At 59.9% G+C, this 54,044-nt stretch carries 47 protein-coding genes and 6 pseudogenes; 24 read left to right on the top strand and 29 right to left on the bottom strand.

Annotated features, from left to right (window positions below; genetic code table 11):
* Positions 1-266: pseudogene (locus EN780_RS00805) on the top strand (allophanate hydrolase); the annotation flags it as partial.
* 324 nt (positions 267-590) lie between these two features.
* On the opposite strand, the pseudogene EN780_RS00800 reads toward EN780_RS00805, so the two are convergent.
* From EN780_RS00800 to EN780_RS00790, 3 genes and pseudogenes are all read right to left on the bottom strand, one after another.
* A pseudogene (locus tag EN780_RS00800) lies at positions 591-2,308 on the bottom strand (adenylate/guanylate cyclase domain-containing protein).
* Between the two features lie 504 nt (positions 2,309-2,812).
* Positions 2,813-3,988, bottom strand: coding sequence for an MFS transporter (locus EN780_RS00795; protein WP_128271590.1), 1,176 nt, complete (start codon positions 3,986-3,988; stop codon positions 2,813-2,815).
* A 22-nt stretch (positions 3,989-4,010) separates the two neighbouring features.
* On the bottom strand, positions 4,011-5,405 hold the full coding sequence (locus EN780_RS00790) for an FAD-binding oxidoreductase (protein WP_128271589.1): 1,395 nt from the start codon (positions 5,403-5,405) through the stop codon (positions 4,011-4,013).
* 134 nt (positions 5,406-5,539) lie between these two features.
* Between EN780_RS00790 and EN780_RS00785 the strand changes: the two genes are divergently transcribed.
* Both EN780_RS00785 and EN780_RS00780 read left to right on the top strand, forming a co-directional pair.
* Positions 5,540-6,418, top strand: coding sequence for a LysR substrate-binding domain-containing protein (locus EN780_RS00785; protein ID WP_245478145.1), 879 nt, complete (start codon positions 5,540-5,542; stop codon positions 6,416-6,418).
* A 483-nt stretch (positions 6,419-6,901) separates the two neighbouring features.
* On the top strand, positions 6,902-7,927 hold the full coding sequence (locus EN780_RS00780) for a hydroxyacid dehydrogenase (RefSeq protein ID WP_128271588.1): 1,026 nt from the start codon (positions 6,902-6,904) through the stop codon (positions 7,925-7,927).
* A 285-nt stretch (positions 7,928-8,212) separates the two neighbouring features.
* Here the strand turns inward: EN780_RS00780 and EN780_RS00775 are convergent, their stop codons facing one another.
* Both EN780_RS00775 and EN780_RS39665 read right to left on the bottom strand, forming a co-directional pair.
* The gene (locus EN780_RS00775) at positions 8,213-9,121 is read right to left on the bottom strand and encodes a LysR family transcriptional regulator (protein ID WP_127405769.1); all 909 of its coding nucleotides are present in this window, start codon (positions 9,119-9,121) and stop codon (positions 8,213-8,215) included.
* A gap of 378 nt (positions 9,122-9,499) precedes the next feature.
* Positions 9,500-9,697 carry a hypothetical protein gene (locus EN780_RS39665; protein ID WP_128271587.1) on the bottom strand — a complete coding sequence of 66 codons (198 nt, stop codon included), beginning with the start codon at positions 9,695-9,697 and terminating at the stop codon, positions 9,500-9,502.
* Positions 9,698-9,801: 104 nt separating this feature from the next.
* Between EN780_RS39665 and EN780_RS00765 the strand changes: the two genes are divergently transcribed.
* Together EN780_RS00765 and EN780_RS00760 are read left to right on the top strand one after the other, a co-directional pair.
* The gene (locus tag EN780_RS00765) at positions 9,802-10,044 is read left to right on the top strand and encodes a hypothetical protein (protein ID WP_128271585.1); all 243 of its coding nucleotides are present in this window, start codon (positions 9,802-9,804) and stop codon (positions 10,042-10,044) included.
* Positions 10,045-10,085: 41 nt separating this feature from the next.
* Positions 10,086-10,298: a hypothetical protein gene (locus EN780_RS00760; RefSeq protein WP_128271583.1), complete on the top strand. Its 213-nt coding sequence runs from the start codon at positions 10,086-10,088 to the stop codon at positions 10,296-10,298.
* 358 nt (positions 10,299-10,656) lie between these two features.
* On the opposite strand, the gene EN780_RS00755 is transcribed toward EN780_RS00760, so the two are convergent.
* Both EN780_RS00755 and EN780_RS00750 read right to left on the bottom strand, forming a co-directional pair.
* On the bottom strand, positions 10,657-11,112 hold the full coding sequence (locus EN780_RS00755) for a MucR family transcriptional regulator (protein ID WP_128271581.1): 456 nt from the start codon (positions 11,110-11,112) through the stop codon (positions 10,657-10,659).
* Positions 11,113-11,492: 380 nt separating this feature from the next.
* Positions 11,493-13,238: an adenylate/guanylate cyclase domain-containing protein gene (locus EN780_RS00750; RefSeq protein ID WP_128271579.1), complete on the bottom strand. Its 1,746-nt coding sequence runs from the start codon at positions 13,236-13,238 to the stop codon at positions 11,493-11,495.
* Between the two features lie 80 nt (positions 13,239-13,318).
* Here EN780_RS00750 and EN780_RS41495 point away from each other — a divergent pair, with 80 nt between their 5' ends.
* From EN780_RS41495 to EN780_RS00740, 3 genes are all read left to right on the top strand, one after another.
* Complete coding sequence (locus EN780_RS41495; RefSeq protein ID WP_189556325.1) at positions 13,319-13,663, top strand: hypothetical protein; 345 nt, start codon at positions 13,319-13,321, stop codon at positions 13,661-13,663.
* Complete coding sequence (locus tag EN780_RS00745; RefSeq protein WP_189556323.1) at positions 13,638-14,069, top strand: hypothetical protein; 432 nt, start codon at positions 13,638-13,640, stop codon at positions 14,067-14,069. Before EN780_RS41495 ends, EN780_RS00745 begins: the two co-directional genes overlap by 26 nt.
* Positions 14,070-14,139: 70 nt before the next feature.
* The gene (locus EN780_RS00740) at positions 14,140-14,826 is read left to right on the top strand and encodes a class I SAM-dependent methyltransferase (RefSeq protein WP_128271577.1); all 687 of its coding nucleotides are present in this window, start codon (positions 14,140-14,142) and stop codon (positions 14,824-14,826) included.
* Between the two features lie 456 nt (positions 14,827-15,282).
* Here EN780_RS00740 and EN780_RS00735 read toward each other — a convergent pair whose 3' ends face one another.
* From EN780_RS00735 to EN780_RS00720, 4 genes are all read right to left on the bottom strand, one after another.
* Positions 15,283-18,678 carry an adenylate/guanylate cyclase domain-containing protein gene (locus EN780_RS00735; protein ID WP_128271575.1) on the bottom strand — a complete coding sequence of 1,132 codons (3,396 nt, stop codon included), beginning with the start codon at positions 18,676-18,678 and terminating at the stop codon, positions 15,283-15,285.
* Positions 18,679-19,023: 345 nt separating this feature from the next.
* A complete protein-coding gene (locus EN780_RS00730; RefSeq protein ID WP_128271573.1) occupies positions 19,024-19,320 on the bottom strand; it encodes a hypothetical protein in 297 nt (98 codons plus the stop codon).
* A 74-nt stretch (positions 19,321-19,394) separates the two neighbouring features.
* Complete coding sequence (locus EN780_RS00725; protein WP_281035328.1) at positions 19,395-20,702, bottom strand: hypothetical protein; 1,308 nt, start codon at positions 20,700-20,702, stop codon at positions 19,395-19,397.
* An 18-nt stretch (positions 20,703-20,720) separates the two neighbouring features.
* On the bottom strand, positions 20,721-21,086 hold the full coding sequence (locus EN780_RS00720; protein WP_128271569.1) for a winged helix-turn-helix domain-containing protein: 366 nt from the start codon (positions 21,084-21,086) through the stop codon (positions 20,721-20,723).
* A 139-nt stretch (positions 21,087-21,225) separates the two neighbouring features.
* On the opposite strand from EN780_RS00720, the pseudogene EN780_RS40325 reads away from it, so the two are divergent.
* The 8 genes and pseudogenes from EN780_RS40325 (at position 21,226) to EN780_RS00680 (ending at position 25,756) form a co-directional block, all read left to right on the top strand.
* Positions 21,226-21,573 (top strand): annotated as a pseudogene (locus EN780_RS40325) (hypothetical protein).
* A gap of 284 nt (positions 21,574-21,857) precedes the next feature.
* Positions 21,858-22,397 (top strand): DUF982 domain-containing protein, encoded by a 540-nt coding sequence (locus tag EN780_RS41490; protein WP_348631233.1) that lies wholly within the window; start codon positions 21,858-21,860, stop codon positions 22,395-22,397.
* Between the two features lie 16 nt (positions 22,398-22,413).
* Positions 22,414-22,701: a DUF982 domain-containing protein gene (locus tag EN780_RS00705; RefSeq protein WP_245499835.1), complete on the top strand. Its 288-nt coding sequence runs from the start codon at positions 22,414-22,416 to the stop codon at positions 22,699-22,701.
* 300 nt (positions 22,702-23,001) lie between these two features.
* A pseudogene (locus tag EN780_RS00700) lies at positions 23,002-23,480 on the top strand (Hsp20 family protein).
* A 94-nt stretch (positions 23,481-23,574) separates the two neighbouring features.
* On the top strand, positions 23,575-24,084 hold the full coding sequence (locus EN780_RS00695; protein WP_128271567.1) for an Hsp20/alpha crystallin family protein: 510 nt from the start codon (positions 23,575-23,577) through the stop codon (positions 24,082-24,084).
* Positions 24,085-24,520: 436 nt separating this feature from the next.
* Positions 24,521-24,832: a DUF982 domain-containing protein gene (locus EN780_RS00690; RefSeq protein WP_127391455.1), complete on the top strand. Its 312-nt coding sequence runs from the start codon at positions 24,521-24,523 to the stop codon at positions 24,830-24,832.
* Between the two features lie 341 nt (positions 24,833-25,173).
* Positions 25,174-25,347 (top strand): hypothetical protein, encoded by a 174-nt coding sequence (locus EN780_RS00685; RefSeq protein ID WP_348630988.1) that lies wholly within the window; start codon positions 25,174-25,176, stop codon positions 25,345-25,347.
* 85 nt (positions 25,348-25,432) lie between these two features.
* Complete coding sequence (locus tag EN780_RS00680; protein WP_128271565.1) at positions 25,433-25,756, top strand: DUF982 domain-containing protein; 324 nt, start codon at positions 25,433-25,435, stop codon at positions 25,754-25,756.
* Here EN780_RS00680 and EN780_RS00675 read toward each other — a convergent pair.
* Entirely contained in the window at positions 25,740-26,018 is a 279-nt protein-coding gene (locus EN780_RS00675) for an usg protein (protein ID WP_127391453.1), read from the bottom strand. The two genes, EN780_RS00680 and EN780_RS00675, sit on opposite strands and share 17 nt — an antisense overlap.
* 23 nt (positions 26,019-26,041) lie before the next feature.
* Complete coding sequence (locus tag EN780_RS00670; protein WP_189556321.1) at positions 26,042-26,383, bottom strand: hypothetical protein; 342 nt, start codon at positions 26,381-26,383, stop codon at positions 26,042-26,044.
* A gap of 336 nt (positions 26,384-26,719) precedes the next feature.
* On the opposite strand from EN780_RS00670, the gene EN780_RS00665 reads away from it, so the two are divergent.
* From EN780_RS00665 to EN780_RS00655, 3 genes and pseudogenes are all read left to right on the top strand, one after another.
* Positions 26,720-27,034: a co-chaperone GroES gene (locus EN780_RS00665; protein WP_127283145.1), complete on the top strand. Its 315-nt coding sequence runs from the start codon at positions 26,720-26,722 to the stop codon at positions 27,032-27,034.
* Between the two features lie 61 nt (positions 27,035-27,095).
* Positions 27,096-28,723: pseudogene (groL, locus tag EN780_RS00660) on the top strand (chaperonin GroEL).
* Between the two features lie 58 nt (positions 28,724-28,781).
* Positions 28,782-29,039 carry a hypothetical protein gene (locus tag EN780_RS00655; protein ID WP_128271563.1) on the top strand — a complete coding sequence of 86 codons (258 nt, stop codon included), beginning with the start codon at positions 28,782-28,784 and terminating at the stop codon, positions 29,037-29,039.
* Here EN780_RS00655 and EN780_RS00650 read toward each other — a convergent pair.
* The 12 genes and pseudogenes from EN780_RS00650 to EN780_RS00595 all read right to left on the bottom strand — a co-directional run bounded on the left by EN780_RS00650 (position 29,034) and on the right by EN780_RS00595 (position 42,878).
* Positions 29,034-29,975, bottom strand: coding sequence for a DUF72 domain-containing protein (locus tag EN780_RS00650; RefSeq protein ID WP_128271597.1), 942 nt, complete (start codon positions 29,973-29,975; stop codon positions 29,034-29,036). The genes EN780_RS00655 and EN780_RS00650 overlap by 6 nt on opposite strands.
* Before the next feature lie 126 nt (positions 29,976-30,101).
* Positions 30,102-30,707, bottom strand: a complete 606-nt coding sequence (locus EN780_RS00645; RefSeq protein WP_128271561.1) for a cupin — start codon at positions 30,705-30,707, stop codon at positions 30,102-30,104.
* Positions 30,707-32,261, bottom strand: a pseudogene (locus tag EN780_RS00640) (FAD-dependent oxidoreductase). Before EN780_RS00640 ends, EN780_RS00645 begins: the two are co-directional and overlap by 1 nt.
* A 23-nt stretch (positions 32,262-32,284) precedes the next feature.
* Entirely contained in the window at positions 32,285-32,791 is a 507-nt protein-coding gene (locus EN780_RS00635) for a ferritin-like domain-containing protein (protein ID WP_128271559.1), read from the bottom strand.
* Between the two features lie 493 nt (positions 32,792-33,284).
* Positions 33,285-34,595 (bottom strand): divalent metal cation transporter, encoded by a 1,311-nt coding sequence (locus EN780_RS00630; protein WP_128271557.1) that lies wholly within the window; start codon positions 34,593-34,595, stop codon positions 33,285-33,287.
* 428 nt (positions 34,596-35,023) lie between these two features.
* Positions 35,024-35,329 carry a hypothetical protein gene (locus tag EN780_RS00625; protein ID WP_128271555.1) on the bottom strand — a complete coding sequence of 102 codons (306 nt, stop codon included), beginning with the start codon at positions 35,327-35,329 and terminating at the stop codon, positions 35,024-35,026.
* Between the two features lie 199 nt (positions 35,330-35,528).
* Positions 35,529-36,383, bottom strand: coding sequence for a PRC-barrel domain-containing protein (locus tag EN780_RS00620; protein WP_128271553.1), 855 nt, complete (start codon positions 36,381-36,383; stop codon positions 35,529-35,531).
* A gap of 232 nt (positions 36,384-36,615) precedes the next feature.
* Positions 36,616-38,322, bottom strand: coding sequence for a DNA polymerase/3'-5' exonuclease PolX (locus tag EN780_RS00615; protein WP_128271551.1), 1,707 nt, complete (start codon positions 38,320-38,322; stop codon positions 36,616-36,618).
* A gap of 94 nt (positions 38,323-38,416) precedes the next feature.
* Positions 38,417-40,330 carry a DNA ligase D gene (gene ligD / locus EN780_RS00610; RefSeq protein WP_128271595.1) on the bottom strand — a complete coding sequence of 638 codons (1,914 nt, stop codon included), beginning with the start codon at positions 40,328-40,330 and terminating at the stop codon, positions 38,417-38,419.
* Positions 40,331-40,606: 276 nt separating this feature from the next.
* On the bottom strand, positions 40,607-41,377 hold the full coding sequence (gene xth / locus EN780_RS00605) for an exodeoxyribonuclease III (protein WP_128271549.1): 771 nt from the start codon (positions 41,375-41,377) through the stop codon (positions 40,607-40,609).
* A 123-nt stretch (positions 41,378-41,500) separates the two neighbouring features.
* Positions 41,501-42,103: a general stress protein gene (locus tag EN780_RS00600; RefSeq protein ID WP_128271547.1), complete on the bottom strand. Its 603-nt coding sequence runs from the start codon at positions 42,101-42,103 to the stop codon at positions 41,501-41,503.
* A 25-nt stretch (positions 42,104-42,128) separates the two neighbouring features.
* Positions 42,129-42,878 (bottom strand): DUF4142 domain-containing protein, encoded by a 750-nt coding sequence (locus EN780_RS00595; RefSeq protein WP_128271545.1) that lies wholly within the window; start codon positions 42,876-42,878, stop codon positions 42,129-42,131.
* A gap of 169 nt (positions 42,879-43,047) precedes the next feature.
* Between EN780_RS00595 and EN780_RS00590 the strand changes: the two genes are divergently transcribed.
* The gene (locus tag EN780_RS00590; protein ID WP_128271593.1) at positions 43,048-43,686 is read left to right on the top strand and encodes a hypothetical protein; all 639 of its coding nucleotides are present in this window, start codon (positions 43,048-43,050) and stop codon (positions 43,684-43,686) included.
* A 15-nt stretch (positions 43,687-43,701) separates the two neighbouring features.
* Here the strand turns inward: EN780_RS00590 and EN780_RS00585 are convergent, their stop codons facing one another.
* The gene (locus EN780_RS00585) at positions 43,702-45,204 is read right to left on the bottom strand and encodes a PAS domain S-box protein (RefSeq protein ID WP_189556319.1); all 1,503 of its coding nucleotides are present in this window, start codon (positions 45,202-45,204) and stop codon (positions 43,702-43,704) included.
* Between the two features lie 523 nt (positions 45,205-45,727).
* Here EN780_RS00585 and EN780_RS00580 point away from each other — a divergent pair.
* Positions 45,728-46,192 (top strand): YidB family protein, encoded by a 465-nt coding sequence (locus EN780_RS00580; RefSeq protein WP_128271541.1) that lies wholly within the window; start codon positions 45,728-45,730, stop codon positions 46,190-46,192.
* A gap of 92 nt (positions 46,193-46,284) precedes the next feature.
* Here the strand turns inward: EN780_RS00580 and EN780_RS00575 are convergent, their stop codons facing one another.
* From EN780_RS00575 to EN780_RS00565, 3 genes are all read right to left on the bottom strand, one after another.
* Positions 46,285-47,649 (bottom strand): hypothetical protein, encoded by a 1,365-nt coding sequence (locus EN780_RS00575; protein WP_128271539.1) that lies wholly within the window; start codon positions 47,647-47,649, stop codon positions 46,285-46,287.
* Positions 47,650-47,689: 40 nt separating this feature from the next.
* Entirely contained in the window at positions 47,690-48,880 is a 1,191-nt protein-coding gene (locus EN780_RS00570; protein WP_189556317.1) for an MFS transporter, read from the bottom strand.
* 106 nt (positions 48,881-48,986) lie between these two features.
* Positions 48,987-49,877, bottom strand: coding sequence for a helix-turn-helix transcriptional regulator (locus EN780_RS00565; protein ID WP_245499833.1), 891 nt, complete (start codon positions 49,875-49,877; stop codon positions 48,987-48,989).
* A gap of 267 nt (positions 49,878-50,144) precedes the next feature.
* Here EN780_RS00565 and EN780_RS00560 point away from each other — a divergent pair, with 267 nt between their 5' ends.
* The 3 genes from EN780_RS00560 to EN780_RS00545 all read left to right on the top strand — a co-directional run.
* Positions 50,145-51,131, top strand: a complete 987-nt coding sequence (locus EN780_RS00560) for a class I SAM-dependent methyltransferase (protein ID WP_128271535.1) — start codon at positions 50,145-50,147, stop codon at positions 51,129-51,131.
* 130 nt (positions 51,132-51,261) lie between these two features.
* Positions 51,262-52,203: a LysR family transcriptional regulator gene (locus EN780_RS00555; protein WP_128271533.1), complete on the top strand. Its 942-nt coding sequence runs from the start codon at positions 51,262-51,264 to the stop codon at positions 52,201-52,203.
* Positions 52,204-52,974: 771 nt separating this feature from the next.
* The coding region (locus EN780_RS00545) for a DUF6600 domain-containing protein (RefSeq protein ID WP_348631232.1) at positions 52,975-54,044 on the top strand (1,070 nt) is incomplete at its 3' end.

Genomic DNA, 54,044 nt, shown 5'->3' with positions numbered 1-54,044 from the left:
CCGGCCAGACCACACCCAAACCGGGGCTCATCCGGGTCGGCAGCGGCGGCGCCGCGATCGAGGTCGAGGTCTGGCGGCTTTGCGCCGATGCCTTCGGCCGTTTCGTCGCCGCCATTCCGCCGCCGCTGGGCATCGGTAGTATAGAGCTTGATGACGGAAGCGTCGCCAAGGGCTTCCTGGTGGAATCCGTGGGCTTGCTAGGCGCCTCTGATATCTCGTCATTCGGTGGCTGGCGCCGCTTTCGGTCGGATCGCGTTCCCGCTTGAGCCCTTAGTCAACGGTGTTTGCGAAAAGCAAGGACGGCTCAGGGACCCCGAGGCAGGTTGAACGCTAATATCTTCGCTTCGAGGCCGGAGAGTTGCCATTCCGTCTTCGGCCCAAAGCTGCCCGTCAGGAAAGCGCCTCATCTCGGTCGTCGCGCGGATCCTGCCCGCACCCCAATAGCAGACAACTGAGTGAATAGGCGAAGGTGAGGGGCGTTTGCGCCCTCAACGGACATTGATCGATGAAACCCACGGGCATTGCCCTCATAGTCAAAAGACGAGCCTACATCTGACGAGAGCAAGCCGGCGATCCAAAGGATGCGCCCTTTAGTCGGGAAGGCCAGCCTTGCGGTAGCCTTCGACGAAGCGCTGGAGCACTTCCTCGTTGTCGAATGGCTGCGATGTTGCCCAGTGCCCGATGCTGAAATGGGGATCGCTCATCAGGAAGAATTCCGCCTCTTGACGAGCTTCATCAAGGCGCCCGAGCTGCGCAAGGGCTGCCGCTAAGATGCGCCGCGACGTGGTGCGGTAGGTTCCGGCCTGCGTAAGGCCTCGACCGCAGATTGATAGTCGCCGAGCGCATAATAGGCTTGACCGGCCATCCAGTAGTACCATCCCGGAGGGTGCGGATTGAGCCGCAACGCCCGCTTCACAAATTCGACGCCCTTGACGGCGTCGCCCCTTAAGGTGATGAGATCCGAGCGCATCGCCCAGGCATCGGCATGATTGGGATCGAGCTTGAAGGTCGCTTCGAACTCAGCATCCGATTCCGGGAAGCGCCGTTCGTGACTAAGTATGATACCCAGCAACCAGCGGTTCCCGGCATCGTTAGGGTCGAGCGCCACTGCCCGCTGAGCTTCCGCGAGGGCGCGAGGCTGGTTGGTTTCCCTCGGCTCGTTCCAGAACAGCCAGCCGAGCCAAAGATTGAGGGCCAGCAAGCTATGTGCTTCGGCATAGTCGGGATCGAGTCCGATCGCCTTTTCCAGGAGGGTGCGCGCTTCCCGCGCGCCTAACCCGGTCTGAAAACTGACACCGCGGGCTCGCACGCAGAGGTCATACGCTTCGAGACTCGTCGGCCGTTTGCGCGCCGGCTGTCCGGCCAATCGACCGACGAGGGCTTCGACGATCTTGGCCGTGACCTCATCCTGCACTGCAAAGATATCCTCGAGGCTGCTGTCGTAACGCTCGGCCCAGATATGATCGCCGCCGACCGCGTCGATCAGCTGCGCATTGATGCGCACGCGCCCCGCGGCGCGCCGGGCGCTGCCTTCAATCACATAGCGCACCCCAAGATCACGCGCGGCCAAACGCACATCGACCGACCGCCCCTTGTAAGCAAAGGTCGAGTTGCGCGCGATGACGAAGAGGCCGGCTGAGCGAGACAGGTCGGTGATCAAGTCTTCGGTCAAGCCGTCGACAAAGGTTTCCTGCTCCGGATCGTTGCTCATGTTGGTAAAAGGCAAGACCGCGATCGAGGGCCTGTCGGGCAGTTCCAGCGATGCCAGTCGCCCTACCGGAGCCGCTCTCGGAAGCTGCAGGTTCACGCGATAGCAGTATACCGGCTCGGCTATGTTCTTCACCCGCTGCTCGCCCATGGGCTCGAACGCAAACGCTAGCTTCTGCCTGACCTCCTTGGACACCTTCTCCGAAACGCAGATGCCACCGGGCTCGGCGAGTTGTTGGAGGCGCGACGCCACATTCACACCCTCGCCATAGCGATCGTCCCCTTCGACGATCACTTCCCCAAGGTTGATTCCGATCCGGACTTCGAAGCGCTGGTCTTCGGCGACGCTTGCGTTACGTTCCGCCATGCCGCGCTGAAGCGTGACCGCGCATTCGACTGCATCTACCACGCTGCCGAACTCCGCCAGCAGGCCGTCTCCCATCAGCTTGAAGATTCGCCCGTGTCGCGTCTCGATTTCCGGCTCGAACAGCTCTTTGCGGCCACGTTTCAGCCGATCGAAGGTGCCCGCTTCATCCGCCTCCATGAGCGCCGAGTACCCTACGACATCGATGGCAAGGATGGCAGCGAGCTTCCGCTCCATGTTGAGCCCCAGTCAAGATTCGCGACACGCAAGCCGCGGGCCCGAGGGACCGGCGCCTCCAGCGTGCCCTCACTGGTCTATCATACCACAGATCACGCTTCTTGAGGCTATGACTCGCGCGACGCCTTGGCGATCCCTGCCGCAGCGCCACTGACGAGCGGGTCCCACCTTACCTGCTGCTTGTTCGCGGCAGTTGCCCCGCAATCGGACAGTGACGGCTTCGGGTCCAATTCAGGACCTTAGCTCCATCGGTTAAAATGTCCGCTATTCGCTTCGCATACAAACGCCAGAACGGCCTTTCCGCGTCTCGATAATCGCACGTTTAGGGTCGCCTTTGACGCGGATCCGTTCAGTTTCGCATGCCGAAGGAACCGCGGCTTTGCGCTGCATGTCGGCCGTATAGTTCACCTTTGCATTTCCTGAAAGCTGACGTGCAGCGACTGCACTCGCGACCTGGTGATGCCAAGTGAAGGTCTAACCGACGAACGGAAATGCAGAGCCGTCTTACCCGATTGGATCCACCATCGCCTGTGACAGGCGGGTGAACCGGTGGAATGGCCACAGAAGAAAAGGGCAAATGAGGAGGGCGGCAGCGCCCAGGTCGAGCGCGGCCGTCGCGGTGCCAGCCCAAACGGCAAGCCTGCCGCCGATCGCTGGCGCGGCCAGCATGCCGGCATAGTAGACGGCGTAGAACACTCCCATCCCGATCGATCGCGTCCTTTGATCGAGCACGCGCGTGGGCAAGCTCATGATCGCGCCGGCCGGCAGGCCGCATACGATCCCCGTGGCGATGATGAGGGGCAGCAATGGTCCGTTCCGCGACAGAAGGAGCATCAGCATTGCGAAACCCGCACAGCCTAGAGTGAGAATCGCACCGCCCCGTCTGGTGCGATCGACCAGCAAGCCACCCAGCGGGACTGAAAGCATAGCCAGCCAAAGCACGACACTGATCGCCGAGCCTGCCGCCGCGTTGGACCATCCGCGATCGACAAGCATCTCGGGACCGAAGCTGAAGACCATTGCGAAGCCGACATTGTAGAGGCACCAGATCAGGCCGGCGGTGACCAGCGCATAGCTTGTACCGGCTGAAATGGCCAAGCGCGCTATTCTCCCGGCATGTGACGCCTCCGGGGCGCGATAGACGAAGGCCATGAGGCCGATGCCAACCATAATCAGAACCGAAACGGCAAGGCCGACTGCGGCCATCCCAAACGTCGTCCCGATTGCCGGCAGCAGCATGAGAGCGATGGCGATACCCGCTGGCCACGAGTTGATGTAGATAGCCATCGCGGTTGCGATCTCCCGGCCGGCAAACCAGTCGGCGACCATCTTGGTCATCAGGACATTCAGGAGGACACCGCCTGTGCCGCCGATCAGTCGGCCACCGATCTGCAGGCTCCAGGATGTCGAAGCCGTCGTCAGCATTTCACCCGCCAGCATCATCAGCAGGCCGGCGAGAACGGTCGACTTGTCGCCATGGCGCTGGCCGATCGTCGCGCCGGGCAGGGCCAGTGCGACCCCCGGCGCCAGATAAAGGCCGATCAGAATCCCGATGTCGGCCAGGCTCGCCCCGAGGCTGTCGCCGACAAGGGGCGCGACAGCGGCAATGCTCTGAAATTGAAAGGCCATTGCGGTGCGGGCGACGAACAGGACCGCAAGGATTGTCCAGCGACTGCGCACGGTTCCCCCCACGGAGCCCGAACTAGCCAGGCCGTATGTTTTGGTTCAACCGGAAGAAATTGGTCGGGTCGTATTGCTTCTTGATGGCGACGAGGCGCGCATAATTTCCGCCGTAAGCATCCCGCACGCGCTCGTCGCCCTCATCGCCGAGATTGTTGGCATAGACACCGCCGGTGGAGAATGGTCTGACCGCGTTCCACAACTCGCGCGCCCAGCGGATGTTCGCCTCGTCATCGGCCGGATTGTCCCAGATGGCGATCGGGAAGCAGTCAAGGGCCGCGTCGCGGTTGGCATAGGGCGAGTGTGACGCGGGCACGCGAGCGATCGCGCCGCCGACCTGCTGGAAAACCAGCAGGGACGAATGATTGGGAGCCCTCGCGTAACTGCCGAGCAGCGCCTCGATCGCACCATCGCTGATCTCGCGCAGGAACTGCGCCTTCCAGTAATAGCGCCGCCCGCGCGGAAAGAGGCTGTCGCCCGCCGATTGAATCTGGAGATAAGGAACGGCCTGAAGGCGGCTGTCGATGGGCGATCCGAATTGCATCAGCGGCGCGATGACGGATTCGCCCGCTTCGGGCGACCCGACATAGCAAGCCGAGATATTGAAGGCGCGGTCACCCGAGGGCAGCGTGACGAGCGCGGCGTCGACGCTCACCTCGTCCGGGGCGTCACGGGAGAATTTGTCGTAAAACCGCATGGCCTCGCGCGCATGATCGTAGCCATGAAGCACCGAGCCCACGAGAAGCGACGGGCCGATCGGGTGCAGCCGGTATTCGAACCTCGTCACGATGCCGAAATTACCGCCGCCGCCGCGTAAGGCCCAGAACAGGTCGGGATGCTCAGTGGCGCTTGTTCGCAACAGCTGTCCATCGGCCGTGACAATTTCGGCCGCGATCAGATTATCGCAGCTCAGGCCGTGCTTTCGTCCGAGCTTGCCGAAGCCTCCACCGAGCGTGAGGCCGGCAATACCGGTGTCGCCATTGACGCCCATGGTCGTCGCAAGACCATACGCTTGTGTGGCAGCGTCGAGCTCGCCGAGGGTCAGACCAGCCTCGGCCCTGGCGATGCGACGCTCAGCATCGACCGCGATCGTCTTCATGCGGGACAGATCGATCACCATCCCATCGTCGCAGACGGACAGACCGGCGACGTTGTGGCCGCCGCTGCGAACCGCCACGAGGCAGCCTTGCGACCTGGCATAGGTCACGGCATGGACGACGTCATCGGGATCGGCGCAAAAGACGATTGCGGCGGGACGTTTGTCGATCGCCCCGTTCCAGACCCTGCGCGCTTGGTCGTAGGCAGCGTCCTTCGGCAATACCAGTTCGCCCCGTAAGCCTTGGCGGAACTGTTCGATCGCCGTGATCGAGGAATCGGATCGGCCCGATGGCACGTCGGTCTGTCGCGGAAGCTCCATCCTTGCTGTCCTCGGTTCCAACAGGACCACGGTCTCATAGCGTCCGGCCTTCTGCAAAAGCGAAATTCTTAGCTACTAGGTGAGAGGAATTCATCTACACTGGCAGCATGAGGAACACTCCGCCGCTCCGCGCCTTGCATGCCTTTGAGGCCGCTGCCCGGCACGGCAGCTTCAAGGCCGCGGCGGTGGAGCTCGGCGTGACCCCGACGGCGATCAGTCACCAGGTCCGCCTGCTGGAAGAGATATGCGGCCTGAAGCTGTTCCAGCGCCGACCGCGCCCGCTCGCGCTGACGAGCGCGGGAGCGCGCCTGTTCCCGATCCTGCGCAACGGCTTTGATATTCTCGCTGGTTCCCTTGCCGCGGTCGCCGACTCGGATGTTCAAACGCCGTTGCGGGTGACAAGCCCGAACGCTTTCGCGAGCCGCTGGCTCGTGCCCCGGTTGCCGAAATGGCGAGAGGTCAACCCGGCCGTGCCCCTGGAGATCATCGGCACGGACGCGCTGCTCGATCTGCGCGCCGGCGCCGCCGATGTGGCGGTCCGCTACACACGGCGCCCGCCTTTGGGATTTGCCGCGCAAGAGCTGTGCCGCGATTCCTTCTTTCCGATTTGCAGTCCGCGATTGCTGGCAGGCGATGGGCGGCCGGTCGAGCGTGCCGCCGACCTACTGCGCTATCCGTTGATCCATTTTGACTGGATGAACCGGGATCCGGACGCTCCCACCTGGCGCCGATGGCTGGCAACGGCGCGTTCAATCGATCCGGACCTGATCCCGGACAAAGCCTGGGATTTGAGCTTTCGCGAAGAGCTGCATGCGATCGATGCAGTTGTCGCCGGGCAAGGCATTGCAATCTTAAGTGACGTCGTGGTTGGCCGTGAACTGGAAACTGGCACGCTCGTCAAAGCCCATCCATTGTCCTTGCCGGGCTACAGCTTCTATGTCGTATGGATAAACCACAGTCAGCGATCCGCGGTGATGGAGTCTTTCCTGGCGTGGATGAGAACCGTGATCTAACGGCTGGCGCATGCGGTTGCATGGATGGGTGAGCTTCAGATCTACTTAGGCGATCCGCAAGCGGCACTGATAGCTTGTGGCGCGGCCCTCCGTATAAATCCTCGTCCACCCGGTTGGTATTTCTGGATCATGGGAATAGCGCAGATTTCCTCCGGTCACTATGAAGAAGCTGTTGCTTCGTTGAGCCGGGAAGAAACGTACGGGACGGGTTCGAGGGAGCACTAGGTTCCCGCGCTTGCCCTTGCAGGTCGCGTTCCTGAGGCAGAGGAGGAAGCCCGCCTATTTCTTGCGGGCAATCCAAATTGGAGGGTCGGTGATTTGGTGGCGAACTCACCTTTTAAGAGGCCGAGTGATGCGCAGCCGTTCGTTGATGGCTGGCGTCTGGCGGGCTTGCGGGACTAGATGGCGCTTGAAGCGGATTGAAATCGGTAAGAAGTTTTCCGTCTGGACAATTCGAAGGTTTTTGAGGAGATCGCCACCATCATGAGCGCTCAAGGCTTGCCCAGCGTTCTCGCATTTGAACGCTACGACCCGACTGACGCCTCGCTGGACTGGCTGCGCGAGCGTGGAGTCAACGTCATTTTCGGAAATGCGCTCTGGGAAATGCCGTTCGAGCGCTTCACCGAGGATGAGCTGATTGCCAAGGCACACGGCTGTGTCGCCTTGATGGGGGCAAGCGGCACCCGCATCACCCGGCGTGTCATGCAGGCGCTTCCGGATCTGCGCTACATCTCCAAATATGGCATTGGTGTCGACAGCATCGACATCGACGCCGCCACCGAGCACGGCATTCTGGTTTCCAGCACGCCGAACGATTTTCAGATCTTCACGGTCAGCGAGCACGCGGTCGCCCTGATGCTGGCAGTCGCCAAACAACTTGGTACGTGGACGCCCGACTTCATGCGGCGTGGCGGATGGCGCGGCCTGACACATGGCGCGACGCTGCGCGGCGCCACCATCGGTATCCTCGGCCTCGGTCGTATCGGTCGCGGCGTGGCGCAACGGCTGTCGGGATGGGAAGCCCGCATCGTGGCTTATGATCCCTTTCTGAAGGAAGCGCCTGAAGGCATCGAACTTGTCGATTTCTCCACCCTGGTGGAGCAATCCGACTTCCTGACCCTGCACGCAACGCCGAGCCCAGATAACCATCACATCCTGAACGCCGCCGGCTTCGCTAAGATGAAACCGTCGGCCATCGTCGTCAACACTGGGCGCGGATCGCTGATCGACTACACGGCCCTGCGAGCAGCGCTAGCCAATCGCCAAATCGCGGGTGCGGCGCTCGACGTGTTCGACCAGGAGCCGCCGAAGACCGACGATCCGCTGTTTTCGCTACCCAACGTCTTGTGCACGCCGCATGTCGCGGCCTGGACGACTGAAGGAACTCAGGCCATCGGCTGGCATGCGGCCAAGAACCTGTGGGCGATGATGAGCGGCGAAGGACATGCCGATATCGTCAACCCGCAAGCCAAGCAGCGCAGGAGTGCGCCCTTGCTCAGCGACGTCTGATTCCAGGAGGCTGCGTGAATGCTCATCCCCTCCTGTCTCGGTTGTGGCCACCTGCTTCCATGTTTCGGCATCGGGTCACGTCTCGACGATACCACCTAACCTGAATGTCAGCTCTCGAGGATTCGCAGTCCGAACCCGCCGGTCTTCTCTCGGCCCCGAAGAGGACGTCGAAAGTAGGTGAAGCGTGGCCCGGACGGTGTCGCTGCGCACCTGACGGGTGCGCATACACCGGCAACGCTTACCCGGACAGCCTTATCCAGTCATCAAGCTGAGTGGCAGGTGCCATCACGACACGTCATACTGCTGCGCCAGCGAGTCGGAAAGCTGGTCAGCGAAACGGGCAGCGGCCACCGGCAGGGTGCGGCCCTTGAGTTGGCCGACATAGAGCATGCCAGCGGGCACGTCGCGCGGGTCGAGCGGCCGGGAGATCATATCACCGGTCATGGTCTGGTGGGACAGGCCAATTGGGAAATGGAAGGTGATGATATCCTCCGAGATAGCGTGGTTGCGCAGGAATTCGAAGCTGTCCGATTGAATCACCGGCTCCAGCTGCAGCGATGACGATTGCGCCCCGATGTCGAGCAGGTAGCGCACGCCGTAACTTGATGTGGGAAGCGCGATTGGATAGTCGAGGCAAGCGCGCAAGCGCACCGTCTCGTGAGAAGCCAGCGGATGATCGGGCCGCATAACCGCATGCACCGGCTGGTGCACCCGCATCAGCGTCATGAAAGCAGCCAGCCGGGTTGGCTCGTAGACGATGGCGATGTCGGCCGTGTGATCGACCAAGGCACGCTCGGCCTCCTCCCGGTCGCGCAGGTGCACTCCGAAGGTCACATTCGGATGTTCCTTGCGGTAGAGTGAGATCTGCATCGGCAAATGGTAGGGCAATAGCGCTTGGCTGCAGGCGATCGCCACATGGCCACGCCGGGCGCCAGCAAGGTCTGCAATCTGCGATTTCACGTGCTCCATATCGGATAACTGGTTGCGCATGTGCTGCACTAGAAGTTCGCCGGCGCTGGACAATCGCACGCCGTGAGGCAGTCGCTCGAAAATCGCAACGCCGAGTTCGGCCTCCATCGCCAATATACGCCGGTTGAGCGCCGTCGAGGTTATGGCGAGCAATTCTGCGGCGGCGCGGATCGAACCGGTCTTGGCCACCACATCGATATAGTGAGCGGAGTTCAGGTAACGCATCGGCAGCCTCCGGCACCACCGCTGCAATTCTTGCAGCAGGCTGAACAAAACATAGCACAAGACAGCAGCACCGTCATCGACATAATTAAACCTGTCGACATATGAGTGAAGAAATATCTTCAAGCGACATCGATCATTCAGAATTAATGAAAGGTGGGGCAATGGATTTGTTCCATCTCTTCCTGTAACTTATTAATCAAAAGGAACAACCATGCGCTACGTATCAATTGTAAGCTTTAGTCTCTCTCGGTATTGTTGCCTTGCAAATGTATCGGAGATTGCCTCCGAACAATGCGGTGACGTGACAGCGTGATAGGGACTACCAGGTTATACTAGTCAATGTAGTGTAACTCCCAAGGTTGGGATCGATGAAAGTGTCTAGCGGATGTCGGCGAGCATAAAAGCTGCCGCTCTTTGGTGCGGCAATAACGATTCGCTAGTAAAGAAAAACCCGCCATTTGAAATCTCTTGTGCGGAATACTTGTTGGGCGTTAGTGCGCGGGTCGCGCGTATGCGCGCCGAGAATACCATCACTTTTTCGCCCGCCGACCGCTGCCGCCTTCTAGCTGTGGTCATATGGCATAAGGTCCTTGAACAGAGCTTGGTTACGCCAAATGTCATGTTTCGATTTCTGGAGCAACCGAACCGTAGATGCCACTTCAACATTAAGGAACGACTAGATGACGTCGATCACCTCTTCCAGACTTACCTTCCTTGTATTTACCGCCGGATGCATCGCATTGGCGTTACTCTTCCACTACGCGCCGGCTGGGGATTTTCCCTCGAAATATGCCAGGACCGCCCCGGCGGCGCTGGCCGCGCAACCGACGCGCATAGACATCGACAACGAGGCGCACGCGATCCGCTTCTACATCGACGGCAACCAGGTCGCCGTGCTCGACGCGACTGGTTTCAAGCCATGAGGCCACAGAGCCAGGAGAGCAAAACCGTCAGGAAATTCGTTATGTCAGGGCTGTTCGTCGTGCTTGCCCTGTCGCAGACGGCGGAGGCCCAGAAGAAAGTCCCGGTGACGCAGGAAGTTGCCGCCAAGGCCGAGCAGGCCAAGCCGCCGCTGGACAACATGGCCACAGGCGGGGTCAAGCCCGCGGCGCAGGCAAATGTGCCGGCCACCGACGGGTCGCAGTACCCGCCGGCACTGTATTTCAATTTCCAGTAGGTCGTTGCTTGCCGGGGGAAGTGGCAGAACGGCGGCGACATCCTCCTGATCATCAAGGACATTGCGCCGCATCGGCTCGTGTGAGGCGAGCGGCGTTATGCCGCCGCTGCGAGAGCGGCGAACGTCTATAGCCGCTACGAAGGCGCGTGCCTGATCTTCCGCCAGACGATTGCTCAGCGGCCTTGCGCGCCACTATGGCGGAACCATTGTTCTGCTCGGCGACGCTCTGTCGAGAACGCAAATGTCGAAGGACGCCCTAGGATAAGGTAGTGCGCGTCCCGGCACGTGCCGGTCAATCGTTTCGGGCGAAAAACAAAAAAGGAGCGTCCGAGATGGGACGCTCCAGAAGCTCGCCGCATTAACCCTTAGGTTTGCGCTGGGCAGGAGCTTTCTTGGCTAAGGTGGGCTGCGGTTTGCGTCCGAGCCCCGCCGCCTTTGCGAGCGTCGATCTTTGAGCCGCGTAGTTCGGCGCAACCATCGGGTAATCCGGCTTCAATCCCCATTTCTCGCGATATTCGTCCGGAGTGAGCCCGTAGTGTACAGCGAGATGCCGTTTCAGCGATTTGAACTTCTTCCCGTCTTCCAGGCAGACGATGTAGTCCGGCGTTACCGACCTTCTGGGATTTGTGGCTGGCTCCTGTCTCGGCAACTCAGTCACGCTCGGCTGGCCAAGGCCTGTCAGTGACGAATGAATCGACGCGATGAGATCTGGCAACCCAGCAACGGGTAGTGGATTTTGGCTGACATAGGCAGAAACAATGTCTGCAGTCAGCCCGACGAGATCGGCCGTTTGGGCTTCGTTCTGATCGCTCAAGTATTCGCTCCTAAAATAGGGATAAAGCACGCCTCACGCATCTGTCCTATACCGCAATTTTGAGCGATGCCGAGATAAATCCCACCAGCGAAGCTGTGAGATGGATTTCGCTGAGGCGAAACTCGCCGAGTGCGTCTAATTCGCCTGGGGTTCCTGGAAGCTTTTCGAACTTTCTGCGTCGCGCATCAGGCTGAATTGCGGGTGCTTATGGACAAAGTGGGACATTCGGTATTTGGGCGTTCTGGATGGCAGCTTCGCGCCTCATGTCGGCCGTTGAAGTCAGCTTCGCCAATGCCTCAAAGCGGACATAACCGGCGACCTCGCTAGACCTCGTGGTTCGCCGAGAGCCGCCGTTGGCGTATTTACGACCGGCACACTTGTCAGTCAGGCAGCCCGGCCTTGCGCATCCCCTCGACGAAGTGTTGGACCACGACCAAATGGCGCGCCGGCTGGGAGGCAGCCCACCGTCCTAGGGAAAACTGGGGGTTATTGGCTATAAAGATGTTCGCCTCTCGACGAGCTTCGCGGTCGCGATCCACCAGTGCAAGCGCGGCTGCAAGCACCTTCCTTGATCCCGAGCGATAGGTCGCCTCATTGCGCAGGGTGTCGATTGCCGCATCATATCGGCCGGCAGCGTAGTGGACCATTCCCAAGATCCAGAAATACCAGCCGGCTGGGTGCGGATTAAGCCGAAAAGCTCTGAGGATCATGTCCCTGGCCTCAACGATACGGCCGTCCCACATCAGCATTTCGGCACTCATAACAAGGGTATCCGCGTGGTTGGGATCGAGCGCCAGAGCGGCGGCGAAAGCGGCTTCCGACTCTGCCCAACGACGCTCATAGGCCTGCAGGTAGCCAACCACCCAGTGATTGCCAGCGTCGTTCGGGTCGAGTTCTACGGAACGAAGCGCAAACTCGATCGACTCTAGCCTCTTAGTTTCCGGCGAGCCTATGCTGTGAGCCCAATACGACCAAAGCGTGAAGGCCAGCCAGCGCATGGCTTCAGCATAATCCGGCTCGATCGTGACCGCTTCTCTCAGCAGGATCTCGCACTCGCGGATTGCTTCGGCGGATCCGGCAAGGTGGGCGATGAGTGGACGCGCCCGCAAGCAGAGCTCATAGGCCTCGAGATTTTTCGGGCGGCTGCGCGCAGGCAACGTGGTAAGTCGGCCGACAAGGGCCTCGACAATTTTGCCCGTTACCTCGTCCTGCACCGAGAATATGTCTTCGACGCTGCGGTCGAACCGCTCAGCCCAGAGGTGATCGCCGCCGGTCGCGTCGATAAGCTGGACGTTAATCCGAACACGTCCGTCGAGGCGGCGCGCACTGCCTTCCAACACATAACGGACGCCAAGCTCGCGGGCGATCTGGCGGACGTCTATCGCCTTGGCTTTGTAAGCAAACGTGGAGTGTCGCGCGATGACGAACAACCCCTCATTTCTAGACAGGTCGGTGATTAGGTCTTCAGTCAGCCCATCCGCGAAGACGTCCTGCTCGCGATCGCCGCTCATGTTGGTGAACGGAAGAACCGCCAAAGAAGGCTTGGCGGGAAGCCTCGGCGGGGTCGGTTCGATGACACTTTCGATATGACCGCCCGGCAGCGGCCGCAGACGATACACGCGCACGGGCTCGGCAATATTCTTTAGTGCTTGCTCTCCCAAATCGTCAAAGGCGGCGTCGAGCTTGCGCTTTACCTGGTCGAACACGCTCGCGGAAATGCACACTTCGCCAGGCTCCGCGACGGTTTCGAGCCGCACCGCAACATTGACACCGTCGCCATAGATATCGCTCCCCTCGACGATAACGTCACCGAGGTTGACCCCAATGCGCAAGGTGATGCGCTTGGGCTCAGGCAGTGGCCCATTCGCCTTCGCTATTTCGTGCTGCAGATCAAGCGCGCATTGAGAGGCGTTCACCGCGCTTGCGAACTCCACCAGCACCCCATCGCCCATCACCTTTACGAGACGCCCATGGTATTTGGCGATGAGAGGTGCCAGGACTTCGCTGCGCCGCTGCTTCAGCGCTTTGAGAGTCCCCACTTCGTCGAGCCCCATCAGGCGCGAATACCCTACGACGTCCGCGCACATTATCGCGGCGAGGCGTCGCGGCGCGCTATGTTTGGCCATCCGTCACCAGAACGATCGTGACTGCTGCATCAGGATAGTCACGGCGTGCAGACAAGTCCATAAGTGTCGCTGTTCCTTCGGTGAGCCTGGACGATCAACCAACCGATGCTTTCCCGCCACGACAGGATCAGAAGCGCCCCAGTCTGCCGAACGTCGGCCTTGCGCTTCAGATCAGCCACTGGCACCGCACCCGTGAAGTGACCGGTTTCAGCCGTTGGCAGACGATATTCGTAAGCCGGGGTGGCGACTCGTTCAACTGGCTCACCATCTCCGGCTTTGCCGACGTGCCGCGCCGTCAGCTCATACTGGAAAACGGCGGCAGGCCGCCGCCGCGCCCGCTGCTCGGCGCGACCCACACAATCAGCTTGCAGTCGCTCAGCGCCCAAGGGGTATGGCATCGTGAATGGCAGCCTGGCCTTCGGTGACGACGTCGACGACCACATGCGGTTCGCAGACGAAGCCTCGGCCTACGCGAAGCGGGTGATCGACGAGTACATCGAGCGCGCCGGCATCGATGCGCCGCCGGCTGACGATGATCCTGCTGAAACGGTTGCGTCGAGCGTGCCGAGCCCGCCGATCCGATCGATCGACTTGGCCGCAAGCGGCATCTCTTCGATCATCTGGTGCACCGGATTCTCGGGCGACTTTTCATGGGTGAAGATTCCCGGGGTCCTCGATGAGGCCGGCCAGCCGAAGCACGAGGACGGTATAGGCACCATTCCCGGGCTCTATTTCGCCGGCCTCGACGTTGCGGTAACGCGGAAATCAGGCACCATTCCGGCCGTTGCAGAGGAGGCGGACCATCTGGTGAGCCACATCGCAACAAAGTGACTCGACCTCAGGAGGAAGCAGACGAACGGGCCGCTGGCCTGGCCGTGGTCGCCGGTCAAGGGAACGAGCAGTGCAACGTATAGACGGTCCGTTGGCAGTGATCAGATCGGCGCGGCCATCGATCGTTGGGCTTAGGATTCTAGATATCGGCTGCGGCACCGGCAGTTTTGCGAGGCAACTTGCTGCTGAGGGCGCATATGTAACCGCTATCGATCCGGGAGTGGACGCTATACGGGCTGCCACCGCCGCTGTTCCGCAGGTCAGCTTCCTCAAAGGTGTTGCCGAGGCGCTTCCTTTTGACGAGGCGACATTCGACATTGCCGTGATGATCAACGTGCTCCACCACGTTCCCGAAATGGCGATGCAGTCAGCGCTTCGCGAAGCCGGCCGTGTTGGTAGGCCAGACGGCGTTGTGATCATCATCGAGCCGTTGCCCACCGGCAACTTCTTCTCCGCCCTTCTCTTGATCGAAGACGAGACCGTTGTCCGGCAAGCGGCGCAACGCGCAATCGAAACAGCCATACTCTCTGGAATGCTCATCCGGATGACCACGCTGAACTATGTTCGTCGAGAAGTCTTTCGAACAGTGGAAGACTTTTTGGATCCCGTCGTAGCTGTCGATCTATCGCGACGCGACATTGTGGAGAAAGACAAATCGGCCCTAATAGCGGAGGTACTTGCAGCGGCGCACCTCAATAGTGAGGGTTCGCTCGTCTTCGACCAACCCATCAAGGTCGATATCCTCGGACGCTGCTGATTTGAAGCCCCATTCCGGAATCTTCATTAGATAGCGGCAACCAAAGGACCGTTTTCGGCACCAGTTTCCAACTGTTGCCTGGGGTCAACTCAACGTCCGGGGTGGTCAGGCCAAGGCATCAGTCCTTCTGACAGTTGCGTCCGCTATCGTTCTTCCGACGCCGAAAGCCGCCAGTCCGCTTACCGCCCCCAAGCGGCGAATGCCCTGCACCTTTGTACTTCGGCCAATCGCGGCCGAGAAGAACTCACATGGGCCATTCTCAATTCGATGATGCTAGATAGGCGCGAGCGCGTAGCTTGGAACGTCGGAAAGAAGGTACGGCACCAAGCGACCGCTTCACGCAGAAGCAAATCTGGGGAATTCGTTTTTTCTCGATCGTGAAAGACTGGAACGAGTGCAATTGGCGCGACCGCGCCCTTTGAACGCGCTGCCCCTTCCACCAACAAACGGCCACGGCTATTCACGCCGAGCCGAGGGCGAGCCAAATAGCGTAGCACGCTCCAGCTCGCTGAGCAGGGCCTCGGCCTCTCTGACGTCGGCAGTTTCAAAACCCTCGGTGAACCAGTCGCGAACGTTTGTCAGAAAATCGTGGGCCTTCTCCCCGGCGCCTCGCTCCGCCCACAGCCGTGCGAGTTGCGTCGAAGTTCGCAACTCCCACCATTTGGCGGCCTGCGCCCCGGCAGTCTCTACCGATTTTCGAAAAGATTCTGCCGCCAAGTCGCCGTCGCGACCAGGCTCGCGCAAAGCAAACTCCCCTTTCAGTCGGTACAGCTCGGCATCAAACCAACGCTCGCCGGTCGAAGTCGCACGCTCGAACGCGTCGTCGAGCACGCGTCGCGCATCTTCGACGTTGCCACTACTAAGGTAAGCCTCAGCCAGAATAGACCCGTAGTACGGCATCATCACCAGGTAATCGGCGTTCACGTCGTGCTCGTAGCAGAATTTGAGGGTCTCGAGGCCTTCGGTTGCATTTCCTTCAGCGATGAGTGCGGCAGCTCGAAAGCCCCGTCCCTTGTTCAACATTGCAGGCATGGACTTTTCGGACGCGAGAGCAATCAGGCGCTCGCTGTCGCGCCGAAGGGCGAGCCAGTCTTTGCACAAGTGGTAGTAGACGCACGTGTTGGCGAGAGCCAACGCGATCGCGAAGGGCTGGCGCGTTTTCTCCGCAGTTTCCAGACCCTGCCGACACCGCCGGTACCCCTGCTCGGGGTAGCCCAGAATGAGTAGCGTCCGGGCAAGGTATAGGTTCGGTCCGGCGTCGGCGATGTCCGCACCGAGCAGAGGGTCCAGGTCAGGTGCTCTTGTCGAGACCCGCTGTTCCAGGAAAGAGCGTGCGGTGGCAAAATCGCCCATCCAAAGGGCAACGAATCCGGCTGCGTCCGCTCCGATTGGGCCACCCTCGCCGTATGCGCGCGCCGCCGCGCGCATCAGCTGGTTTTCGACTTCGCGCGCACGATCGAGCTCCGCGCGATTGTAGTAACAGAGAAACTCGCCATAGCAGGCCCGGAGGTTCTCGTGCTCCGCTCCCGTTTGCCCTGCCAAGAATCGGGCGCGAGCATAAGCGGTGCCCGTTTCGACTGCCGCCGTGCCTCTAGCCGCCCGGAGCGCATCGCCGAGCGCAAGGCGGAGCCCGAGTTCAAGTCGGTTGCGCTCCAAGCCTTCCGGCAGCGTTTCGAGAAGCGACAGACCGTTATTGAGCTGGCCCAACGCTTCTCTTGTCGCCGAGCGCATGATCGCCGTGCGTGCCGCAGCCTGAAAATATGGCACTGCCTGTTCGACGAGCCCGGCCCTGCCGTAGTGGCCGGCGACGAGTTCGGGATGAGCTGTGGCCGTGTCCTTGAATCTGTTGACCAGCGCGTCGGCAATCGCACCGTGCAGTTCCCGGCGGCGCCTTTTGAGGAGCGATTCGTAGGCGGCGTCCTGAATGAGAGCGTGCTTGAAGATATTTGCCGGGCTGGCCGGGGTGCCGCCGCTCAAGATTAGCTCGGCTCCGATCAGTTCCGAGAGCGCCGTCTCCAATTCACCGGCAGGCATGTCGCTCACGCTCGCCAGCAGCGTACGATCGAACTCCCGCCCAATCACGGCACCGACTTGCGCGGCATGCCTTGCGGAGGGCGGCAGGCTGTCCAGCCGAGCCATCAGCGCGTCCTGAAGTGTCACGGGAACCGTGACTGCAGGCAGAGATCCAAAAAGGTCGAAATGATCTCCTGCGTCGACAAGGACGTTGAGATCGCGCATCGCCTTGGTCAATTCCTCGATGAACAGCGGAACGCCGTCGGTGTGCGCGACGATCTCGTTCAAGACTTCCTGCGGAAGACGCTTGCCCGCAACGGCCTCCGCTACTGCGGCCGCCTCAATCGGATCGAGCCGTTCGAGCACGATCCAGTCAACGTGTGCGCCGCTCCAGGTCGGCTTGAACTCCGGCCGAAAAGTGACGAGCAGCAGCACGGGCAATTGGGCGATCCGATCGTTGATCCGATCGACCAATTCCAGCGTTGTCGGGTCGAGCCATTGTGCGTCCTCGATGACCATGAGCAGCGGATGCCGCGTCGCGAGCCCCTCAACCCAGTTCAGCAGCGCTGCAAACGTTATGGCCTTCCTCTGCTGAGGGGTCAGATCACGTAACGAATGCTGCTCGCCGGTTCGAACGCCGAGCAGATCGGCGATGACAGGGATGGCGCCGGTGGTATCGGACAAAGCCCTTCCCAGAAGAAGCTCGAGCTTCCTGAACTGTGTTTCGTCCGGGTCAATGTTTGCAAACTCCGCAGAGCGCCGGATTTCCGAGATGACGGGCCGTAGCGCCGAGTTCGCGTAGTATGGCGAGGCGTCGAAATGGATTGCCTGGAGCCGGTCCCCTCTCACTCGATCCCCGAAGAAGCGCACCAGTCTCGATTTTCCGATCCCGGGTTCCCCAGTTAGGAGGACAACCTGGCCCATCGTTCGCCTGACCCGCCCCCAGCGCTCGAGCAGCAGATCAATCTCGCGGCCTCGGCCGACGAACGGCGTGAGTATCGTGCCGTGAAGTCCCTCGAACCGACTTTCACTGCGCCCGATGCCGTGGACCCGCCAGAGGGCTACCGAGGGGCCGATCCCCTTGATCGGCTGCCTTCCCAGGTCCTCCAGGTCGAAAATCCCTCCGACGAGGTGCCGGGTGGTTTCGGAAATCACAACCCGGTCCGGCCCTGCCGCCTGCTGCAGCCGTGCTGCGAGGTTCGGCGTCTCCCCGACGATCTCGTCCGGGCGCTCTGCCTCCCCTTCCCCTAGGCTTCCGATGACCACCAACCCTGTGGCAATACCGATGCGTGCACGAAGGTGAGGAACCTCTTGCGTCTTAATTCCACCGGCTGCTGCCACAATGCGAAGGGCAGCCTTGACCGCCCGTTCAGCCGCGTCCTCCTGTGCCTTCGGCCAGCCGAAATATGCAAGAATGCCATCGCCCAAGAACTTGGCGACGTGCCCTCCGAAACGGTCCACTTCATCGGTTACCGCGCTTCGGTAACGCCGCATCACCGCCTGCAGTTCTTCGGGGTCGAGCTGTCGGCTTAGCTCGGTCGACCCGACGAGGTCGACGAATATCACCGTGAGCTGCCGCCGCTCTGCCTCTGTCGGGGCAGCTAAAGGCAGCGCCGTCTTCAGCGATGCGGATGCGCCAATGGGCGCCGACCTCGAAACCAGGGCCAATGAGGCAATCGCATCGAGCAGCTTGCGCCGGTGACCGACGGAGGTCACGCCGAGTCCCGTCAGATCCTCGGCCCGCAGGTGGGCAAGAACCTCTCCACTAATATCGTTGTCGCGAAAGGCCTTCTCGTATTGTCCCAGGCCCATATCGCGAAGCCAGGTGGCGACGTCCACGTCCCCCTCCTGTATGAAAACACAATAATACACCAAAAGCCCATCATGGATGCGTGAAAACGGGTCCGAGAAGAGTCGATTCGGCCTCAGCTGAAGGTCCCCTTAATAGGACCAGAAATGTCTGGAAGTGGCGGGGCAAGAATGTCCTTCCGGAACCGGAACTGATGACCCAAGTCGGCCATCCGCTGCGCAGCGGAAACGTCGCGCGAGGATCAAAAGCCGCCATCGGCTAAGCAGATCGCTATTGCCGGAATCGCGTCGACTTCAGAAGAGCCGCTATTGAAGCAATGACAGTCGAGACCTGACGGTCCGGTTTCGGCCAATTGTTGCCCTGCACTCGGCGGCCTACGGAAAGAGCTCGAAGTGCTCGACTTGAGCAGACTCGATCAACTCGGCTTCATCGCCATGATAAATCGCGTTATTCCAGTCTGGCCCGATAGCAGCCTTCACCGACTCCAGGCCATCCCAGACCATCACCATGCAGAACGTCCTGCCCGTACTCTTCGCAGGTGGCTTACCGGGGTAAAAGGCGATGAGGCCCGCCTGCTTCCTCAGCCAGGGAATAGAAAGTGACTCAACACGCTCCTGCCAGAGACGCTGCTTTCCAGCAAAGACCGTGCCGCGATAAATGCGGATAATCATGACGATACCTCCTTACGGTGCCTTCGTGCGAACAGAATGCGCCCCCCTCGATCATGCAGTCTGTCGCTTGCCGTCTACGGCGACTTGCATCCGAGCAACCGGACCGGTTGCTCAAGTTTGGCGAGGTCCTCAGATTTGGCACAGCGTGGAAAGCCGGCGAGGCTCATCGTTTCGATCAGCCGGTTCCGCTGTACCTCGGTGAAAGGGAGGTTGGCGATTATTCCCTCTATGCTCAAGTCCGGATACTTCTGGAGGGTGAACGCGACAAGCGTCCGCGCCTCATCCGTCCGGCCCAGAGCTGCAAGCGCGGCAGCTCGAAACGTCCCCACCCAGCGATCGTAATTGTCAGGGCCGAGCCGGTCCGTCATGCGCAGGGCGTCCTCATAACGGCCGGCCCAGAAGTAGGCGACGTTGAGCGGACGGGTGCTCCACATCGGGAAGTTCGGGTTCAGGCTGATCGCCCTGTCGGCCAATTCGGCTCCGCGTTCGGGCTCGCCGAACATGGCCGGCCAGGTAACGTAGAAGGTCAGGATCTCGAACTCGTTCGGCGCCATGCTGAGGGCCGTGTCGAACTCCGCCTTCGCCTTCGCCAGATCGGCGCTCTCGGCCAGGGTAATCGCGCGGACCACATGCGCCTCTGCGTCACCCGGGTCGAGCGTGACCGCGCGCATCGCAGCATCGGCAGCCAGCTTTTGGTTCCGCAGGGGCTCCACCCCGAAGCCGGCAAGGACCTTGTGGGCGTGCGAAAGCTCGATCCAAGCCCGGGCGAGGGCGGGATCAACCTCCAGCGACCGTGTGAAAGGCCGGATCGCCTCTTCCAGATCGTCGCGATTGACCCGCTCGAGCCGCTCGGTGCCGAGAAGGTAGAGCTCGTAGGCGTTGAGGTTCGCTGGCGGCTTGCGATGCGCCTCCCGGCGGCCCGCCTCTTGAATCAGGCCTGCGCCACCGCAGAGCCGGTTCGAGACCTGCTCCGCGATCTCGGTCTGAATCGCGAAAAAGTCGTTTTCGGGCCGATCCCACCGGTCCGACCAGATGTGCTTGCCGGTCGCAGTTTCAACAAGTTGCGCCGTGATGCGCACGCGATCGTCCTGGCGCTGGATCGAGCCCTCGACGATGAAGGCAGCATTGAGAGCCGCCCCCACTTCTTTCGTGTTAGACGTCTTGTCCTTGTAGGCTGTGGTCGTATTGCTAGCTATCACCCGAAATTCTGGAAATCGGGCAAGGTCAGTGATGATGTCCTCGGTCAGGCCGTCAGCCAGCCGCTGCTGGTCCGCATCACCACCGATCATCCCAAATGGCAGCACCGCAACGGAGGGCAGAGCTGCCCCGGCGCCACTCTCATCGGCGCGATGATTAAAGCCCCCAGAGGAGTCCTGCCGCAAACAAGGCAATGGCCAGAGCTATGATGGCCGCCGACCGGCTCCGCCTGTCGGTTCGATCGGCCATTCCGCCGCGTCAATTGCGAGTCTGTACCCGCGTTTTGGCACTACCTTGAGAGCCATCTGGTTCTTATCGCGCAGTGCCCGGCGGATATCACCGATGCATTGCACCAAGCTGTCATCGGTTACTGCAATGCCAGGCCATATCGCTTGCATGAGCTCGTCTTTTGTGACGACGCGATCAGTATGCCTGCTGAGGTATTCAAGCACCGCGAAGGCTTGCGAGCGGAAGACCACATCCTTGCCTTGGCTGTCGCGCAAAATCCCAGCGGCAAAATCGAGGGTGATGCCGTTCACCACGATTGTCTTGGATGAGCGCGGATTCATCCCGCATCTTCCTTGATCATGACCATATCAAACTCCAGATCGGGAGAAAATCGGCGTTTGATCGGTTTCCTTTCGTTACACCAAGGTTGTCTTGGCCGATCATGCCGACTGGCGACCAGGGGTAGCAGGTCCAACCTTGATGGCTTCGAAACCCACGGCTGTACTGGCAGCAGCTTGCGCGTTGCTATCGGGCGGAAGCGCGGGCGCGCATGATGCGGTACGCGGCTGGCCTTATCCGCCAGCTTGATGCAAGGGAGATGACCTGGGAGGCGATTGCGAGCGCATCCCGGGCGCATCGGTGAAGACTGGACCGAGTGGCTTTTCCGTTACACTACTTCCTGGCGACCACCACCTAGTGACCCGACAGCATTTGTTTCAGATTCCGTATAGGGACGCGCTGCCGTCCGGTGACCACAATTTTCATATCTGCCTGCATCCAAGTGAGGAGTATATGAACTGCTTCTTCGCACCGCCCGATGCGATGTGACGGCGAGTTCCGTAGTGAGAGTAGTCTTGCAAGTATCCGAACGCCCGCTGGGGCGCAAAGCGATCGGCGCTACGATGGCGGTGTGAAAAGGTTGGCTTTCTAGCCCAATCATCCCGAAAGCGGACGTTCCGATCTCGGCCCCATTCCAGCCATTGCTATTGATCAACGGAACTGACGGAATGGGCAGGCCAATGTTGGCCTTTTGTGATTCGAAAGTCGCATAAAAGCCGGTGTGGAACGCGGGCTGGAGGCCAGGCATTTGTTCTGGCTCTTTCGTTAATGGAATGGACTACCTACCGGCAGATGCGCTTGGCGAGGCGTCGGCGCTCATCGGCACGCTCGACGAAGACCCTCGCGAACTCGCTTGCGACATTATCGAGAGCTGTTCCCAGAAATTTTGCGACTGTGATCATCTTGACGCTGGAAATCGACCTTCACATATTTTTCGCAGGTCGCCGCCGTTCGTTAGGGCGACCATCGTCAACGACCCGAAATCGTTCAAAGAATTGGAGGTTTCTATGAGCGAGAGAACATTCGAAAGCCCTGTGTTCGTGAGAGCCGCGGAAGGTCTCATTCGGGAAATAGCCTGCCTTGAGGATGCCTTCGATTTCCTCAATGAATGGCCTTCGCATCGGCGCGGCGTGATCTATGAGACCGCGAAGCGGGCATGCTGCCGCGCCTTGGACGGCAGCGTGCCTTTGAAAGTCGCCCGCGACGCGTTCGCCGGCTTTGCCCGATCGGTGAAAGTCCTCGAGCATGTTACAACGGCGATGCCCTGGATGGCCGGCGCGAAGATGGGCCAGACCGGCGGCGTTGCCGCCTGACTGTCGGAGGGAGGAAATGATGCTTTCCCAGCCCTTCGAAAAGCCCGTTCGCGTTTGGGTCGGGCTTGGTTTTCCGCGGCAATTGAACTCCGTTGTCGATGCGTACCAGTTCGTCACGGATTGGTGTGGCAACGGTCCGGAGCAAAAGGCGGCGATCCGCGCCTGCAAAGCCGCGCTGGCCGGCGACATCGACGCAGAGACCGCGCGCGGCATTCTCGTGCGGTTCGCTAGGAAGAAGGACATCCTGGTGGAAGACGGAACGATGACGCCAGTCAAAAACACGGCGAAACCGTTGCACGTCTGATCAGCAATCGACCTCGGGGCGACGGCCATTCGGCCGTCGCCCCGAGGTCACCAGCCGCAATGCGCCGCAAACTGTGGCGCTGCATAGTCTTGAAGATCGATACCTCTCCGCCTTGGCATTCCAGCCAGGACCTTCCTGAGCGGACAGCTGGCAGACTGCCTTTTCAGGCCTTGAATGGCGAAATCGCCTAACTAAATCGTAAAATGCCGGAGGCCCATTTCGGGACCGGCCTGTCGGACGGATGCAAGAAAGCGTCCGACAGCAAGCTTGTACCCATGTTGCTCAAAGGAGGATGTGGCTATGAGAAACACTTTCGACTTCACCCCCCTGTTCCGGTCGGGCATCGGCTTCGACCGAATGTTGAACGCGCTCGAAGCCGCGAGAGCCGTGTGGAGACAGTCGACAACTGGCCTCCCTACGATATCGCCAAAAAAGGGGAGGACGACTACCGCATCACCATGGCGGTGGCCGGCTTCTCGCAGGATGAGCTGGACATCACCCAGGAGCACAACATGCTCATGGTGTCCGGCCAGAAGCCCGCGGAAGACAATGCCGAATACCTGCACCACGGCATTGCCGAAAGGGCCTTCCGTAGACGGTTCGAACTGGCTGACCATGTCAAGGTCGTGAACGCCAGCCTCGTGAACGGTCTGCTGACGATCGATCTCAAGCGCGAGATTCCTGAAGAGATGAAGCCGCGCCGCATCGAAATCGGTAGCGTCAAGGCAAAGCCGAAAGCCGAGGCGAGGCAGATCGAGGCCGACACCCAGGCTGCCTGACGCTGTCCGGTGACCGACTGGACAAGGCGCCGGACGATGGGCCCGGCGCGCCGGAAAGTCTTGTAATCCATGACCGAACAGAAGGAGACGACATATGAGTGTCCGTGATCTTATTCCGTGGAGCCGTGGCAATGGCGACCAGCTTCCGAGCGTCTTTCGAGACAGTGATCGCGATCCGTTCCTGTCCTTGCATCGCGAAGTGAATCGATTGTTCGACGACGTGTTCCGTGGCTTTGATTCCAGCCTGCCGGCCTTTAGCAGGGCTTCTTCCTTCGGCGGCGGCTGGCCGAGCGTCGAGATTTCCGACGGCGAGAAGGCGGTCAAGGTGACCGCCGAAGTACCCGGTCTGGAGGAGAAGGACATCGAGGTCCTGCTCGACGATGGCGTGCTGACGCTGAAGGGCGAGAAGCGCTCGGAGATGGAAGATAAGGACAGGCAGTTCTCGGAGCACTACTACGGCCGCTTCGAGCGCCGTATCCGCCTCGGTTACGAGGTCGAGCAGGACAAGATAGACGCCCGCTTCAAGAACGGTGTGCTGACGGTCACGCTGCCGAAGACCGCGAAAGCGCAGTCCCAGGCCAAGCGCATCGAAATCAAGCACTGAGGCAGTTGGGGGCGGCGGCGGATTGAGCCGCCGCCGTCCTTCGCCAATCGGGGAGGGATTGCAGAACGCCACGCAGATCGCATCGGAACTGTCACGCGGCAAGGGCATGGTCGTTGTCTTCGTGACAGGAAGCCCAGACCAGATCCTCCCACCCTCGGTTCAGAGCGGCAAGCTGCGAGCCAAAGGAAAATGAATTGGGGGCGCGGCTAGCCGGCACTGCGGATTTCTTCGGACGGAGGGTCATTGAATCGGAAGCCAGTCAAACCGCCGCGGAAGGGTGGAAACCCGGTGTGCCAATCTCTTGAACTCACAAGAGGCACTTCCAATATTTTTTCTGTGACCCCATCGCGTCACAGCGGAAATTGTGCGTGTCCCTTGCACGGCTATTCCCGCTGAATGGGTCTCGTATGCGCTCCACGGCCAGAAGGAGGTTGCTATGGAAAGTGGAACGTTCAAGCAGCCGATTTTTGTGAGGGACGACGGCTTCGTTCTCCGAAGGATCGACTGTGTTATGGATGCCATAGAGTTCCTTGAGGAATGGCCGGTCGAAAGACGTGGCCTTCTTCACGCGGCGGCATCTGAAACGTGCTGTTCCGCTTACGACGGCGGGAAGTCTCTCGAGGCGGCACACAAAACCTTTACGACTTGGGCTCGCAGGGTCGGGGTTATCGAGGATGTCCCCGTGGCGCCGTCATGGATGACAGGGCCGAAGATCGGCGCGGACCACTCTGTGGAAACTGATGCCTGAAATTCGCAGCGGCGGTCTCCGTACCGCCGCAGCATCCGGTCGATCGCGAAAAGGATCAGTACAAGCGGAGAGCGACATGGCCTCTGATCTCTCTGATCATCTAAAACCACGACGAACCGCCAGTCCTTGGAGCGTTGGCTGGGGATGCGAGTTGGCAAGGAAGAAATTGACCCCGCCAGATAGGCTTCCTGCCGATGCGGATCGGGACCGGGCGACCAGCCCATGGATGCGATGCCCTGTAGCTGCTAGCCCTACGCCCTTGACCCGGATGGCGTCGAGGTTGTCATCGAGAAGCCCGTGGTGGCGTCCGTTTCCGGACATGGACGGAGGAAACGATGATAATGACACGTGAGGACCTTGTCTCGGTCCTTGGGCCGATGGACGAAACGCTCATCGCCGATATCCTGTCCACCGGCGTTCAACGCGACGAGGCGCTGATGGGCGAAGGACGGCCGCTGCCGGGCACGCGCGTTGCCCAACTGATCGACCTCCTTGATGCCGACGAGGACGATTGAGCGCTCCGGTGCGGCAAGAGCTCCTCTTGGCGCCCCGAGCAGGACGATTACTTGCTGGCAAAAGACGTGAAAAACGGAGGAAGTGATGAATGACGTTCGTTTTCCCGAACCTGTTACCCTGGGATTTTCCCTCTCCTCGCGCAGGGTCGCCAGCAGTTTCGAGGCACTAGAATGCCTGGACCAGCAGTGGCCCCATTGGGCGCGCGGAGGGAGTTGGCGTGCTGCCGCGCGCGCCTGCCGCGACGCGCTGGACGGATGGCGCAGCGCCCGCGATGCGCACAAGGCCTTCCTCAGGGCGGCAAGGCGGGCTGGGTTGGTTATGCCGGCAGCGCGCGCTCCTCGCAAGTCAAGCCAACCACGGATGATCGGCGCCCTGCGGCCCGAGATGAGCTTCATTGGATGGCAATGACCCCGTCGACGGCGCGCCATCCCGACGGCTTGATCAGCCGGTGGTGGGCAACGCGCACGGAGTGCAGCGCGCCGTCCAGCTCGCTTTCCCAATAGTCGAGAAAGCCTTTCAGCTCCGGGAAGTTCGGCGCAAGATCGTATTCCTGCCAGACATAGAGCTGAAGCAGGCTCGGGTGGTCAGGAAAATGGTAGTGGATTTCGGCCGTGGTCAGGCCGTAGCCTTCCATCTGCAGGAGGAATTCCCTGCTGACCGCAGTGACCATATGCGTCTCCTTGACTTACGACATCAGGCGTCCAGGCGGTCAGACATGTGCCTGTGGCCACTCTCAGCCGGGATCGGGCGGTTTGCGTCGTCCAACCGGCATAGGGCATCCATGATCTGATCGAAGGTGATCGTCTGCTCGGCTCCCGGCGGTCGGCGCAGCGTCGGAACGGATTCCACCGCGCAGGCATCCGAGCTCCAGGACGAGAGGATCGCCCGCTTCTCCTGAATGTCGAGCGTATCCTCCTTAAGGACGTCGTCTGGATGGGTGAAATGGCGCGACGGCGACAACAAACGGTCGAGCGCGAGGTCGGATGTTTCGGGAACAAGAGAAGGAATGATCGGCTTGGGATTGTGTCGGTCCATCGTGGTCCTCCGTCTTTCCAAAAGCTCCTTTGTCAGACTCCTGTTTTGAGGCCATCGCCGGCGGCGAAGGCTCGGACTATCTTGTTCCTTCGTCAGGAAAATTCAAGCGGGAATGCGCGGCTGTAATCCAAATTAGCCACATGTTTTCATGGCACTAGCACTCGATTGGTGCGAGTGACAAAAAATTCTGCCGAACCTCTTGAAACCGAAAAGTCGCAGAACTAGCTCGATATGCGCACGATGCCCGCGAGGGGTCGCCGCACCCCGCACCGATCCGATATTGCCGGTCCGGTGTGGAAGAACCTCAAAAATCTGTTTGTCCAGAAGGAGAACGATATGGCGTTCCGTCCATTGCATGACCGTATCCTGGTCCGCCGCATCGAGGCCGATGAAAAAACGGCCGGTGGCATCATCATCCCCGACACCGCCAAGGAGAAGCCGCAGGAGGGCGAGGTCATCGCCATCGGCCCTGGTTCGCGAGATGAGAGCGGCAAGCTCACGCCTCTCGACGTCAAGGCGGGCGATCGCATTCTGTTCGGCAAGTGGTCCGGCACTGAAATCAAGCTCAACGGCGAGGACCTGCTCATCATGAAGGAAAGCGACGTGATGGGCGTGATCGAGAATGCTGCGGCGGTCAAGAAGGCCGCCTGACCGGGGCTTCGATAGAACCCTCAATCAAGTCAATGAAAACTGCCCAGACAAGAGTGATCCAATGGCTGCCAAGGAAGTCAAATTTCATTCCGATGCCCGCGAGCGCTTGCTGCGCGGCGTCAACATCCTCGCGGACGCGGTGAAGGTGACCCTCGGCCCCAAGGGCCGCAACGTCGTCATCGACAAGTCGTTCGGCGCCCCGCGCATCACTAAGGACGGCGTCACCGTCGCCAAGGAAATCGAGCTTGAGGACAAGTTCGAGAACATGGGCGCGCAGATGGTCCGCGAGGTTGCCTCGAAAACCAACGACATCGCCGGCGACGGCACCACCACCGCGACCGTGCTTGCCCAGGCGATCGTTCGCGAAGGCGCCAAGGCGGTTGCATCGGGCATGAACCCGATGGACCTGAAGCGCGGCATCGACAAGGCCGTCGAAGCCATCGTGGTTGAGCTGAAGACCAATGCCCGCAAGATCACCAAAAATGACGAGATCGCCCAGGTTGGTACGATATCGGCTAATGGCGACGCCGAGATCGGCCGCTTCCTTGCGGAAGCCATGCAAAAGGTCGGCAATGAGGGCGTCATCACGGTCGAGGAAGCCAAGACCGCCGAGACCGAACTCGAAGTCGTCGAAGGCATGCAGTTCGACCGTGGCTATCTCAGCCCGTATTTTATCACCAACCAGGACAAGATGCGTGTCGAGTTGGAAGAGCCCTATGTGCTTATCCACGAAAAGAAGCTGTCTAATCTGCAGGCACTGCTCCCGGTGCTGGAGGCTGTCGTTCAGTCATCCAAGCCGCTGCTGATCATCGCCGAGGATGTGGAGGGCGAAGCGTTGGCGACACTGGTCGTCAACAAGCTGCGCGGTGGCCTGAAGGTCGCTGCCGTCAAGGCGCCCGGCTTTGGGGATCGTCGCAAGCGATGCTGGAGGATATTGCCATCCTCACCGGCGGGACCGCGATCTCGGAAGATCTTGGCATCAAGCTTGAGAATGTCACGCTGGCGATGCTCGGCCGCGCCAAGAAGGTGGTGATCGAAAAGGAGAACACCACCATCGTCGACGGGGCCGGCTCGAAGAGCGAAATCCAGAGCCGCGCTAGCCAGATCAAGGCGCAGATTGAGGAGACGACCTCCAATTACGATAAGGAAAAGCTGCAGGAGCGGCTAGCCAAGCTCGCCGGCGGTGTCGCCGTCATCCGGGTCGGCGGCTCGACCGAGGTCGAGGTCAAGGAGCGCAAGGACCGCGTAGACGATGCCATGCATGCGACGCGCGCTGCGGTCGAGGAAGGCGTATTACCGGGTGGCGGCGTAGCGCTTCTGCGTGCGGCCAAGGCACTGGACAGGGTTCAGGCCGAGAATGAGGACCAGAAGCACGGTATCGAGATCGTGCGCCGGGCGATCGAAGCGCCCGTGCGACAGATCGCCGAGAATGCCGGCGCGGAAGGATCGATCATCGTAGGCAAGCTACGCGAGAGGCCGGAATTCGGCTGGGGCTGGAACGCACAGACCAACGCGTTTGGCGACCTCTACAACGAGGGCGTCATCGATCCGGTGAAGGTGGTGCGGACCGCACTTCAGGATGCGGCATCGGTTGCCGGCCTGTTGGTGACGACGGAAGCGATGGTTGCCGAGAAGCCGAAGAAGGAACCCGCGGTGCCGGCAATGCCGAGTGGCGGCATGGATTTCTGACGAGAAACGGCGGTGTCCGCGCCCATGAGGCGCGGGCACCTGACAAATGGATAAAGCCATGAACGTGACGAACTTCAACGTGATTCCGCCGCCGTCACACGCGGCCACCGATCTGAACTACGAAGCGGAACTGAAGGTCGCGCTCGACCCGGTTCTAGACGATTTGCTCGACAGAACCGCCGCTGCGGGGTGGGACCGGCGAAAAGCCGCGTACACGATAATGTTTCTGGCCGCTCGCAAACTTTCGGCACCATGCCGAGCCCCAGAAGCTAGCGCTTTGTTGGCGGATTCATCGGACGCGGATTTCATACTATGATGAGGGAGCCGCCACGGGAACATCCACTTCGGACGGAGCTTGATCGAAGCCTGTTTGATCGAGCAGCCGGCGCATGGTCAAAGCGTTGCAGGGCGCAAAGCTTTCATAGTCGTTGTTGAAATAAACCCAGGCTCTCCGCGCGCCGCTGTTCTTGATCCTCTCGGCCCATTCGGCTAACTCGCCTTCGGAATAGTCGTGCCTGTACCAGCGCTCCGGACCGTGCATTCGGAGGTAAATATCGTTGGCTGTGCGAACCAGAACGTCCGGAAGCCGTGGACCGCTGCAGGAACAGAATATCGTGCCGCTCTCGCGGAAGGCGGAATAGACGGTCTCGTTCCACCAGCTGGCATGACGAAATTCCACAACGTTGCGTCGCGTGTGGTCGAGCTGGCTCAGAATGGCGCGGAGCCTCTCCTCGGTGAAGCGATAGCTTGGCGGAAGCTGGAAGAGAAGGCAGCCCATCCGCTTGCCAAGGATATCGCCTATCAGTCCAAAATCTTTTACCAGGGTTTCGGTATCCTCGAATCTCTTGACGTGCGTGATCAGCTCACAGACTTTTATGGTGTAAACGAACGCGCGCGTTCCGGGCTGACGAAGCCAGGTTTTCACATTCGCGACGGTCGGCCAGGAATAGAAGGATGCGTTTATTTCGACGGTGTCGAACTGCTGCGCATAATGAGTGAACCATTCGGAGGTTGGCATCTCAGCCGGATAGAACTTTCCGCGCCATTTCCAGTAGAACCATCCGGAGCAGCCGACATAGGCGGAGTTTGCCAACTCGGTCGAATGGCGGCCGGGCCCTTTGCCCGCCAGCCGTGCGAGGTGCATTTTTTCCGCGCGCCCCACGTTCTCTGCGCGCTGCTTTTCGCGGCGCAGCCTGCGGCGCTTACGTCGCTCGTGAAGGCCTATGTCTTTCCTGGGAACGTTGATGTCCATTGCATAATCTCTGTCCGTCTTAACGGCGATCAGAGCCAATTGCTCCTTAGGCGAAGTGCATCGGCGCGGTCCTTTGTCCGCCCGCCATCGAGGCATCCAGAGGAAATGGGCGGAAGCGCTCAGCGCTTACCGAAATGCTTTCCAAATGTCGAAAAGCGGACCGCTGCCACCGTAGACGGGATCCTGTCGTGGTTTAGCGACCTTGAAAATGGTCTTGACGGCGTGGGCATGGTCCTCGCTCCTAGAACATTCATCGTATGTGCCGTTGGGCGGGTAGGCGCCAACCACGAGAAAGTCTTCGCTCGCCGCGAGGCACTGGTGACCAGTGCCTGCTGGCAAAATAGCGACGTCTGCCGCCTTGATGGTGAGCGTGCGGCCACGCTTGCCTCCGAACTGCACCTTTGCCGATCCGCGAGCGACGCCAAGAACCTCATGTATGCGGGAATGGTAATGCGCATAATCGTAGATGCCGTTTCGCCAGGACCCCTTCCAGTTGTTGCGCTCGAAGAGCTCCTCGAAGATTGCGGCCGGATCGAATTCGGCAGCCAATTTCACGACGCCGCGATAGACGACCAACGGCCAGTGGGGATGATTGGGGATGATGCCGTCGTCCTCGAAGCGGAATGCATTGGCCTTGCGCTGGCGCACCAGCCGACCGAGCTCGTCGCTTGAGGGTCGTTGCCAGCCGGTGATCTTCTCGACGACTGTTTTGCCGCGCTCAAGTATGGGCATCATGTTCCTCCCGCCGGTGCGTCCACGGGGTTGAGACGACCAACGGCCGGCCCATTGAGCACGATGCCGTCGGGAGCAAAATGGGAGCCATGACAGCAGCAGTCCCAGCACTGCTCGGTGGAATTCCAGGCCACTTCGCATCCAGAATGCGTGCAGACGGCGGAATTCAGATAGAGCTTTCCAGCCATATCGCGGCAGGCTGCGATCTTGCGCAGTCCGTCCCGCAGGACCCCGCCTTGGCCAGGCGCAAGCTCGGCCAGTGACTTCAAGTCACCCCGGAAGCAAATAGCCGGCGAGATTTTTGACCGCGGACAGGTTTTCACGAACATAGTTGATCACGCCGGAGGGCGTGTTGCGCGACGGGTCGTAGACCTCGGCCCACGGGTTCTCCTTGCCCGAAATCATATCCTTCACCAGCAAGCCGGACAGCGCGCCATGCGTTATTCCCTGGCCGGAATCGCCGGTGACGACATAGACCGATTTGCTGCCGGGATTGAGGCCGATGAAGGCGCAATAGTCGATCGTGTCCAGAACCTGTCCCGACCAGCGCGTGACCTTTTTGCCCAAGCTTGGCACGAGCGCTCGTATCCAGGCCTCGATTGCCTCGAAACGAACGTCGCCGTCGTCGGATTCGCCGGATTTGTGGTCGGCTCCGCCTGCGATCAGGTAGTCAACCGAGCCGGGACCGGGATTCATTCGGACGTAGTGGTAAGGATCGCCCGTGTCCCAGAACAACGCATCGGGGAGCGCACCCTTCGGCAATGTGAAAGCAATCGCGTAGGTCCGGTAGGGCGACATCTTGGTGTGCAACTGAAAACGATCGTTGATCGGCGAGTTCGTGGCGACGACGGCCGATCCCGCTTCAATCACGCCGCCGTTCTCGGTGGAGACGCGCACGCCGTCCTCGGGCAGTTCCTCGACGGAGGTCGCGGCGCTGTCGGCGAAAATGAGGGAGCCGCTTTCGCGGATCGATCCCGCAAGCCCACGCAGATATCTCAACGGATGGAAAGTCGCCTGGTTGGGGTAGCACAGGACCGGCGCCTCCTCGAAACCCTTGAGCGGCAAGCCAGTTACCAGTTCGACAGCGGCCCCGACCTTTCGTGCCGCATCGAATTCTTGCTGGCGTTGATCGCGGGCGTCCTTGGGGTCGATACCCATCGCCGGAAACAGAAACGCGTCCAACCTGCGAAAATTGCAGTCGATCCGTAACTCCGAGACGTTTTCCTCGATGCGGGCGACCGCGGCCTCCTGACTTTGCTGGAACAGCCTTGCAACGTCTTCACCCCGCAGGTTGATCAACGCGCTGAGTCCATCGTCACAGATCGGCGCCAGATGCGCCGTGGTTCGCGATGTCATACCGCCGGCGATCGTTCCGCGATCGATGACGATGACCTTCTGGCCGATGTTGGCCAGTTCGTGAGCGATCGACAGTCCGGCGATCCCGGCCCCTATGATGACTGTGTCACAGCTCTTCTTGCCCGAGAATTTCGGCGCATCGGGATAGACGGCGACCTTCATCCAGAGGGATCGGGTGAGTTCAGCGCGCGCGTTCATGCAAGCGTCCCCGAGCGCATCGATCAACTCGACGCCTTCTCGTTGACTTTCCGTTCGGCGATGGTAGTGAGTTTCTTGTCAGCCGCCTTTTCCTCGTTGAGGGTCGCAGTGAGAAGGCGGACGACGGCTTCGTTGCCGCTCTGCTGCGCCCACGCAATCAGAGTTCCGTAGCGGGTAATCTCATAATGCTCGACGGCCTGCGCGGCGGCAATCAAGGCGGCGTCGAGCACTTTCTTCTCGGCAACCTCGCCTGCGATCCCGTTGGCTTCCTTGATGATGCCATCGATCGCCGGGCAGGTCGTTCCCTTCGGGTTTTCACCGATAAGCTCGAAGGCTTGCTCCAGCCGTTGGACGTGCTTTTGCGTCTCGGCGAGGTGGGCTTTGAAAGCCGCCGTCAAATCCCGGTTGGTGGCCTTTTCAACCATATCGGGGAGCGCCTTCAGAATCTGTTTTTCAGCATAGTAGATGTCCTGCAAAACGTGCAGGAACAGATCGTCCATTGTCTTGATGTCCTTCGTAAACAGGCCCATAGCGCGCTCCCAATCTTCATTGCCGAAAGATCTTTGGAGAACGCGTGGCGTGACCGCCAGTTCCGGCCGCCAGCAGCAGGCCAGCCGCGCAGGAATTTCGCCTCGGGTGTGGCGAAGTCGCCGGAACGAATGCCGTCGGCTTGTGCGTCAAGGTCAAACGCGGCCTTGTGCCTTCTATGCGACCGGCGACCAGTATTGTGCTGCTTGGCACCTATTGGAATTCGCTACTGAATGAAGCGAGATACCTCAAGGCGCGCCACCAGGTGTCGGCCGTCGGCGGGCTGGCGATCTAATGCCCCTCATTACCAAACGCGAATGAATGCGGCAGCGCCAAACGTTAGAACTGCGCTTGGGAGGGCCGCTTGAACTGATGATTATCGGGCCTGCTTGAGCGTCGGGCCATATTTTTTTCTGGCCCAGACCTCAGCGTCATAGCTGACAGGCCGTTTCTCTATCGGCTTGCTCATCCACCGCTCCCGGAATTCGAAAGCGGTCACAGTAGCCACTGAGCCGCCAAACCAACGACGCATAGCGTCATGGCTACGGTCGAGAGCCACCCCAGGGAACGGAGCCACCCTCGTATGGGGAAGTCTCCCATTATGTCGGCCCGGCCAGCCATAAGCATCATTACGACCATCACCGGCACCGCGCAGATGCCGTTGATTACGGCGCTCCAATAAAGCGCCTTGATCGGGTCGATTGGCGTGAACATGATGCCGGTGCCAAGAGCCGCGGCTATGGTAAGCGTCCCATAGAAAGCCACTGCCTCCTTCGGTTCACGGGCCAGGCCAACCTTCCAGTGTAGGGCCTCGCCGACTGCGAAGGCGGCCGATCCCGCGAGCACCGGAACGGCCAGTAACCCGGTACCGATGATTCCGGCCGCAAAGATGATGAAGGCGAATTTGCCGGCCACCGGTTCCAATGCCTTCGCCGCGTCCGTGGAAGAGGAGATATCGGTTACCCCTGCCTTGTTGAGCGTCGCTGCAGTGGTGAAGATGATGGCGATGGCAATAAGGTTGGACAGGGCCATCCCAACCAGTGTGTCAGCGCGAATCCGCCCGAACGCTTTTCGAGCCTGCCACGGTGCCCATTTCAGGGGCTTGGCGGAAGGATCGAGCTTTTCCTCCTCGACCTCTTGCGAAGCCTGCCAGAAAAACAGGTAGGGAGAAATGGTTGTGCCCAAGATGGCAAGCAGCGTCGTGAAGAACGTGCCGTTCCATTCGACGTGCGGAATCAACACCCCATTTGCCGCTTCGCGCCACGGAACGTTTGCAGCGAACATCGCCACGACATAGGCGAACAGGCTAAGCGTGGTCCATTTAAGGATTTTCACGTAACGGCTGTATTTGAGGAACACGATTGCCGCCACGCTGACCAGCGCAAACCCCAGGACATAGACCGAGCTAGGCCCTCCGATCAGAAGGTTGAGCGCATCAGCCATCGCGCTTAAGTCGGCACCAATGTTGATCACATTGGCGGAAAATAGCAGGACGACCACAAGATAAAGCAGGGGGGCAGGGTAATAGCGAGAAAGGTTGCCCGAGATGCCTTTGCCCGTGGTGCGACCTATCCGAGCCGCAATCTCCTGGATCGCCGCCATAAGAGGAAAGGTAAAGAGCATGGTCCAGCCGATGTTGAACCCGAGTTGGGCTCCGGCCTGGCTGTACGTGCCTATCCCTGAGGGGTCGTCATCGGAGGCGCCAGTGATGAAGCCGGGGCCAATAATGCGGAGGAAACGTTGAAATGGCCCTTTGGCAACCGTGTTGCTTTGCTCTCGCTCAACTTCCGAGCTGACATCGGTCATTGCTTGGGCCGTGCAATGCAAAGAGCGGCAGCCACGGCACTTGTTGCAGCCAACATCGATCCGATCCCTATCGGTTGGAAATTTGGTTCAAAGAACTGAAGCCGCACGCTTATGAATGTCGAGCTGTTGGTCACGTGCCACTATCGCTTTGAAGTTATGGAGCCTTTGGTTCAACGATGAGGAGACGCGGCGGTTCCAAATGGAGTGGGTCTTGACGAGTGTGGCGGTTAACGCTTGCCATGATCGTGGGAGACGACCGTGTCGGTGGAGGCGCCGGACGTCATTGATACAATGGCAGTGCGATCTGGATGATGCCCATCATGCGTCTTGACGATGACATTGAGCGTCGGCGCCAGGTGCGACCAGGCCTCTCGCCTCGCAACCTGAATGCGTCGGTCTTGTTCCGGAGCGGCCAGCGAGCCTGAGCTTCAAACGAGTGTTATCGTCCAATAGCGGACCACAATACTTTCCTGCCGAAAGAGGTGCTCCAGGTCGCCCTGCCGGCGCCGCCAATCTGAAACATCCATGCTTGGCGTCATCACCTCGAAGATGACGATATCGTCGCTGTCTGTTTTTCCGCGGTCCTTCCAAAGACCCTCCGCAGGCGCCTGGAGATAGGCCGTCACGCCATCGAAGCGAGCCGCCAGTTCCTCTTTCAGACGGTCGAAATCTCTTCGGGGGTACGGTTGGCCCTGGCTGTCTGAGCGAGGCAACAGGATTTGGATGAGATACATCTTAGTCACCGCTATGCTGCGGATAGGGGAAGACTGATCTGCGAGGTCAGGCCAGCCCCTGACGCGAGGGACGTCAGACAGGACGAGGTCGCTGATATCTGCAGAGATATGACGAACCTCGGCGGCTAATTTCAAGGCCCGCTTCTGTCACCGGATGACCAAAGCGCCCGCTGTGGACGACGAGCGCTTCGGTAGTTCTTTACTTGTTGACGATTATCCGTTGCTTATCGCGGTTTTGGGCGTAAGTGGCCTTGTCGTAGGCAGTTTGCGCCTCCAGCTGGTCCTTGGTGAAGTTCGTATAGAGGTAGCGATTGCCGTTCTTGTCGGTCAAGAACTTGAGGTTCTCCATGCCGACGGCGACCTTCTTTTCGCCAATGCCCAGGAAGCCGCCTACATCAACAATTATCGAATCGACCTTCTTGTCGCCTGTCAGGATCACGTCGCCGATCTCGCCGACCTTCGCATCATCTGCGCCATAGACGTTGGTTCCGATCAGATTTGCCGCGCTGATTTTGTCTGACGGCATTTCGGTCAAGCTCGACTTGTCGATCGAGGCCGTCGCAGTCGTATCGGTTTTGGCAGTTGTTCCTTGAGTGTCCGCCGTGCTTTTGCTCGGCTGGGTCGTCGAGGCTGCCGCAGGATCGTAGGCCGTCGTATCGAAATTGGGCTGAGCATTAAGCTCATCCTTGGTCGTTTTTGCGACCAGCCAGCGATCGCCGTTCTTGTTGATCCATTCAAGCTTGTTGAAATCGTAGGCGACATTCTTTTCGCCCACGCCGAGGAAACCCCCGACGCCAATGACGACGAGTTTGGCGTTCCCGTTCTTGTCGAGGACGATGTCATTAACATCGCCGATCTTCGTCGCGTCATCTGCGGTGCTGTCGTAGACCGCGGCTCCTATGATCTTGGAGACGAGCTTGCCATCCGTGACCGGAGCAACGACCTCCGTCTGGGCAGCGGGTTTGCTGGTATTTGCGGCGTAAGCACCGGCGGTGCACAGCACCGTCGACATGAGAGCAGCCGTGGCCACCGTAGCCAGTATCTTGCGGACCATGTGAAATTCCTCCTGTTGCCTTGGTTGATTGACCGTCGGATCGGCCAACGTCATTTCTACCAACGAAAACAAAGGCCCTACGTTCCGGGAGTGGGTCCATGTCCTGCCGGCATAGACTGAAGGCTCATGCAGAACCTGATGCTACGTCGGGGGTGAGGGTCGCGGATCTGTTTCCGGCAAGGAGCCCGGCCGCGGATCGCGTTCCAGGCAGATCGTGCTAGACCGCCGCTCGTTACGCGGCTCTAGGGCTCTTCGCAGGCGAGTGACGGTTGCCGCCGTTGCGGGCGGACTTGCGCTTTGAAAGATGCGCAAGCACAGCCCTCAAACCCATCGCGTTCAGAACCCGATCTCTGGGGATACCTCCCTTGCGCGCCATTTCGACCCCCCAATGCATGTGGTCGAGTTCGCGGATTGAATGGGCGTCCGGATTGATGCTGAAGATGCAGCCGTAGTCGAGGGCCTTCTGATGCCAGCGCCAGTCGAGATCGAGCCGCCAGGGGTGCGCGTTGATTTCGACAGCGACACCATATTTCGCGCACGCTCTGAGGACCTTGTCGACGTCGAGCTCGTAGCCGGGACGACGCAACAATTGGCGACCGGTCATGTGCCCGATGATTGTCGTCCGGGGGTTCGCGATTGCCTCAATGATACGGTCCGTCTGCTCTTTCTTCGCCAACTTGAAGCGGCTGTGCACGCTCGCGACAACGAAATCGAACCGCTTCAAGACGTGGTCCGGATAATCAAGCGAGCCGTCGGCGAGGATGTCTGCCTCAATGCCCTTCAGGACACGGAATTTTCCGCCATACCTCTTGTTCAGCCGATCCGCTTCACGGTGCTGCTCGGCAATCTCCTGCAGTGTGAGGCCGCCCGCGTAGTGGGCAGACTGCGAATGGTCGGCGACACCAAAGTAGTCGAACCCGCGCTTGCGCGTCGCTTCAGCCATTGCCTCAAGCGTCTCGGTACCATCGGATGCGGTCGTGTGAGAATGCAGGATACCATGCAGATCTTCATCCCGGACGAGGGTAGGGAGCTGCCGCCTCGCTGCCCGCCCAATCTCGTCTCTGCCTTCGCGCAGTTCAGGTTCGATGAACTGCAGGTCCAACGCACCGTAGATTTCCTCCTCTGTCGCTGATGCGAGCAGCCTTCTCCCGCGGTAGAGCCCGCCGGGTTTGAGGGCAAATCCTCTCGCGGCCGCGTATATCTTCAACTGCTCAAGATGGGCCGCCGAACCCGTGGCTTCGAGGAGGCTCGCGCCAAAGTGCTTCTTGTCCGTGACGACAAGCCTGAGCGTGGACTGCTCGATTTCGGTCCGCTTCTTGCCCAGCGCGACCAGCGCGAGGTCGGCAACAAGTTCGCAACCGCGCCGGAAATCACCGGCGATTTCCACACGCGAAAGTTCGGGATGCTCTTGCTTCACCGATAGGATTGCATGCTCAAGGAGTGCGGCGGCCTTGTGCAGGTGAAGCTGTGTTTCGCCGCTTCGAGCGATAGCCAGGTTTTGCAGGATTTTTGTCTGAAGTGAAGCACCAAGGCCTTTGACAGGCCGGATACGATCTGCCTTTGCCGCGGCTTCGAGCTCGGCCAACGAGTTCACACCGAGCGCCTGATGGAGCTTCAGGATCTTGTCAGGCCGCAGGCCAGGTATTGTAAAAAGCTCCATCACACCTGCCGGCACCTCCTCGCGCAGCGTCTCAAGGCGTGGATGCGTGCCCGTTTCATAGAGCTTGCGCACAATGTCCGCGATCGCCTCACCGATTCCCGGGATTCTGGTGAGGGCGCCCGCGGCGATGATCCGATCAAGCGGCTGCGACAACGCTGCGAGACTATCGGCCGCGCGCAAGTAAGCCTTGGTGCGATAGGGATTGTCTCCGCGCAGCGACGTGCGATGTGCGAATTCCCTAAGCAGACTGGCGACTGTCCGCGGATCGGTTTTGGCCATTCAAGGCAAACGGGGCCAATCTCCGCAGGTTCCAATCACGCCAAAGGCAGTGAGGCCCCCTAGTCCAGCCTTGCTGCCTTTTCGCGGAGTGGGGCTACAGATCCGGCAATGATTGGTCGGCTCGACCCCATCCCGCCAGAGATTTGCTAGCTGCGCGTTTCTTCAGTTCAGGAGCATCGCCGACGTGGAAATGCGAGGGCGCATCAATCGTCTTCATCTCCGCCCAGGTGATCGGCGCCGCGACCGGAGCGCCAGGTCGGGACCTCGCGCTATAAGGCATGATCGCGGTCGCCCCACGCTGGTTGCGCAAATAGTCGACAAAGATGCGACCCTTGCGGCGGGCCCTCGACAACGCGGCCGTGAAGTGAGAGGGATCGCTTTGAGCGACCGCTTGAGCGAGGCGATGCGCAAAGTCTTTCACTTGCGGCCATTCGGCCTGTGGGATGAGCGGCGCGATCACATGCACTCCTTTGCCTCCCGTCAGCATCGGGAACGTCGTAAGGCCCAGCGATTTCAAAATATCACGAAACTGGAAAGCGGCGGCGCGGACGGCTTCGAAATCGAGACCCTCATCCGGGTCGAGATCGAAGACGAGGCGGTCGGCCTTTTCGACATCCTCTATCCGTGCTCCCCACCCATGCAGCTCGATCGTTCCCATCTGGACGCAGGTCATCAGCCCATCGGCGTCGTCGACATAAAGGTATGGCTCCTCGTGACCGTCCTTTTCCATGATGCCGACATGGTGGACTTTGTCGCCAAAGCTCCCGGCATCATGCTTCTGGAAAAAGCACTTCTTGGCCCGGCCCTGGGGACACCGAACAAGGCTGATCGGCCGACTGCCGACCCAAGGCAACATGATCTCCGCGACGGCCGCATAGTGGTCGGCAAGCTGGCCTTTGGTAATATTGGACTCCGGATAGATCACGCGGTCACGGTTGCTGATAGCGATGGTGTTCGCCGGCGCCGCGGTCAGCTTGGCTGTGCGACGTTCCGTCTCCAGCACGACCGCGGCCGCCTTCTTGTCTTCGCGCAGACCAAGGTAGCTCGGATGTCTCAACGTTCCTTCGTTGGTCATCTCTGTGAAGGCAATCTCCGCCACCAACTTGGGTCGAAGCCAGTGTGCTCCGCGAACTTCGGCTCGCGGCGCCTCGACGGTCGCGGCCTTCTGCTCGAGTGGTGCCATGATCTTCATGAGGCGGAAAAGCTCAGCTGTGTCGAAGCCAGTGCCGACTTTCCCCGCGTAACGCAGCTTGCCGCCGTCATGCACTCCAAGGATCAATGACCGGAACGCGCGGACCTTGTCGGACGGCGTCCAGCCGACAATCACAAACTCCTGCCGCTTGATGCACTTGATCTTGAGCCAGTTTCCACCGCGGGCCGCCACATAAGGAGAATCGGCGAGCTTCGAAACCACCCCCTCGAGACCAGCTGCGCAAAAGCGCTCGAGCAACTCTTCTCCGCGACCCAGGATATGATCGGAATAACGAAGCACAGGGTTCTTCGCGGGCAAAATGGCCTGGAGCTTTTCCTTGCGATCAAGGAGAGGACGCCTGGTGAGATCTTCGCCGTCGAGTTGAAGGAGGTCGAAGGCATAAAAGTCGATGGTCGACGGCGCACCCTTCAATGCGTTTTGAAGGGCCTGGAAGTTTGATCGTCCGTTTGCATCGACAACGACGGCCTCGCCATCAATCAGGGCGGACCCGACCTTGAGCTTGCTGGCTTCCGAAAGAATGGAAGGAAAACGGTTAGACCAGTCCAGGCCAGATCGCGTGTAGGCACGCGCTTGCCCGCTGCCGACGGCGACTAGAATGCGATAGCCGTCATATTTCATTTCGTGGAGCCAGCGGTCGCCGGCAGGGACGACGTCCACGAGCGTTGCGAGCTGGACAGGCCGAAAAGTGGGCAGTTCTGAATTGGCTGGGTCACTCGTAGGCGACTTCGCTTGACGAGCGGTTGACCCCTGAATTGCTTTACGCGACGTTGGCTTGACCACACTCACCCGCCCCATCCCAAGAAGAAATGGCTTAATCGCGTCCAACGCACGACTGCTTCTTTAGTTTCGCTGCCAGTGGAGCTTGTCTCCGTCATTGCCGAGTCGCTTGCAGCGACTCGGCCGGCTCTCAGCTGGATCCGTACTGGCTGCTTCCTCCACCATCTTGCCACATGGCCATATTGGATCGTAACGAACTTTGGCATTTGCGAGATCTCCTTTTAGGGGTTTCGACGTGAAGCGTGGGCGACGGCCGCAAGCAGTCTTTCTGCAAGTGCGATCGCGCGATCGGTCTTAACCGACGTCGATCCAGGCGGGTGCGTGATCGCTCGGCTTTTCCCATCCACGGGTCTCGACATCGACACCCGCAGCCAGAATGCTCTTCGCAAGGGACGGGCTTACGAGCAGATGGTCCATCCGCAGGCCTGAGCTTCTGTCGTAGCCACCGCGATAGGAAAAGTTCCAGTAGGTGTATATGCCCTTGTCTGGATGGATACGACGCATCGCATCCACCCAACCCAAGGTTAGCATGTGGGCATAAGCTTTCCTGCTTTCGGGGAAGAAGACGGCATCGCCCAGCCAGCGCGCCGGAACAACGGCGTCTATTTCGGTGGGCACGACGTTGTAATCACCACAAAGCACCGTCCGCTCGCCCAACAGCGACTGGCTGTAGGTGACGAGACGGTCGAACCAACGGAGCTTGTAATCGAACTTTGGCCCTGGCGCGGGATTGCCATTGGGCAGATAGATGCAGCCGACGATGAGATCGTCGATTTCCGCCTCGAGATAGCGGCTATGCGTATCATCGGGATCGCCCGGCAAGCCGCGGCGGCGCTCGACCGGATCCCTCCCACGGGCCAGGATTGCCACGCCGTTATAGGATTTCTGGCCGTGCCAGATTGCGCTAAAGCCGAGGTCCCGAATCGCCTCGATCGGAAATTTCACGTCCGATGTTTTCAGTTCCTGAAGGCAGACCACGTCATAGTCAGTCTCGCCAAGCCACTTCAGCAGCACCGGCAAGCGCCCATTGACACCATTGACGTTGAAGGTCGCGATCCGGGTCATCCCCGCTATTCCTGCGTGAGGTTGCCTTAGATGTTCCTGATGAGCAGACAATCAAAAAATTTCGGATGCCTCGTGCGCCCGGCAAGAAAAAGCCCCGTCGTGTATTCGACGGGGCCTCATTTTTTAGAGTGGCGTGGTCCGGCGAACGCGATCGCGTTCGGCCTCGATGTCATCATAGGGCTCCGCGGTCGCGTCGAAACCCGTCCACCCGCTGGCCTCGTAAGCGCTTCGCCGCTCGTCGAGGTTGGCGGCACGCTCGCCTCGCAGGATGCGTTCAGCCTCGCCGGTGAGCCGATCGTCGACTTTGGCCGTCACGAGACTGCCGCCGCGGCGAACGCCCTCGGCATAGACATGAGCATCGCGTTCAGGAACGCCGGACTCTGTCAGCGCGCCCACAATTCCGCCGGCGGCTCCGCCGACCACCGCGCCGCCCACCGCGCCAACTGCCGTAGCAGCTAGCCAGCCGGCCGCCACCACAGGCCCAACACCGGGTATGGCCATGATTCCGAGCCCGGTAAGGAGGCCGCCCGCGCCGCCCACGAGCGCTCCCAGGCCCGCGCCGGCGGCGGCATCGTCGCCGGCTTCCGAGGTCTCATCCCGATACCAATTGTCGGAATTGTTCGCCACGATGCTGATGTCGTCTCTCGGCACGCCAATCGCTTCCAGCTCGCTTACTGCGTCGGACGCGTCCTGATAGTCATCGAAAAGTCCGGTGACAGTCGTCATGTTTCACTCCATCGTCTGAGTTCGGTTATTGAGCGCCGGCAACCACGTTGCCTTTGAAATCGAGCGCTACGGCTACCTGCTTTCCGTCTTTCTCGGCGGTGCCGCGCCAGATGCCCTGGTCGTCCTTTGTCAATGTGCTGACATTGGCGAAGCCGGCATCCTGGATCCGTGATTTCGCCTGGGCTTCCGTAAAGCTGTTCGCTCCAGGCACCGGAGCAGATACGTTCTGGTCTGTGTCTGTCGCCGCGGGTGCGGTGCTGGTCGTTGCCGTATTGTCGGTTTTGCCGGAGGCAATCTTTTCGATCATCTCCTGATGCATCTTGAGTGTCGGCAACGTCTGCTGTGCGAATGCCTTGAGATCCGCGTTGTCGCCGTCGGCCGCATAGTCCTGGAACAGCTTGACCGCGTCGGCGTGCGCGTCTTGCTGCATCTTCACGTAAGACTGGTCGGGTGCCCCGTTCGTGGATCTCAACGCCTCGAGGTCATTCTTGTGATTGGCGTCCGTGTCAGCCGGAACCTGCAATTTCTGCTCGCCGGCGATCGACTGCAGTTTGGCGTTGGCGGCGCCGTGATCGGTAATCATTTTCAGGGCAAAGTCGTTGATGGCCTGATCTTCCGCCTTGCCCTGGACGATCTTGCTGGACTCGACTTCGAAGATCCCACCTTGCGCGGCCTTGTTGACGAAATCCTGCGCCTTTTCGGCACTGAGCGCCGGATGGGCAAAACCCAGTCCGACCGCCGTGCAGAGCGCAGCCGATAGCAAATGAAGTTTCATGGATATCCTCCAACGCACAGAATTGTGCCTGGAAGACAAACAGAGGGGCGCAGCGTTTGTTCCAACAATCGGTGACACCCCGCACTGAAAAATTGGCGTCCCGAGCTTCGCGTCTGCACATGCACTGGCGTCGGTAGTGTCTGCAGCCCGGACGCCCTATGTTTCCAGCATGCCCGCGCGCCGAAAAATCGACCCGACCTCAAAATTGATCGCCGAGTGGCCGCTGTCGCCGGCCGCGACCCTGGGATCGTCCATGCGGGCGAGGGGCATTTTCCTTGAGATCCGCGCGCGTCTGCCGCCTGCGCTCAGAAACTTGCTGCATATCGAATCCCGGGTGCTGACCTTGCGACTGCCGGAGGCCTCTGAGGCAGATGTCGATGCGGCAACGGCGATCGTGTCCAAAGCGATGCAGGACATCGAAGACCTGCCGGTGATCCCGCGCGAAGTCGAGGACATCCTGACGATTTCGTCTGGCGAGCGTCACCGCTGGCTCAAGGCCGGACGTTTGCAGAGCGCCGGGACCAGGACGGTCAAGCTTCGCGGCCGCGCCAGGAAGATCACATTCCACGTGTTCGACCCGCGGCACATCGAAGATGTGCTTGACCGTGACCTGGTCACTGTCTGGCGTGACGAAGATGCGGCGGCAGCCGCGGAGAACCGGCGACGGGCCGCCGCCAAGGCGGCAATCAAGCGTGCGCAGAAGAGGGGGCGTGAGGCTCCCCATTCCGCCGGGAGTGGCGGAGACGAAAGCTCGAAGGCCAAACTGCGCGGTTGGGAAGACTTTGAGAGCGATGGGCTGCTGCGCTGACAAGCGACTCGGTCATCATGCCGAGAATCTTTCAATATCGATCGTGATCTCAAGGACAATTCCGGCGGAGCCCCAATCTCGCACGACTCCGCCAAGCTCACTCGCGGCGGCGCGTACCAAGCGGCTCCCGAAACCTTCGTCTTCGGTTGCGACTGGAGGTGGTCCTCCTACCTCTCTCCACCGGACAGTCACCTTACCGTCCCGACTGGAGCATGCGATTTCTATTGAGCCGGCGGCCGCCGAGAGGCTGCCATGTTTGGCAGCGTTGGTGGCGAATTCGTGTAGCAAGAGAGAAAGCGGCGTGATCATCGCTGAAGGCACCGGCATATCGATGCCACTGATCGCGAAGCGGGGATGCTCGTCAGCTCCATGGCGGTATGGCGCGAGGATTGCGGCGATCAATGCATGTAGGCTCGTCGCGACCTGAACAGAGGGGCCAGTCGAAGGGAGCATCGTCAGCGCATGCGCCCGCGCGAGGGCGCCGAGCCGGTCAGAAACGGTGGAGGCGAGCGCGGCCGGCGTTTCAGCGGCTGACGCGCTCAAATTGACGATGGAGCTTGCGATGGCAAAAAGATTCTTCACGCGGTGGTCCATCTCGCGAAGCAGCAGCTCCCGCTGCTCTTGCGCGCGCAGCCGCTCGGAAATGTCACGGCCGATCTTGGAGACACCGATAATTGCGCCAGACGTATCCGCGATCGGGGAAGCGGTCAAAGAGATCGGAATGCTGCTGCCATCCTTGCGCATGCGAACGGTCTCGAAATGCTCGACATGTTCTCCATTGCGAATGCGCGCCAGGATCTTTCGCTCCTCATTCTGGCGATCGGGCGGTATCAGCAACATGAGCGGACGTCCGACAATTTCCTTGCGGCCGTAGCCGTAGATACCCTCGGCGCCGTTGTTCCAGTCCGTAACGATGCCATCCATATCGATCGCGATGATTGCGTCATCCGAGGATTCGACCAGTGCGCTCAGTCGCGCTGCCGTTGTTTCCGCTCGCATCCGTTCCATCGCAAACCCGAGCTGACGGGCAATAGTCAACGCAAGTTCGCGTTCACGATCGGCGAAGCGATGGGGTGCTGGATAGTAGACCATGAACTTGCCGATGAGCTCGCGGGAGCTGGCAAGCGGGATAAAGGCCAGCGCTTCGATTCCCTCGCCAAGGACCCTGTCGATGAGTTGCCGAGATTCACCGCTGAGACGAATATCCTCGACAAAGATTGGCTCGGCATTGTGGTCCCCGCGCGTCCACGGCGTGTGGCCGTTAACTGCCTCGCGGTATTCTTCAGAGAGTGAGCGCCACGCGACGAAGCTCATGACGCCGTGGCTGTCAAATCTCAGAATCGAGGCGCGCGACGAACCGAGCGCGTCGCATATGGCATCGAGTGCTGCATCGTAGATCTCGCCAAGGCCGTTGGCTCGGTATAGTCGGTCGGTGAGGCGAAAGAGGACGGCTTGCTCTCTGACAATTTCGCCGTCGGCTGGCTCATGCTGGCCTCGCCCCATGGCCGCATCACTCATGGCCCCGTGCCCCATGGCTCTATCCCACGGATGGCTCGATTGAAGTTCGACCAAGTCCTCGACCAAACCACCTAACGCAGCACCCGCTCCCCAAGTTCTTGGACTGCCGGTTGCGACCGCAACCATGCCAAACAATATGCGCCTTGCGCAGTTTCGCAATAGGGACTTCGGGCCTGACGTGGATTGGTACCGTCAGTCGTTATCGCTTGCTTGGACCCCGGGACTGACTTCGACATCCGACGACTTGCAGGACGCTGAGGCAGGACGGCTCAAGGTTGGTGATCGATACAGGAACAAATCGGATTGGACCGGGTTCAGCAACAATGCCCGGAGATCGACGCGAGAAGCTGGCCGAATTGCTGCGCCGCCAAATTGCGAGGGAGGCGGTGCGGCGGTATCTGCGTGGGCGTCTTCCAACCTGTGATAATGACCAATGTTCCGCGACTCGGATTTTGCTAGCGGTCAGACAGACGGAACCTTTGCGAGCACGAAACCTTCTCCCTGTGATCCAAGGGAGGAAACCATGGCAAATCTGGGAAGACTGGCTGTCGCAGTGCTTGGCATTCTAGCCTATCAAAATCGCGAGAAGATCGGAGACTTGATCCGAGGAAATCGCGATCCAAACAACCCGCAGGGAGGGCTCTTGGATCAGTTATCCAAGGGCGTGTCCGGCACGGCGCTTGGGGACATCCTCGAGCGCTTCAGAAATGCAGGAGCCGGGTCGAAGGTGGATTCGTGGGTTAGCACCGGACCCAATCAGCCGATCGAACCAAAGGACGTGGAGACCGCAATCGACGAGGACACGCTCACGTCTCTTTCGATGCAGACTGGTCTGTCACGCGACGAGCTGATTGCCAGGATCACCAAAGATTTGCCTGAAGCGGTCGACAAGCTGACGCCAGACGGCCAATTGCCGGCAGCAAACCCGACACAAGAGACAGGCAAGATTACACTCCTCGATCAGGTGCCGCCAGGCACCCCCGAGTAGGTGCTGCCGCCCCCGGTCATAAGGCCTTAAGAGGGGCGCACGGTCCTGCCCGTCCCAGGGATAAACGTGATGTCCTGCGCCTATTGCTCTGCTTAGGAAAAGGCCCATTCCGCATCAGTGGGTGAGATCGCCTGCTCGCCCAACTGTCTGCTAAGCTCTTGCCACGACGCGTCCGAAGAAAAACTGGTCATACTTCCACAGGCTTTTGCGAAGGGAATTTTTCCGAGCCGGTCCATGATGGTATCGCTGGACACGGCCATGTCTCCGTTTCGAAAAACGTCCAAGAGATCGTCATCGCACTCAATTACTCGGTGTCCCCAAGCGCCAGGTAGATCATCCGCGACGAGAGCCTCCCGCAGATCGGCATCCACGCCCGCAGCCTCAAGTGCGCGGCAGACTACATAGCGCATCAACGGGTAGTAGACCGGCTGATGACTGCCTCCGAGCGCGCGGGCGCCCGGCAGGACCGACACGACCAGAAACATGAGAAGGAGATTCGGAATTAGACTGCGGTCGGCCAACCGCTCGATGATTTCGGCAGCCTCGAAGCGAACCATATTCAATCCTGTTGCCGGATTGACGAGTTCGCCAGCGACCAGTCGCAGTGGCAGGCGCCTGCCGTTTTGATAGAACCAGAAGAAGTCGGTACCGCGCGCGAGCCAGCCACTCCAGGGGCCGTCTGCAAGCCTGTCGATCTCTGCAAGCATATTCAACGCGAACCTTGGGTCTTCCAGCAGCCTCGTACGCAGCCAGGAATTCTCTTCCGACAGATGGTTCGCCACAAGGTCGGCAATATCCTCGTCGTCGATCTGCAAGAAGGTAAAGCGGCTTCCAAACAGCTTCGGCCACAGGCTGCAATTGGCTTCCTTTATGGCATGTGCCGGCCGTTCGAATTGGCCCTTCGGCAGAAGATTGTGAAGCACCGCAAGCGCCTCTGGCTCCGCGCCTTGTTCCGCTGGCACCAGTTCGAACCGATAGGCTCCGGGCCCCGTCAGAAGGCTGTACCCGATCATGCGGCTTCGTGGGAGGCCGAAGACGTTGATCGGCGTCTGATCAACTGTGAGCCAGCCCGGCCCCTTGCGAGCCCTTTCAACGAGGCTCACCGTGGAAACGGCATAGGACAGGTAGGTAGAGCAGCCATGCGCCGAGAGGCCCAGGAGGCTAAGGACGTGAGTGTAGTAAGCCTCCGGGTCCATCAGGAGCAGCAGGTGAGGACCCGTCTGCAAAACGCGACGCTCTTCAAATTCCCTGCAGATTTCTGCGACCGCGTCGATCGGCAATCCATTTCGCTTCCCCGCGTTTTTGATCGCGTCGAGCAGCTTGGCCAGAGCGTATTGCCGACTTTCAGGCATGGTTGTCGAAACTGGGGCCTCGTACAGCCTGGCTGCGTAGTCGCGGATCGGACGGGAATAGTAGTGTTGCATCCACGGGTAGAGTGTCGCCAGCGATCTAAGCACAGCCTGTTTCGCTCCTGCGGCTCCTGCTAGCTCATACACGTCATGGATCCCCCTCTTGCCGAGCGGCGTTGCTCAAGGCAGCAACGCCGAAGAGAAGCACCACAGCGAAACCGAGGAAAATCGTCGACGGAAAGGCCTGGTCTCCCAAAACGGTCGCGATGCAGAAAATGACAAACCCAAGCCCGACTGCGAGGCTGTGCATGGCACCTTTGGCCCTGCCCAAGGCCTTATCGGGTACACGCGACTGCAGTGTGACCTCGACGCTGACCCGGCCCAGATTGTAGAGAAACCCAAGCGCGGCAAACATGGTCAATGTCCAGGGCACGCGCAAGGGTACCAGCGCCATCAGCGCGAGCGCGGTTAAGCCTAAAACCATGAGGTGCAATGTATGAGGACTTATCGTTCCTGTCAGCCGACTGAGCAGTGCCGCTCCGATCAGAGAACCCGCCGACCAGGCTGCCTCGACGCGACCGAAGTCCGCGGCGGTGCCCTTCTGTTCTACGAAAACGAAGCTAGATCCCATCACGCTGACCAACACCGCGCCTCCATATAGGAGCGCGTAGACGGCGAAGAGACGAACCAGGCGCCCGTCAATTTTGAGAACAAGCCCGTTGACTTTGCGTCCGCCAGACGCCGAGCCGCCACGAATGCAGGACAAGCTTCCCGCCGAAACAAGAAAACATGCGGCAAGGAGGACGAACACCAGGGTAGCGGAATGGTCCTTTGGCAACGCACCAACGAGCAGCGCTGCCGCCAGACATCCGAACTGCGTGACGAAGAAGACAACGGAATTTGAAGCTGTCAGATCGCCTCCCGCTACGAGAGGGATCATTGACTGCGAACTCGTAAGTGCAACTCTGTCACATAGCGCAAAGGGAATCGCTGAACACCAGATCGCTGGTAACAAGTCCAGATAGGGAAGCGCGCAGGCTGCGGCGAGCATGACGGCAAAGCGACTGACGTCCGCTGCGATATTCAGCAGTCGTCTGTCAAACCGATCCGCCATTGCGCCAGCCAGGGGGCTCGCGACAAATTCCACAAGGCTGACGATCGCGAGCAACGTCGCGACACTCGCGCTTCCATACCCTGCTTCGACGAGGGTCCATGAGCATGCGATGTAGTAGCCGTTTCGTCCGACAGACGCGGACAACGCACTGGCCAGGAAGCCAATGAAGGCGCGGGGCTCACGGAGCGTTCCTTTGGCATAATGAAACCGAACTTCGCGTGACATCGGCAGCCCACCCATCCATTGGCCGCATGTCATGCCACTCCGGCGATGTCTGATTTAACGGGATGCCGAGCCTTTCAATTCCTTGCTGAAATAAAAGGGGTCCGGGCTAGATCCTGGACTTGCGCCGAAACTCTATCGGGTTCGTGCCAAAGGCGCGTTTGAACGCGGTCGTGAGGTGGCTTGAGCTTGCGAAGCCGCATTCCATCGCGATTTTTGTCGCCGACAAATCCGTCGATCGCAACATCTCCGCGGACTGTACCAATCGGCGCTGCGCGATGAACGCATGCGGCGTCATTCCAGTCGACTGCTTGAACGCCCTGCCGAAATGAAAACGGCTGATACCTAGCTCTTTTGCTAGATCGGCCAGCGTGGGTTTGGCGTCTGGGGATGGCTCCATCATTCCCACGACGCGCTTGAGATCGAAAGTCGAGAGACCGCCTTTTGCCAGCTTGCGGCCGGTTCGGTTCAACCTGACCATTTGCACGAACAATTGCGTGACCTGGCTCTCCACCATCGTCGTGCTTATTGGATCAGGAAACCTGAGCTCGGCGGCTATTCTCTGCAACGCCACTTCTATGGTGTTGTCACGGAATCCGATCCACGGGGGCAGTCCCGCCCGGCGGTAGGATGCAAATCCTTCGAAGGTCTCATCTGCGAACTCCTGCGCGATGGACACGAGCAGGTATGAGGCGATTGCGTCACCCTCATCCCAACCAGTCCATTCGCTGTCGGCGGGGATGTAGATAATCGAACCGGGCCGCCTGGCCGAGAAAGAAACCCGGCGACCGTCGACGAAGTCTTCTCCGCGCCGGGCGGCACCCTTCAAGTTCATCAAGAACATATGCCGGGGGTGGGCAATTCTCGTTTCTTGCCGCTCTAAACCCGTTCTCTTAATTACGTCTGCGCGTATGTTCCCCCAGCTCTCATATTGGTGAACAAGGGTTTGGTGCCGCGAACGGCGGAATGTGGTCGGGTCGAGGCAAAAAATATCCGCCAATCGAAGCGACTCCTTCGGTGACTACTCAACCTCCTGTTTGTGCCTAACCATAGGTTGTTGGACAACTCACAAATAATTCAGAGTTGTCGGTTGATGTGGCGCGAGCGAAAAAATCGCAATTCGATGGAAGCCGCTTCTACAAGGCCATTCTATTCCTCGCCTCCGCTAATACTCGACCACCAAGAATATTACTCGGCGCTAATCTTCGTGCCGTTGTCGAGTTGAGGCATCTCACCGATCACACGGGTAGTGGGGAGGCACAATTCGATGCGAGGACTCGACGACTTTCTGGCTGAATGCGACCGCGCCCCGCGGATCAACGAACTGTCAGGCTTTTTCGCGACGACGGCAGCCGGCGAAAGCGGAATGCCTACACGCAAGCCCGAGGTCGATTCCAGGCTTCTTCCGAACGATAACCTCATTCGCGACTTGATCGGCTTGCATGCGGCACGACAAGGCTTCTTCGATCAGCACTATCACAGCAGCATTCCCTACCGGTTGGAGGAGGAGTGCCGGATGGCTTACGGCGTGCTGAGATATGCACGAATTCGCGGTGCCCAACTGTCGTTATATAGCCTTGGCACAGCGGAGGGCACCATGGCGAGAACACTGTCGGAATTGTCCCGCGGGCAAATCCACAGCCTCTCCTGCAGTCCTAACGCGGAAAATTACAAGTGCTTCATGGCATATGGCGAACCGCCAGACGCCGAGTTCTTTGTCGGCCCGTTCCATCGACTGACCAAGGCCGTCCTCAATTCAAACGCCCGGTTGGGCAAATTCGCTTCCGGATTCGACATAATCCTCGAAGATACCACCTTTCAAATGTACTCGCCGAACAGACCCAAACAGATTGAGTTTGTGGCGCAGCATCTCAAGGAAGGAGGCATCTTCGTATTCCTCGAGAAATTTCGGGCGGTTGACGACAGCGACTATCAGCGCCGCGAGTACCAGAAGGATTTCGGCTTCAAGGCTCGCTACTTCCAGCAAGAGCAGATCGAGGCCAAGAAGACCGCGGTGCTGACCACGATGTTCAACAACGAGGTAACGCTTGAGGAGATGTCGCGCGCTGTAGGGACGCATTTCAAACACTGCGTCATGACCTGGAACAGCGGAAATTTCTGCAGCCTTGCGGCGAGCAACAGCCGGGAAAATCTTAACCTGTACGTCTCGCAGATGGCGGACCCGGCCATTCCACATGAGTATGTCTACGAAGCGGGCTTGTATCGAAGCCTGACGGATCATGCCGTCCCGTGAAATGTGCCTCGGCGAACTTCTTCAGCCGCGCGCACGGAGGGAACCTATTGACTGCCTCCTGCACCAACGAAGAGATGGGAACGCGTTGCGCCGAAACTGACACCATCCCCGTCGGCAAAGCGCCCGAGGCATGACGCCGAACGGCAACGCGTTGCGGCTACTGGCGTACGCCCTTGCAGCGGTCGATCATGGCAGCCTGAGGCGGGCGGCAAGGGCGATGAGGGTTCGAGAATCCTCCGTGAGCCGAAACATCGTCAAGCTCGAACAACACTTGGAAGTCCAATTGTTCGAACGCGATGTCCGCGGCGTTCGTTTGACGGAGCCGGGTCGAGCCTGGATCGATGTTGTGCGAGCTCACTACGAAGGATTGCTGGACGCTTTCGATGACCGTGTCGGAGACAAGGACGCAAAGACGCTCCGGATTGGATTGTGTTGTGTGAGGGGAGGAGAATTCCTAAGAGGCATCATCGCTCGCTTCGGCAGCCTCTACCCGGACGTGAGCTTTAGCATCGAGGATGTTCCCGCGGGGCGGTGGCTGTCAGCCATACGCCGCCGGCACCTCGACCTCGTGTTCACTCACGACTTTGGCGCCGTCCCTTCCTGTTGCAGCGAAGTGTTTTGGCACGAGCGCCTCTTCGTCCTCTTGCCGGCGTCTCACTCGCTCGTCGACAGGCCCGTGGTCGCATGGTCCGATCTTGCAGAAATGTGCTTGCTCGTTCCAGTCGGGCCAGAGGGGCCGCTATTCGACCTGCGACTGTTGGAGCGCATCGCAGCAACCGGCAGCCCGGCAGTGCAGACGTGCCGAGCGAACCAAGCGACGGTCGCTCTCAAGGTGCAACTGGGGGAGGGCTTTACTTTGGCCGAGGAAAGCTGTGCCAGGACGACCGCTATTGAATCCACGATGTGGAAACCGCTGGCAGGGCAAAACAGTGTCAGCTCAATCAGGGCTGTCTGGCTCGACTCGAATCCAAAGCGTTCTGTGCTCCGGTTGGTTGCTGTTGCCAGGAATAGGGCAGGGGATACGCCCAGCAATTCGGAAACAAATGCTGCTCGACCTGGGCGAAGCACATGAGCGGTGGTTCAGCCTCTGGCGAGAACGGCGGGCTGATGCGCGGCCTCAACCAAATCGGCCGCCGCCTGTTCAACCTGATCGGCTGCTTGGTCCAACTGTTCGAGCTTCTTGGCTAGCCGCTCGTGCAGCATCGAAAGCCGTGCTGCGTGGTAGATGGCGCTTCGCTTTCGGCCATCCATGTTGAGAGGTTCAAACAACATCGCGACTGCTCTCCTCAGTCGGCGGGACGGCCTTCGGCAGTCGCCCTCTGGCTGCGAGCCGTTGCCGGCTCCGCATACGAGCGCAAAGGGCGAGGCTAACCGCGAGCCCGCAGCTCTCGCCGACTATTGCCTTTGCCTGGTGGGGAGATTTTTCTGCTCGCTTCATGCGTTGCCTGGCGACCGCCTGTTCCAAAACCACAAGTTCAACCATACTGACGCATCCTCATGCCAGCGACCCCTTCCAAAAGAGAACCGCGGGGTACCCCTTTGGTTCCGGGCGCTGCAATGTGCGCCGATGCGGATGTCCTCGCCGGACTACGACAAGCTCATCATACAACTTGAGAGCCGACACCGCTCCAAGGTTTGAACCATGATTTGCTCTCGCGCTGCCCTTTCGAAGGTCAGATAGGGCTACCCGGGTTTGCAGCCTTCCCTCCCTCGCAGCAGCAAGGAGGCTGGCTAGGCCCGTTTCGGATGCAAGCCGTTGCACGAGCGGATACGGGCAAAGTGGAACAATCCGACAGCCGGCGGGTTTCAAAGATGAAGGGCGATCTGTTTCGGAGGAAACGGGATGAAACGCGTCCTTACTCAAAATGCGGTACGACTGATGCTGGGCGGCGTAGCCGCCTGTCTGCTCACCATCGTCGAGATTCCCAACCCGATTACGCCATTGTCGCTCGTGTCCGAGGCGCGGGCTGCCACAAACGTTTCGATCAGCACATTCTACCAGGACCTTTCTTCTCATGGTGACTGGGTTTCGTACCACGGAGCGGCCGTTTTCGTGCCGGCTGATGTACCTGACGATTGGCGTCCATATACCCTTGGACACTGGGTCTATACTGAGCAGTATGGCTGGCTCTGGGTATCCGACGAGCCATTCGGCTGGGCGACGTACCATTACGGCCGGTGGGGCTATGCCGACGACATCGGCTGGTACTGGGTCCCGGGCACTCGTTGGGCGCCAGCCTGGGTGAGTTGGCGTCGTGACAGGCAGCACCTGATCTGGGCTCCGCTGCCGCCGCGTCGTGATCCGGATTTGATTTCAATCGAGGTGACCTTCGACGCGACGCCGGATTTTTACTGGGTCGTTGTCCCCACACGCGAATTCCTTGCCGCGGACATTTCTGTCGTCGTTATCCGTGATGGGCCGGAATTTGTGCGCATTGTCGAGGCAGCCGAGCCGGTTGGCGATGTGACGATCCATAACAACGTGGTGATCAACAAAGTCATAGATGTTGATGTGATCGAGAAGGAGACGAACCAGGAGGTGACTGTCGTCAAGATCAGCAAGACCGACGCGCCCCAGCAGTCTGGCAAAATGGAAAACAATACGGTCAGGGTCTTTGAAGGCGAGGTGAAAGCCGATGCCGATGCCAAACCAGCTGAGATCAAAGATATCGAGGAGGTGAAGAAGGTTCAGGCTGGCCGGAAATCGAAGCCGACCAAAGGCGCCGCCACGACCGAACAGGTCGAGCCCGAGCAGGCGGCCAAGCCGCAGAAAAAGACGCAGGAACAGCCTGCGGCCGAGCAGCAGCAGGCCGAGCCCGAGCAGGCGGCAAAGCCGAAGAAAAAGGCCAAGGAGCAGCCCGCCGCCGAGCAGCAGCAGCAGGGCGAGCCCGAGCAGGCGGCAAAGTCGAAGAA

This window comes from Mesorhizobium sp. M4B.F.Ca.ET.089.01.1.1, from assembly GCF_004022605.1.
GTDB classification, from domain to species: Bacteria; Pseudomonadota; Alphaproteobacteria; order Rhizobiales; family Rhizobiaceae; genus Mesorhizobium; species Mesorhizobium abyssinicae.
This window is presented reverse-complemented; position numbering and strand designations above follow the sequence as displayed.

What these genes read in the sequence shown, in the direction of transcription:
- EN780_RS00780 (WP_128271588.1), top strand. Translation starts at nt 6,902, where the DNA reads ATGAGCGCTCAAGGCTTGCCCAGCGTTCTCGCATTTGAACGCTACGAC.
- EN780_RS00690 (WP_127391455.1), top strand. Translation starts at nt 24,521, where the DNA reads ATGGAAAGTGGAACGTTCAAGCAGCCGATTTTTGTGAGGGACGACGGC.
- EN780_RS00765 (WP_128271585.1), top strand. Translation starts at nt 9,802, where the DNA reads ATGACGTCGATCACCTCTTCCAGACTTACCTTCCTTGTATTTACCGCC.
- EN780_RS00630 (WP_128271557.1), bottom strand. Translation starts at nt 34,595, where the DNA reads ATGACCGATGTCAGCTCGGAAGTTGAGCGAGAGCAAAGCAACACGGTT.
- EN780_RS00750 (WP_128271579.1), bottom strand. Translation starts at nt 13,238, where the DNA reads ATGGCCAAACATAGCGCGCCGCGACGCCTCGCCGCGATAATGTGCGCG.
- EN780_RS00775 (WP_127405769.1), bottom strand. Translation starts at nt 9,121, where the DNA reads ATGCGTTACCTGAACTCCGCTCACTATATCGATGTGGTGGCCAAGACC.
- EN780_RS00555 (WP_128271533.1), top strand. Translation starts at nt 51,262, where the DNA reads ATGACGCCGAACGGCAACGCGTTGCGGCTACTGGCGTACGCCCTTGCA.
- ligD (WP_128271595.1), bottom strand. Translation starts at nt 40,330, where the DNA reads ATGGGGCGGGTGAGTGTGGTCAAGCCAACGTCGCGTAAAGCAATTCAG.
- EN780_RS00760 (WP_128271583.1), top strand. Translation starts at nt 10,086, where the DNA reads ATGTCAGGGCTGTTCGTCGTGCTTGCCCTGTCGCAGACGGCGGAGGCC.
- EN780_RS00680 (WP_128271565.1), top strand. Translation starts at nt 25,433, where the DNA reads ATGAATGACGTTCGTTTTCCCGAACCTGTTACCCTGGGATTTTCCCTC.
- xth (WP_128271549.1), bottom strand. Translation starts at nt 41,377, where the DNA reads ATGACCCGGATCGCGACCTTCAACGTCAATGGTGTCAATGGGCGCTTG.
- EN780_RS00675 (WP_127391453.1), bottom strand. Translation starts at nt 26,018, where the DNA reads ATGGTCACTGCGGTCAGCAGGGAATTCCTCCTGCAGATGGAAGGCTAC.
- EN780_RS00570 (WP_189556317.1), bottom strand. Translation starts at nt 48,880, where the DNA reads ATGTCACGCGAAGTTCGGTTTCATTATGCCAAAGGAACGCTCCGTGAG.
- EN780_RS00790 (WP_128271589.1), bottom strand. Translation starts at nt 5,405, where the DNA reads ATGGAGCTTCCGCGACAGACCGACGTGCCATCGGGCCGATCCGATTCC.
- EN780_RS00655 (WP_128271563.1), top strand. Translation starts at nt 28,782, where the DNA reads ATGAACGTGACGAACTTCAACGTGATTCCGCCGCCGTCACACGCGGCC.
- EN780_RS00600 (WP_128271547.1), bottom strand. Translation starts at nt 42,103, where the DNA reads ATGACGACTGTCACCGGACTTTTCGATGACTATCAGGACGCGTCCGAC.
- EN780_RS00665 (WP_127283145.1), top strand. Translation starts at nt 26,720, where the DNA reads ATGGCGTTCCGTCCATTGCATGACCGTATCCTGGTCCGCCGCATCGAG.
- EN780_RS00595 (WP_128271545.1), bottom strand. Translation starts at nt 42,878, where the DNA reads ATGAAACTTCATTTGCTATCGGCTGCGCTCTGCACGGCGGTCGGACTG.
- EN780_RS00650 (WP_128271597.1), bottom strand. Translation starts at nt 29,975, where the DNA reads ATGGACATCAACGTTCCCAGGAAAGACATAGGCCTTCACGAGCGACGT.
- EN780_RS00625 (WP_128271555.1), bottom strand. Translation starts at nt 35,329, where the DNA reads ATGTATCTCATCCAAATCCTGTTGCCTCGCTCAGACAGCCAGGGCCAA.
- EN780_RS00685 (WP_348630988.1), top strand. Translation starts at nt 25,174, where the DNA reads ATGACACGTGAGGACCTTGTCTCGGTCCTTGGGCCGATGGACGAAACG.
- EN780_RS00670 (WP_189556321.1), bottom strand. Translation starts at nt 26,383, where the DNA reads ATGGACCGACACAATCCCAAGCCGATCATTCCTTCTCTTGTTCCCGAA.
- EN780_RS00720 (WP_128271569.1), bottom strand. Translation starts at nt 21,086, where the DNA reads ATGAATCCGCGCTCATCCAAGACAATCGTGGTGAACGGCATCACCCTC.
- EN780_RS00580 (WP_128271541.1), top strand. Translation starts at nt 45,728, where the DNA reads ATGGCAAATCTGGGAAGACTGGCTGTCGCAGTGCTTGGCATTCTAGCC.
- EN780_RS39665 (WP_128271587.1), bottom strand. Translation starts at nt 9,697, where the DNA reads ATGACCACAGCTAGAAGGCGGCAGCGGTCGGCGGGCGAAAAAGTGATG.
- EN780_RS00645 (WP_128271561.1), bottom strand. Translation starts at nt 30,707, where the DNA reads ATGCCCATACTTGAGCGCGGCAAAACAGTCGTCGAGAAGATCACCGGC.
- EN780_RS00730 (WP_128271573.1), bottom strand. Translation starts at nt 19,320, where the DNA reads ATGATTATCCGCATTTATCGCGGCACGGTCTTTGCTGGAAAGCAGCGT.
- EN780_RS00695 (WP_128271567.1), top strand. Translation starts at nt 23,575, where the DNA reads ATGAGTGTCCGTGATCTTATTCCGTGGAGCCGTGGCAATGGCGACCAG.
- EN780_RS00585 (WP_189556319.1), bottom strand. Translation starts at nt 45,204, where the DNA reads ATGAGTGATGCGGCCATGGGGCGAGGCCAGCATGAGCCAGCCGACGGC.
- EN780_RS00620 (WP_128271553.1), bottom strand. Translation starts at nt 36,383, where the DNA reads ATGGTCCGCAAGATACTGGCTACGGTGGCCACGGCTGCTCTCATGTCG.
- EN780_RS00705 (WP_245499835.1), top strand. Translation starts at nt 22,414, where the DNA reads ATGATGCTTTCCCAGCCCTTCGAAAAGCCCGTTCGCGTTTGGGTCGGG.
- EN780_RS00615 (WP_128271551.1), bottom strand. Translation starts at nt 38,322, where the DNA reads ATGGCCAAAACCGATCCGCGGACAGTCGCCAGTCTGCTTAGGGAATTC.
- EN780_RS00560 (WP_128271535.1), top strand. Translation starts at nt 50,145, where the DNA reads ATGCGAGGACTCGACGACTTTCTGGCTGAATGCGACCGCGCCCCGCGG.
- EN780_RS00635 (WP_128271559.1), bottom strand. Translation starts at nt 32,791, where the DNA reads ATGGGCCTGTTTACGAAGGACATCAAGACAATGGACGATCTGTTCCTG.
- EN780_RS41490 (WP_348631233.1), top strand. Translation starts at nt 21,858, where the DNA reads ATGGACTACCTACCGGCAGATGCGCTTGGCGAGGCGTCGGCGCTCATC.
- EN780_RS00590 (WP_128271593.1), top strand. Translation starts at nt 43,048, where the DNA reads ATGCCCGCGCGCCGAAAAATCGACCCGACCTCAAAATTGATCGCCGAG.